Annotated in this window: 51 protein-coding genes, 11 tRNA genes, 1 riboswitch and 1 other annotated feature (2 of these 64 cut by a window edge); of the genes, 16 read left to right on the top strand and 46 right to left on the bottom strand. The window is 42.5% G+C overall.

The window, feature by feature from the left end; translation table 11 throughout:
* The 4 genes from IGI42_RS11520 to IGI42_RS11505 all read right to left on the bottom strand — a co-directional run.
* Nucleotides 1–178, bottom strand: the 5' portion of a protein-coding gene (locus IGI42_RS11520) for a hypothetical protein (protein WP_438717043.1). 422 nt of this gene lie to the left of the window's left edge; only the first 178 of its 600 coding nucleotides appear in the window; its start codon is at nucleotides 176–178; its stop codon lies off the left edge, out of view.
* A gap of 301 nt (nucleotides 179–479) precedes the next feature.
* On the bottom strand, nucleotides 480–1,424 hold the full coding sequence (locus IGI42_RS11515) for a 3'-5' exoribonuclease YhaM family protein (protein ID WP_438715984.1): 945 nt from the start codon (nucleotides 1,422–1,424) through the stop codon (nucleotides 480–482).
* Nucleotides 1,421–4,057: an AAA family ATPase gene (locus IGI42_RS11510; RefSeq protein WP_438715982.1), complete on the bottom strand. Its 2,637-nt coding sequence runs from the start codon at nucleotides 4,055–4,057 to the stop codon at nucleotides 1,421–1,423. The genes IGI42_RS11515 and IGI42_RS11510 overlap by 4 nt, the downstream gene beginning before the upstream one ends.
* 13 nt (nucleotides 4,058–4,070) lie before the next feature.
* Entirely contained in the window at nucleotides 4,071–5,255 is a 1,185-nt protein-coding gene (locus tag IGI42_RS11505; protein WP_438715981.1) for a metallophosphoesterase family protein, read from the bottom strand.
* 206 nt (nucleotides 5,256–5,461) lie between these two features.
* Between IGI42_RS11505 and IGI42_RS11500 the strand changes: the two genes are divergently transcribed.
* Genes IGI42_RS11500 through IGI42_RS11490 form a run of 3 tightly spaced genes read left to right on the top strand, consistent with a single transcriptional unit; the run spans nucleotide 5,462 to nucleotide 6,863 of the window.
* On the top strand, nucleotides 5,462–5,965 hold the full coding sequence (locus tag IGI42_RS11500) for a MarR family winged helix-turn-helix transcriptional regulator (protein WP_438715979.1): 504 nt from the start codon (nucleotides 5,462–5,464) through the stop codon (nucleotides 5,963–5,965).
* Entirely contained in the window at nucleotides 5,966–6,496 is a 531-nt protein-coding gene (locus IGI42_RS11495) for a flavodoxin domain-containing protein (protein WP_438715978.1), read from the top strand. It begins immediately after the preceding gene.
* Nucleotides 6,489–6,863, top strand: coding sequence for an FMN-binding protein (locus IGI42_RS11490; RefSeq protein WP_438715977.1), 375 nt, complete (start codon nucleotides 6,489–6,491; stop codon nucleotides 6,861–6,863). Before IGI42_RS11495 ends, IGI42_RS11490 begins: the two co-directional genes overlap by 8 nt.
* A 58-nt stretch (nucleotides 6,864–6,921) precedes the next feature.
* Here IGI42_RS11490 and IGI42_RS11485 read toward each other — a convergent pair whose 3' ends face one another.
* From IGI42_RS11485 to IGI42_RS11440, 10 genes are all read right to left on the bottom strand, one after another.
* Complete coding sequence (locus tag IGI42_RS11485; RefSeq protein WP_438715976.1) at nucleotides 6,922–7,743, bottom strand: hypothetical protein; 822 nt, start codon at nucleotides 7,741–7,743, stop codon at nucleotides 6,922–6,924.
* A gap of 240 nt (nucleotides 7,744–7,983) precedes the next feature.
* Nucleotides 7,984–8,781 carry a MerR family transcriptional regulator gene (locus tag IGI42_RS11480; RefSeq protein WP_438715975.1) on the bottom strand — a complete coding sequence of 266 codons (798 nt, stop codon included), beginning with the start codon at nucleotides 8,779–8,781 and terminating at the stop codon, nucleotides 7,984–7,986.
* Between the two features lie 68 nt (nucleotides 8,782–8,849).
* Complete coding sequence (locus tag IGI42_RS11475; protein ID WP_438715974.1) at nucleotides 8,850–9,314, bottom strand: hypothetical protein; 465 nt, start codon at nucleotides 9,312–9,314, stop codon at nucleotides 8,850–8,852.
* 143 nt (nucleotides 9,315–9,457) lie between these two features.
* The gene (locus tag IGI42_RS11470) at nucleotides 9,458–10,360 is read right to left on the bottom strand and encodes an AraC family transcriptional regulator (RefSeq protein WP_438715973.1); all 903 of its coding nucleotides are present in this window, start codon (nucleotides 10,358–10,360) and stop codon (nucleotides 9,458–9,460) included.
* Nucleotides 10,361–11,530: 1,170 nt separating this feature from the next.
* Nucleotides 11,531–12,886 (bottom strand): TPM domain-containing protein, encoded by a 1,356-nt coding sequence (locus IGI42_RS11465; RefSeq protein ID WP_438715972.1) that lies wholly within the window; start codon nucleotides 12,884–12,886, stop codon nucleotides 11,531–11,533.
* A 192-nt stretch (nucleotides 12,887–13,078) separates the two neighbouring features.
* On the bottom strand, nucleotides 13,079–13,555 hold the full coding sequence (locus tag IGI42_RS11460) for a GNAT family N-acetyltransferase (protein ID WP_438715971.1): 477 nt from the start codon (nucleotides 13,553–13,555) through the stop codon (nucleotides 13,079–13,081).
* Between the two features lie 135 nt (nucleotides 13,556–13,690).
* Nucleotides 13,691–14,503 (bottom strand): MerR family transcriptional regulator, encoded by an 813-nt coding sequence (locus tag IGI42_RS11455; RefSeq protein WP_438715970.1) that lies wholly within the window; start codon nucleotides 14,501–14,503, stop codon nucleotides 13,691–13,693.
* 159 nt (nucleotides 14,504–14,662) lie between these two features.
* A complete protein-coding gene (locus IGI42_RS11450) occupies nucleotides 14,663–15,391 on the bottom strand; it encodes a TraX family protein (protein WP_438715969.1) in 729 nt (242 codons plus the stop codon).
* A gap of 74 nt (nucleotides 15,392–15,465) precedes the next feature.
* Nucleotides 15,466–15,909 (bottom strand): hypothetical protein, encoded by a 444-nt coding sequence (locus IGI42_RS11445; protein ID WP_438715968.1) that lies wholly within the window; start codon nucleotides 15,907–15,909, stop codon nucleotides 15,466–15,468.
* Nucleotides 15,909–16,118, bottom strand: coding sequence for a helix-turn-helix transcriptional regulator (locus IGI42_RS11440; RefSeq protein WP_438715967.1), 210 nt, complete (start codon nucleotides 16,116–16,118; stop codon nucleotides 15,909–15,911). The genes IGI42_RS11445 and IGI42_RS11440 overlap by 1 nt, the downstream gene beginning before the upstream one ends.
* Nucleotides 16,119–16,314: 196 nt before the next feature.
* On the opposite strand from IGI42_RS11440, the gene aguA reads away from it, so the two are divergent.
* The gene (gene aguA, locus IGI42_RS11435; RefSeq protein WP_438715965.1) at nucleotides 16,315–17,418 is read left to right on the top strand and encodes an agmatine deiminase; all 1,104 of its coding nucleotides are present in this window, start codon (nucleotides 16,315–16,317) and stop codon (nucleotides 17,416–17,418) included.
* A gap of 139 nt (nucleotides 17,419–17,557) precedes the next feature.
* Here aguA and IGI42_RS11430 read toward each other — a convergent pair whose 3' ends face one another.
* Complete coding sequence (locus IGI42_RS11430) at nucleotides 17,558–18,331, bottom strand: helix-turn-helix transcriptional regulator (RefSeq protein ID WP_438715964.1); 774 nt, start codon at nucleotides 18,329–18,331, stop codon at nucleotides 17,558–17,560.
* Between the two features lie 144 nt (nucleotides 18,332–18,475).
* On the opposite strand from IGI42_RS11430, the gene IGI42_RS11425 reads away from it, so the two are divergent.
* Entirely contained in the window at nucleotides 18,476–19,837 is a 1,362-nt protein-coding gene (locus IGI42_RS11425; protein WP_438715963.1) for an APC family permease, read from the top strand.
* 191 nt (nucleotides 19,838–20,028) lie between these two features.
* Here the strand turns inward: IGI42_RS11425 and IGI42_RS11420 are convergent, their stop codons facing one another.
* A complete protein-coding gene (locus tag IGI42_RS11420) occupies nucleotides 20,029–20,898 on the bottom strand; it encodes a hypothetical protein (protein ID WP_438715962.1) in 870 nt (289 codons plus the stop codon).
* A 441-nt stretch (nucleotides 20,899–21,339) separates the two neighbouring features.
* Between IGI42_RS11420 and pflB the strand changes: the two genes are divergently transcribed.
* From pflB to IGI42_RS11405, 3 genes are all read left to right on the top strand, one after another.
* Nucleotides 21,340–23,616 carry a formate C-acetyltransferase gene (gene pflB / locus IGI42_RS11415; protein WP_438715961.1) on the top strand — a complete coding sequence of 759 codons (2,277 nt, stop codon included), beginning with the start codon at nucleotides 21,340–21,342 and terminating at the stop codon, nucleotides 23,614–23,616.
* A gap of 583 nt (nucleotides 23,617–24,199) precedes the next feature.
* A complete protein-coding gene (locus tag IGI42_RS11410) occupies nucleotides 24,200–25,075 on the top strand; it encodes a DMT family transporter (protein WP_438715960.1) in 876 nt (291 codons plus the stop codon).
* 89 nt (nucleotides 25,076–25,164) lie between these two features.
* Nucleotides 25,165–26,031, top strand: coding sequence for an aldo/keto reductase (locus tag IGI42_RS11405; protein ID WP_438715959.1), 867 nt, complete (start codon nucleotides 25,165–25,167; stop codon nucleotides 26,029–26,031).
* Between the two features lie 43 nt (nucleotides 26,032–26,074).
* Here IGI42_RS11405 and dagF read toward each other — a convergent pair whose 3' ends face one another.
* The 9 genes from dagF to IGI42_RS11360 all read right to left on the bottom strand — a co-directional run bounded on the left by dagF (nucleotide 26,075) and on the right by IGI42_RS11360 (nucleotide 36,102).
* Nucleotides 26,075–26,815 carry a 2-dehydro-3-deoxy-phosphogluconate aldolase gene (gene dagF / locus IGI42_RS11400; protein ID WP_438715957.1) on the bottom strand — a complete coding sequence of 247 codons (741 nt, stop codon included), beginning with the start codon at nucleotides 26,813–26,815 and terminating at the stop codon, nucleotides 26,075–26,077.
* A gap of 4 nt (nucleotides 26,816–26,819) precedes the next feature.
* Entirely contained in the window at nucleotides 26,820–27,914 is a 1,095-nt protein-coding gene (locus tag IGI42_RS11395; RefSeq protein WP_438715956.1) for a DgaE family pyridoxal phosphate-dependent ammonia lyase, read from the bottom strand.
* A gap of 17 nt (nucleotides 27,915–27,931) precedes the next feature.
* A complete protein-coding gene (locus tag IGI42_RS11390) occupies nucleotides 27,932–28,783 on the bottom strand; it encodes a PTS system mannose/fructose/sorbose family transporter subunit IID (RefSeq protein ID WP_438715954.1) in 852 nt (283 codons plus the stop codon).
* Nucleotides 28,783–29,535, bottom strand: coding sequence for a PTS mannose/fructose/sorbose/N-acetylgalactosamine transporter subunit IIC (locus IGI42_RS11385; protein WP_438715953.1), 753 nt, complete (start codon nucleotides 29,533–29,535; stop codon nucleotides 28,783–28,785). Before IGI42_RS11385 ends, IGI42_RS11390 begins: the two co-directional genes overlap by 1 nt.
* Before the next feature lie 15 nt (nucleotides 29,536–29,550).
* The gene (locus IGI42_RS11380; RefSeq protein WP_438715951.1) at nucleotides 29,551–30,048 is read right to left on the bottom strand and encodes a PTS sugar transporter subunit IIB; all 498 of its coding nucleotides are present in this window, start codon (nucleotides 30,046–30,048) and stop codon (nucleotides 29,551–29,553) included.
* A 13-nt stretch (nucleotides 30,049–30,061) separates the two neighbouring features.
* The gene (locus IGI42_RS11375) at nucleotides 30,062–30,472 is read right to left on the bottom strand and encodes a PTS sugar transporter subunit IIA (RefSeq protein WP_438715950.1); all 411 of its coding nucleotides are present in this window, start codon (nucleotides 30,470–30,472) and stop codon (nucleotides 30,062–30,064) included.
* An 89-nt stretch (nucleotides 30,473–30,561) separates the two neighbouring features.
* On the bottom strand, nucleotides 30,562–33,381 hold the full coding sequence (locus IGI42_RS11370) for a sigma 54-interacting transcriptional regulator (RefSeq protein ID WP_438715949.1): 2,820 nt from the start codon (nucleotides 33,379–33,381) through the stop codon (nucleotides 30,562–30,564).
* A 124-nt stretch (nucleotides 33,382–33,505) separates the two neighbouring features.
* Nucleotides 33,506–33,847: a YlbF family regulator gene (locus IGI42_RS11365; protein ID WP_438715948.1), complete on the bottom strand. Its 342-nt coding sequence runs from the start codon at nucleotides 33,845–33,847 to the stop codon at nucleotides 33,506–33,508.
* A 68-nt stretch (nucleotides 33,848–33,915) separates the two neighbouring features.
* Nucleotides 33,916–36,102, bottom strand: coding sequence for a PBP1A family penicillin-binding protein (locus IGI42_RS11360; RefSeq protein WP_438715947.1), 2,187 nt, complete (start codon nucleotides 36,100–36,102; stop codon nucleotides 33,916–33,918).
* A gap of 272 nt (nucleotides 36,103–36,374) precedes the next feature.
* Between IGI42_RS11360 and IGI42_RS11355 the strand changes: the two genes are divergently transcribed.
* The 3 genes from IGI42_RS11355 (at nucleotide 36,375) to IGI42_RS11345 (ending at nucleotide 38,261) form a co-directional block, all read left to right on the top strand.
* Nucleotides 36,375–37,226 carry an RluA family pseudouridine synthase gene (locus IGI42_RS11355; protein ID WP_438715945.1) on the top strand — a complete coding sequence of 284 codons (852 nt, stop codon included), beginning with the start codon at nucleotides 36,375–36,377 and terminating at the stop codon, nucleotides 37,224–37,226.
* A gap of 95 nt (nucleotides 37,227–37,321) precedes the next feature.
* Nucleotides 37,322–37,933, top strand: coding sequence for a helix-turn-helix transcriptional regulator (locus tag IGI42_RS11350; RefSeq protein WP_438715944.1), 612 nt, complete (start codon nucleotides 37,322–37,324; stop codon nucleotides 37,931–37,933).
* A gap of 19 nt (nucleotides 37,934–37,952) precedes the next feature.
* Complete coding sequence (locus IGI42_RS11345) at nucleotides 37,953–38,261, top strand: hypothetical protein (RefSeq protein WP_438715943.1); 309 nt, start codon at nucleotides 37,953–37,955, stop codon at nucleotides 38,259–38,261.
* Between the two features lie 383 nt (nucleotides 38,262–38,644).
* Here IGI42_RS11345 and IGI42_RS11340 read toward each other — a convergent pair whose 3' ends face one another.
* Both IGI42_RS11340 and IGI42_RS11335 read right to left on the bottom strand, forming a co-directional pair.
* Nucleotides 38,645–39,295 (bottom strand): LysM peptidoglycan-binding domain-containing protein, encoded by a 651-nt coding sequence (locus tag IGI42_RS11340; protein WP_438715942.1) that lies wholly within the window; start codon nucleotides 39,293–39,295, stop codon nucleotides 38,645–38,647.
* A 416-nt stretch (nucleotides 39,296–39,711) separates the two neighbouring features.
* Nucleotides 39,712–41,358: an oligosaccharide flippase family protein gene (locus IGI42_RS11335; RefSeq protein ID WP_438715940.1), complete on the bottom strand. Its 1,647-nt coding sequence runs from the start codon at nucleotides 41,356–41,358 to the stop codon at nucleotides 39,712–39,714.
* Between the two features lie 330 nt (nucleotides 41,359–41,688).
* Between IGI42_RS11335 and IGI42_RS11330 the strand changes: the two genes are divergently transcribed.
* Complete coding sequence (locus tag IGI42_RS11330; protein WP_438715939.1) at nucleotides 41,689–43,191, top strand: UDP-N-acetylmuramoyl-L-alanyl-D-glutamate--L-lysine ligase; 1,503 nt, start codon at nucleotides 41,689–41,691, stop codon at nucleotides 43,189–43,191.
* A gap of 51 nt (nucleotides 43,192–43,242) precedes the next feature.
* On the opposite strand, the gene IGI42_RS11325 is transcribed toward IGI42_RS11330, so the two are convergent.
* The 4 genes from IGI42_RS11325 to IGI42_RS11310 are packed head-to-tail and all read right to left on the bottom strand — an operon-like array spanning nucleotide 43,243 to nucleotide 46,461.
* Nucleotides 43,243–43,902 (bottom strand): DUF6796 family protein, encoded by a 660-nt coding sequence (locus tag IGI42_RS11325; protein ID WP_438715938.1) that lies wholly within the window; start codon nucleotides 43,900–43,902, stop codon nucleotides 43,243–43,245.
* Nucleotides 43,903–43,956: 54 nt separating this feature from the next.
* Nucleotides 43,957–44,898, bottom strand: a complete 942-nt coding sequence (locus IGI42_RS11320) for a metal ABC transporter substrate-binding lipoprotein (RefSeq protein WP_438715937.1) — start codon at nucleotides 44,896–44,898, stop codon at nucleotides 43,957–43,959.
* Nucleotides 44,895–45,737: a metal ABC transporter permease subunit gene (locus IGI42_RS11315; protein WP_438715936.1), complete on the bottom strand. Its 843-nt coding sequence runs from the start codon at nucleotides 45,735–45,737 to the stop codon at nucleotides 44,895–44,897. Before IGI42_RS11315 ends, IGI42_RS11320 begins: the two co-directional genes overlap by 4 nt.
* Nucleotides 45,727–46,461, bottom strand: coding sequence for a metal ABC transporter ATP-binding protein (locus IGI42_RS11310; protein WP_438715935.1), 735 nt, complete (start codon nucleotides 46,459–46,461; stop codon nucleotides 45,727–45,729). Before IGI42_RS11310 ends, IGI42_RS11315 begins: the two co-directional genes overlap by 11 nt.
* A 221-nt stretch (nucleotides 46,462–46,682) precedes the next feature.
* Here IGI42_RS11310 and IGI42_RS11305 point away from each other — a divergent pair, with 221 nt between their 5' ends.
* Entirely contained in the window at nucleotides 46,683–47,783 is a 1,101-nt protein-coding gene (locus IGI42_RS11305; RefSeq protein ID WP_438715934.1) for a glycerol dehydrogenase, read from the top strand.
* Between the two features lie 85 nt (nucleotides 47,784–47,868).
* Here the strand turns inward: IGI42_RS11305 and leuS are convergent, their stop codons facing one another.
* The gene (gene leuS / locus IGI42_RS11300) at nucleotides 47,869–50,382 is read right to left on the bottom strand and encodes a leucine--tRNA ligase (RefSeq protein WP_438715933.1); all 2,514 of its coding nucleotides are present in this window, start codon (nucleotides 50,380–50,382) and stop codon (nucleotides 47,869–47,871) included.
* Between the two features lie 53 nt (nucleotides 50,383–50,435).
* Nucleotides 50,436–50,627: a binding site (T-box leader), on the bottom strand.
* A gap of 133 nt (nucleotides 50,628–50,760) precedes the next feature.
* On the opposite strand from leuS, the gene IGI42_RS11295 reads away from it, so the two are divergent.
* From IGI42_RS11295 to IGI42_RS11285, 3 genes are read left to right on the top strand one after another with little or no spacing between them, the layout of a single operon-like run.
* On the top strand, nucleotides 50,761–51,417 hold the full coding sequence (locus IGI42_RS11295; protein WP_438715932.1) for a phosphatase PAP2 family protein: 657 nt from the start codon (nucleotides 50,761–50,763) through the stop codon (nucleotides 51,415–51,417).
* A gap of 2 nt (nucleotides 51,418–51,419) precedes the next feature.
* Complete coding sequence (locus IGI42_RS11290) at nucleotides 51,420–52,397, top strand: TIGR01212 family radical SAM protein (RefSeq protein WP_438715931.1); 978 nt, start codon at nucleotides 51,420–51,422, stop codon at nucleotides 52,395–52,397.
* A complete protein-coding gene (locus IGI42_RS11285; protein WP_438715930.1) occupies nucleotides 52,372–52,944 on the top strand; it encodes a class I SAM-dependent methyltransferase in 573 nt (190 codons plus the stop codon). Before IGI42_RS11290 ends, IGI42_RS11285 begins: the two co-directional genes overlap by 26 nt.
* 4 nt (nucleotides 52,945–52,948) lie before the next feature.
* Here IGI42_RS11285 and IGI42_RS11280 read toward each other — a convergent pair whose 3' ends face one another.
* From IGI42_RS11280 to IGI42_RS11215, 14 genes are all read right to left on the bottom strand, one after another.
* Nucleotides 52,949–53,734 carry an alpha/beta hydrolase gene (locus IGI42_RS11280; RefSeq protein WP_438715929.1) on the bottom strand — a complete coding sequence of 262 codons (786 nt, stop codon included), beginning with the start codon at nucleotides 53,732–53,734 and terminating at the stop codon, nucleotides 52,949–52,951.
* Between the two features lie 56 nt (nucleotides 53,735–53,790).
* Entirely contained in the window at nucleotides 53,791–55,263 is a 1,473-nt protein-coding gene (locus tag IGI42_RS11275) for an MDR family MFS transporter (protein WP_438715928.1), read from the bottom strand.
* Between the two features lie 103 nt (nucleotides 55,264–55,366).
* Nucleotides 55,367–56,557: a methionine adenosyltransferase gene (gene metK / locus IGI42_RS11270; protein ID WP_438715927.1), complete on the bottom strand. Its 1,191-nt coding sequence runs from the start codon at nucleotides 56,555–56,557 to the stop codon at nucleotides 55,367–55,369.
* Nucleotides 56,555–56,637: riboswitch (SMK box riboswitch) on the bottom strand. It overlaps the preceding gene by 3 nt.
* 127 nt (nucleotides 56,638–56,764) lie before the next feature.
* Nucleotides 56,765–56,836: transfer RNA gene (locus IGI42_RS11265), tRNA-Glu, on the bottom strand.
* 11 nt (nucleotides 56,837–56,847) lie between these two features.
* Nucleotides 56,848–56,935, bottom strand: a tRNA-Ser gene (locus tag IGI42_RS11260).
* A gap of 25 nt (nucleotides 56,936–56,960) precedes the next feature.
* Nucleotides 56,961–57,034: transfer RNA gene (locus IGI42_RS11255), tRNA-Ile, on the bottom strand.
* Nucleotides 57,035–57,048: 14 nt separating this feature from the next.
* A tRNA-Gly gene (locus IGI42_RS11250) sits at nucleotides 57,049–57,119 on the bottom strand.
* 7 nt (nucleotides 57,120–57,126) lie between these two features.
* Nucleotides 57,127–57,199: transfer RNA gene (locus IGI42_RS11245), tRNA-Phe, on the bottom strand.
* Between the two features lie 4 nt (nucleotides 57,200–57,203).
* Nucleotides 57,204–57,276: transfer RNA gene (locus IGI42_RS11240), tRNA-Asp, on the bottom strand.
* A 21-nt stretch (nucleotides 57,277–57,297) separates the two neighbouring features.
* Nucleotides 57,298–57,371 (bottom strand) — tRNA-Met (locus tag IGI42_RS11235).
* A gap of 12 nt (nucleotides 57,372–57,383) precedes the next feature.
* Nucleotides 57,384–57,473 (bottom strand) — tRNA-Ser (locus IGI42_RS11230).
* An 11-nt stretch (nucleotides 57,474–57,484) separates the two neighbouring features.
* Nucleotides 57,485–57,556: transfer RNA gene (locus IGI42_RS11225), tRNA-Glu, on the bottom strand.
* A gap of 23 nt (nucleotides 57,557–57,579) precedes the next feature.
* Nucleotides 57,580–57,653 (bottom strand) — tRNA-Ile (locus IGI42_RS11220).
* A gap of 14 nt (nucleotides 57,654–57,667) precedes the next feature.
* Nucleotides 57,668–57,671: transfer RNA gene (locus IGI42_RS11215), tRNA-Gly, on the bottom strand (it continues 67 nt past the right edge of the window).

Genomic DNA, 57,671 nt, shown 5'->3' with positions numbered 1-57,671 from the left:
TGTATAGCTCGTCAAATTTTCCCCGCTGACCAAATAAAAAGACCAAGACAGCAATCAGTGCCAAAATCATCAAGCCATTTAGCAGCATGTGCTCCTGCATAAAAGCGGTGTAGGCGCCGATAATGACTAAGGCCACCATAACCATGATGATTCGTTTATTGTAATACTTCTGGTACATGATCTCGATGGTGCGCTTGTAGTAATCAAAATCATGGGTTACAAAATCTTCCAATTAGGACTCCTCCTCATTAAGAATGGCTTCGCAAACTCGCTCAGCTTTGGAGCATTAAGACTGAAATTGGGATAAACTGCTCCTCAAGTTTCTCCCAATTTTCGCTTAATGCCAACAAAGTTAGTTTGGGAAGCCGGACAACAAAATTGTTGTAAGTCACTTGCTAGTTGTGAAAGCTTTAAACTTACTCTTCATGAACAAAAAGATAGGCGATGCATCCCCGAAGAGAATGCTCGCCTACTTTTGCTTACACATCTTTTGGTACGTAGAAACTGCGATTGTCCATGCCGAAAATACGCTCAGTATAGGTACCTGGCTCGGTATTTTTCACAGCACTAGACAGCATTTGCATCGACGCATCGATGTTGTCGATTTGGTGCAGAACTTCGGCTTCCATAATACGTGGGCGTACTGGTGAACCGTACTCCAGCAATCCGTGGTGAGACAAGACCATATGGCGCAAAACAACCACGTCTTCGTCGGCATCGCTGATTTTCAGCGCAGCGCAAGCTTTGTTGATTTCTTCATCCACTAAAACTAAGTGGCCGACTAAATTTCCCACGACTGTGTACTCAGTAGAAGTCGGACCTGACAACTCAATTACTTTTCCTAGGTCATGCAGGATAATCCCAGCATACAGCAATGACGCATTCAGCTGCGGATATTCCTTTACTAAGGATTTTCCGATACGCAGCATGGTCAAGGTATGGAAGGCCAACCCACCGGCAAAAGCATGGTGATTGCGTTTAGCGGCTGGGAACTCGAAAAATTCCTTTTGGTACTTGTTCAATAGGAATCGGACAATCCGGTTCCAGTGAGCATTGGTGATTTCAAACAAGGTTTGATTGATTTCTTCTTCCATCTCATCGCGGCGCAACGGTGCCCGTTCCATATAGAGACTTGGATCGCCTGGTTCCTCTGGGCGGGTCGTCCGCAGGTGCAGAATTTTCACCTGGGGATTGCCTTGATAGATTTCCCGTTTGCCGTTTAAGGAAACCACTTGGCCGGCTTTAAACTTTTTGATTTCTTCGTCAGAGGCATCCCAAAATTTGCCGTCTACAGTCCCGGAAGTATCTTGGAAGGTAAAGGCGATAAACTTCTTGCCATTTTTTGCTAGTCGGACATCGGCATTTTTGATTAACACATACATTTCAAATTGCTCGTCCACGGTCAGTTCTTTGATTTTCTTCATCGTGAATCTCCCTTCAATTCCCAAACTGGTTGGTGAAGCTCTTGATAATAGCTTACCATTTCTTGGTCAGATGACAAACAGATGATTTGATAATCTTGGCTAAATTCGGCAAAAAGCTTAGCCAATTGTCGTTTTCGCTGGTGGTCGTAATGCAACCAGCCGTCATCAATAATAATTGGACACCAAGGATGACTCTTCTGCAAAGCTAAATAGGCAAAGCGAATCGCCATGATTACCTGGTCTTTAGTTCCAGTGGATAAGCTGTAAACTGGTCGCTGATTCACCGTAACCGTACCCTCTGCAAAATCCAAGCGGGCTTGATCGTAATCCGTCAATAATTGGAAATATCGGCTGGCTTGCTTCATTAGTTCCGGCAATTGCTGTTCAGACAGTTCCGTGGCAATATCTTGCAATAATTGACTTTCTAATTTGGCGGCGGCGTATTCCTTCAATAATTGAGTCACCACGGCTTTTTGTTGGCTGACCTGCTGATACCAGGCATCTAGTGTTCCATCGGCTTGCATCTGATCAATTTGCAGCCGCAAACGTTGCTCTTGTTCCTGCAATTGCCGCAGGGCTTCTTGGTTGGTTTGCTGCTTCTCTTTTAAGATATGCAATTGATCTTGAATTGTATCAAAATCAATTAGATTTGGAAAAAGTGGTGCCACGGTTTTTTCAAGATCCTTTAAGCGCTGCTGCTTTTGTGCGGTCTCCTGTTGTCTTTGCAGGAAGATCGGGACTTCCGATGGATAATGCAGCCCTAATTGCTGCAGCAAATGCTGATTGACGCTTAGTAAAATCTGCTGCTGTTTCTTAGCCTCGTTCATCCGCTGCTGCAGCATGGTGTTTTCCTGATAGGTTTGGGCGAAACGGATTTGTTCCATTTCTTTGGCGTATTGCTCCAAGGCAGTGAACTTATCGCTAATTTTTTTTTCCTGCAACGGCAGCCATTCTTGTAGGAAGGTAAATTCCTGCTCCTGCTTTAACAGCTGTTGATGGATGTCCTGTTGCTTAGTTCGCCAGCTGCTTTGCTGCTCCTGTTGAGTGAGAAATTGCAACGCCGCCTGATTCACCTGCTGGATCTCCATTTCGGTTTCCCGCAGCGGTAATTTCCGGCGTTGTAATTCCTGTTGAACTTGTTGGCGCGCTTGTAATCGGCGTTTGTCTAAGCGAGCAAAATTCGTTTGCAATTCGGCTAACTGACCTTCGTAAAGATCCAGCTGGCCTAATTTTTCCTGCCAGGTTTCTTTGCTGGCGGTGGTGTTTTTCTTCATTAAACCTAGCACGCCGCTGATGGCTGCCAGAACAACTAGGCCGTAGCGCCACGGAACCGGTAAAAAGAAAGCTAGAACTAAGGCCAATGCTGCCGCCACAAACCACCATGGCTTGCGTTTCGGCTGATTGAACAATTCTGGGTGCTGCTTTTCGTATTGGTTCAGGGCTTTTTCCGCCTGATCCCGCTGTTCTTGTACTAGTTGCAAACGGATTTTTTGTTCCTCTGCTTGTTTTTGCAGCTGCTGCAACGGAGCCAAAAATTTAGTGACAGCAGCGTTGTCAGGAAATGGTTGTGGCGCATGGGTTGCGCTCCAGCCAAAATGGTCGGCTTGCTGCTGGGCTAATTGAACTGTCAAACGCTGTTCTTCATCTAATAAACGCAGAACCGCCACCTTTTGCTCCAATAATTGCTGGATTTTTTCTTCGTTTTCCAAATAGAAATAGTATTTAGCCGAATGCTGATCCATTCCGCTGTGACGCTGCAATGCCTGCTGCAGCTTCTCCAGCTCCTTGTTCAGCTGCTGATACTCTTGATAAAACTCCTGCAGCTGGGCCAATTCCTCGGGACTGCCCTGCTGGCTTAAATCAGCTTCCTTCAGATCTTGGTATTCGGCATAGTTGTTCCAGTTCAAGCGTTGCTGCTCTAATTGCAGCTGTTGCTGCTGGGCTTCGTGGTTGGCGGCTTCCTGTTTGCTGACTTGTTTTTGCAGTTCGTCGGCTTGCCGTACCAAGGACTGGAAGTCAGCTTCCTGAGCTTCCTTTTGCTGAATTTTCTGCTGCAGGGTTTGTAAGCTTTGCAAGGCTTGATTCAGCGTTTGTTTCCGACCTCGCGGTTTATAAATCGTTTCGTATTTTTTTTGGAGGGTATTTTTCTTTTCAAACAGCTGGTTGCTGCCGGATAATCCCAGCGAAACTAGCGCATCATGGAGGGCATCCTCCTGTAGATATTCCAGCTGCTGCAGCTGCTCCTGCTGGAAGGTGAAGACCTGCTGAAACAATTCTTGATTCAAAGGATACAGGATTGTTTCCAACAGACTTTCGTCTCCGGTCTGGCCGTCGACAAGCTGCACCGCGGCTTTGCCTTTGTTTTTGCTTTTGTAGCGTTCGATGGTTACTTGTCCATATTTTTCCGTCATTAAGGTTAAGCGGCCGCCATAGCCGCTGCCGTCTTCTGGCGTATAGTCATGGCCTTTTTTACGTTTATTGGGGAAGCCAAAAAGAATCGCCTGAATAAATTGATACAGGGTTGATTTCCCGGCTTCGTTCAAGCCGTAAACCAGCTGATTCTTCGGCTCAAATAAAAAAGTTTGCTGTCGCCATTTGCCAAAGCCGGTGATTTCTGCTTTTTTAATCCACATGTGCATCCCTTTTCTATTCGTCGTTTTTTAGCGCTCGGAAGCGATAAGTGTCTTTCACGGTCTGACTCAGTTGGCTAACTACTTCAGTCTTAAACTGCTGGTTCAACAGGGGATGGATCGCCGGATTCTGATCCAGCTCCTGCAGCAGCTCTTGAAAAACAGTCGGTTCTTGATAGGTGGCAATCAACTGATCCACCAGACTTTCTTCCACTGCCAAATACGGCCGTTCCTCCGGTGCATCGGCCAGTGTCAGCTGCCATACAAAAATATGCTCCGGCAATTCTTCCTGGATGGCCAGGCGCAGTTCATCGGACGCCGCCTGATAAGCCAACTCGGCTCCCAGCGCTTCCCCATCGGTTAATTCGATTTGCAGCAAAGTGGGCTGGGTAATCTGCACCTGATCCTTGACTGCTTGGAAAAGCTGCGGATTGTTGCGGACCCGCGCCAACGACACCTGCTGCTTCTGCCAGTGAACCGCGGCGATTGCCACCGAGCGAACCGTGGTGCTGCCACCAGTATTTTCAACTATTTTCACGCCGGCCAGCTGGGTTTCCTTTTGGGTATGTCCCTGCGGCGTTCCCGGATAAATGATCCACGGCTGCTCTGATAAAATTTGCGGCACATGAATGTGTCCCAGCGCCCAATAGTCGTAGCCCTTCTCCATCAATTTCGACACAGTAAAGGGCGCGTAAGGTGCCTGGCCCCCATGGTACATGCCGATTTGAAAAACGTCGCTATTTTTCGTGGGAAATTGATCAATCATTTCCTCTTCGATTAATGGATGCTGGAAGCTGAAGCTGGTGATGGCCGCCTGCTCGCCTTTTTTGGTGGTGAAGCGTTTGGTTTCCACCGCTTCCTGGGTAAACAACACCACGTTGTCGGGAAAGGTAAACCAGTAACGCTCCGCCTGGTAATAATCGTGATTGCCGAAATTCATAAAAACCGGAATTTCCGCTTGGTTCAAGCGCTCCATTTCAGCAAAGAAATAGCGCTGGGTTTTCAGTGTCGGACGATTTTGGTGAAAGGTATCGCCGGCTAATAAAACAAAGTCCACCGCCTCTTGAATGGCGGTATCGACTAAATTGGTTAACATGTTTTGATTTGCTTGTAATAGGTAAGGTTGAAAGCTTTCTGCCACTTCAATCAGACCTTCAAAAGAACGGTCCAAGTGCAGATCTGCTGCGTGTAAAAATTTCATGATTATGCCTCCAATCCCATCTATTTTACCACAACAAGGCGAAAGTTTGTTCGTATAACTGATGGAAATTGCTATTCTTTTTGTTTTATTAAAAAACAAATACCTGCTTTCTTTTCCATGAAAAATTAAGGCCTGAGTTGTATGTATTTACTAGGAAAATCTGTTATACTAGATTTAGTAACTAGTTACTTAAAAAGGAGACGCTTATGGATATTAAACAGTTAATTGAAGCCTTTAGTAAAACCCGCGATTCCCAGCAGCGAGCGATCTTTTCCAGCTTGTTTATTTTAGGCAATCGGCTGCAGACCTCTTTTGATAAGATGGACCCGGTGGTGACTTTGAAGCAGTTCATGGTCTTAACGATGGTGAAGAACGGGCCCGAAGAAGGCCTGACATTGACCCAAGTAGGAGAACTGTTAGGTAGCTCCCGCCAAACCGCCAAAAAGCTGGCCTTGTCTTTGACCAAAAAAGAGTTAGTCAGCCTCCAGCAAAGCCCCCAAGACAAACGGAAAACACTGCTGACCATCACCAACGAGGGCCGCGAGTATTTTGCCAAGGTGGCAATGCTCCACAACGAAGCTCTGAATCAGCTGTTTGAAGGGTATTCCGATGAAGAAATTGCTGCGTTTTTCAAGATTTTCATGAAGCTCTACAGCGGCGCAGAACGGTTAGAAGGATTTGAGCAGAAACAAGAAGCGGAGGAAAACTAAATGGAAAAGGCCGCTGTGATTTACGGCTCCCACTACGGCACAACGAAGCAGTACGCAGAATGGATCGCTGAAAGTCTAGAAGTTCCGGTATTCGAGGCCTCCAAGGTCAGTAAGAAGCAGCTGCAGGAGTTTGAAATGATTATTTTCGGCGGCGGGCTTTATGCCAGCGGGATTAAAGGCTTCAAGCTGTTGAAGGAGCATTCCGGGAAAAACTTGGTACTGTTCACCGTTGGCTTGGCTGATCCTCAGACCACTGATTACCGTCCGATATTGACCCAAAATCTCAGCCAGCAGCAACTGCAAAATGCTAAAATTTTCCACCTGCGGGGCGGCATTGATTATGGGCAGTTGTCAAAAATCCATCGAGGAATGATGGCCTTCAAGAAAAAAGACGCAGAGAAAAAGCGAGAACCCAGTGAGGAAGACCGGCAGTTTTTGGCTACTTATAATCAACAGATTGATTTCACCCATCGCCAAGCGATCGAACCTCTCGTGGACCATGTCAAAAAGGAGCTGAAAATTCATGTCTAAACTATTGATCGGTCTATTTACTATTCTGGCTTTAGGCTTTCTGATTTCCTTTGCTGCGAATATGTACACAAAATCCGTGGTCAAGGACACCGAAATCGCGGATATTGATGTGTCGGAAATGGCGGATGGTACGTACACCGGTGAGGCTGCGATCAAACCTGTGATTGCTAAGGTCGATGTAACGGTGAAGGATGGTAAAATTGCCGCTGTTCAAATTCTGGAACATCAAACCGGCTTAGGCAAAAAGGCGGAAACCCTTGCGGCCGAAATTGTAGAAAAGCAATCCCTAACCGTCGATGCGGTAAGCGGCGCTACTATGAGCAGCCGGGCAATTGCCAAAGCTTGTGAGAATGCATTAAACGAATAACTCTTTAGCTGAAAAAAACTGCGGGCCACCTTATTCGAGGTAGTGGCACGTAGTTTTCTTATTTCTGGCAGCCTTCACAATAATAAATCGTACCACCCAGGTAGCTGGCCTTTTGAATCTCACCTCCACAACGTGGACAGGGCTGTTTGTAAGTCTTACTGGAAAGGATCGTTTGATAGCCGCCGGGTTTGCCGTAAAAATCTTTTTCAGTGTTGCGACCGCCTTGTGCAAGTATCCGCTGGAGCACTGACTTCAAGGTTTGATACAATTGAAGGATTTCCACCTCTGATAAGGTATTGAGCTTTCTTTTCGGCAACAGCTCCGCCGCAAATAGAATGTCATGCAAGGTACCATTGCCCAATCCCGGAATCCGTTGCTGGGTTGCCAGAAAACCTTTCAAGCTGATGGTTGGTTTGGTGGCCTCCACTAGCTGCTGAAAATACTCCTGCGTGAAATATTCGCTTAGGGGACTCGGCTTTTCTTTGGCCATTTGAAAATACTCATTGCCCGCAAACTTTTCGTGATAAAGCATTATGGCACCATACATACTAACGGAGCAGGCCAGCACCATTCCATTGGTAAAGGTCAACGAAAACTGATATTTCTTCGGCAGCTTGCTGCAGTCAACTAACCAATAAAAATTGAGCCCTTCACTAAAAGCCAGGCAGCAGTGACCGAACTCCAGCGTCATAAAACTACCAAAGGCCCGAACTTCTTTGATGATTTGGTTCAAAAGAAATTCTTCGTAAGCCTCCTCTTCCGCCGAAAAGAAAGCAAAGCGATGGGTTGAATTCCCAAAGCTTACCTCACTAATGGTCTTGCCCACTAGCTCTTTTTCCATTTGAATGCGAATCACCTGCGCCTCACAAACCTCAATCATTCTATCTCCCCCTCCCGGTAAGCAATCAATCGTCTTCTAGAAATAATTGTAAACGAATTCCCAGAGATTTTATAGAGGGCTCGCAAAACTGTTGAAACCTACAGAAGACAAAGCAAAACCAGACTGAAGTTGTCCCTCAATCTGGCTTTCTGAAGAAATAACGATATAATTAGCGATATCCTGGAATTTTTAGTATTTAGTCATTGATGCTCCAGCACACACTCGCTGGAGCATCTTCTTTTATTCCTTAATAGGCACAATGATCTTGGTCTGATAACTATCAGGATTCCCTTTAAAAAATTTCCCCGGCCCTTTCAAATACACTTCCCGCCAAGGCGTCTCCAAGGTTAACTCGTTGGCCTTCGCGTAATCGATTAACGCTTTGTAAGCTTCGTTCAATCGCTCATAACTTCCCACATGGGTCGTGCACAGCGCTCGACCAGTAGGAAAATTCGTGATCTTCAACGCATCCGAATCAAAGATCTTTTTAATTGGGACACCTAACGCCATTTTTCCGGTTTCGTTGACTTCCTCATCAAAATACAGACAAAACGGTGCACCGCTCCCGCGACCTTTGACCTCCTGGAACAACTGGCCGGTGTACTTGCCGATTTCCTTGAAAGTTCCTTCGAAATACAATAATGCGACTTTTTCAGCAGGCAACGTTTCAACACTCATCCTATAATCCATTTGTCTTCGCTCCCTCGTTTCAGTATGTTTCAGGAGGTCATCCATTTGCTGGATCAAAGCCTTTTGTCGGGCAATTTTTTCCGCTAACTGTGTTCGTTTTTCTGCTAAAAAGGCTGCTAAGTCCTCTTCTTCTAGCTCATGAGCCATCACTTCTTTAATTTCAGCAATCGAAAAATCAAACTGCTTCAGCAGCAAAATCAGCTCTGCCTTCGCCAAATCTTCGTTGGAATAATAGCGATAACCGTTCCCTCCCCGTTCTGAAGGCGTCAAAATTCCTTCTTGATCATAATAGCGCAGCGCCTTGGCGGTCAGCTTTGAGATTTTGGAAAATTCACCAATTGTATACATGGAATCTCCTCCCTATATAAAACTATAGACCTTCCCCTATAGAGGAAGGTCAAGCGGTTACGATAAATTTAGTCTTTTTTGATTTCGTCAATTGAATCGGTAATGATCCAATCGTCCATATTCTTGCCCCGTTTGTAGACGAAAGGTTCGATGGCTTCCAGATGGTCAATTTCATAAACCGCCAAATATTTCTTGCCGGCCCAACGTTCGTATTGCTTTTTCGATAGGTTTAATTCTTTTTCGTACTGCTGAACAAAAGCCGCTGATTCTTCTTTGGTCATTTTCTCGCTTTCGACGACCTGAGTAATCATCCCACGATGCGTCACTTCCAGGCCACCACCAGTTTGAACAAAATAAGTGATGTCTCCTACCTTTGCCCGTCCCCCTAGTGGCGACTTTCTGCCGGCTGCTCCGCGGATGATCATTGATTTTTCTTTATTCAACAGCTTCTCTAGCTCTTTGCCTTCTTTATTCAAATAAACCAAGTGCTCCGCTTGGCCTTCTCGTTTTTGATACCATTGGCTCACTGTCATGTTTAGTTCCCCTTGCCTCTTTAATATAGTATTCATTTTTTCTAGAAAACTAGAATATCCCACTTTTACCATAGTGGCTTCTGATCTTAGTCCCTCAGTTGCATTCGAGGGTTAATTACAGCTAAAAATAAAACTGGCAACTTTTAACTATGCTTATTAATGATGGGCAACCAAATTTCCAAGCATGCCTTGTCCTCTAAACTTACATAAGTTTCTAGTTCTGGACCTTCGCTTCTTTGATAATGCGTTTGCGGCAACCAAGTGCTAAAAATCTGCTGCTGCAATCGGTGATACGTATTTGAAACATTTGTGGTGACCTGATAATCATAGGGTTCACTGGTAAACACCGCATAGGTTTGCTTGGGAATCGAAAAAATCGGATAGCTGCTGGTCTGCTCATTAGCCAATACAAATCCTGTAAAATAATTCAGTTGGTTACTAGCTGGAACTTGCGGATTGGCAACTGCAAAATATGGTGCACGATTTACGCCAAAAAAATGCTTATTAGTGACTATTGTTTTCGCAAAATTCCGTAACTTTCCATCCCCAAAAAATTGTTCCCACTGCTTTCCTGTATTAGTAAATAGTTCTTCATCTAGCATATAGCTATTCATTTTGCCTACGATCTGAAAAGCCGGCAGCTGTTCTATGCGGTAATTCAGGGTCTCTCCACCGACAATTTGAATATTCAAACGAACCGGCGGAAAAAAATTGATGTTTGCCTGTTCATCCTTGGTCTGTGTCGGTGTTAATCCGTGAAAGTTTACAAAGGCACGATGAAAAGCTGACCGATTGCCATAGCCACACATTTCGGCAATTTCATCAATGGTATGCTTTTGCTTTCTCAACTGATTCACGGCTTCTGTTAACCTTCGATTCCGAATATAGTTAGTAAACGAATAGCCTGTCAAATACGTGAAAAAGCGATGGTATGTGTATTCGGCAAGCAATGCCTGCTTCGCTAATTGTTTTAATTCAATTTCTTCAAATAAATGTTCTTCAATATAGGCTAATGTGGCCGTAAAACGTTGAATATCAGTTGCCATGCCTACCTCCTATTTTGATGTCTTGCATTTATCTTAGCACATCAAAACAGCGCTTTACTTAAAAAACTCTATTTTTTCTTCACCGAAACTTAGAGATCGATCGCCTCAACTTGCCAACAACTTCTAAAACTAGACTAGTAACAAACTAGTAACAAATAAAAGCTCCTTTCAAATTCTTCATTTCTCCTTTTTTATTTACTATAACAAGATATTTGTGAAATTCATGTACCCTTTTCCAAGCAGAAAATGCAATACATTATCAGATTCACTGACCAAAAACCTTGCACTTCTAGCGCAGAAATTAAAAAAAAGACACCTACGAAAAGCGCAGGTGCCAGACATCACAAATCTACTTTTTGGAAATGCTTAGCCGACAATCTATAAGCAAATAAATTAGCGATGACATACAGAATGATTCCCGTAATTAGGATAGGAATCTGACAGAATAACACTGCCGAACTCATCCCATCCAGCCATTTGAAGGCAGGAAAATGAACGAGTACTTCTATTACAGTCATGATGATAGTCATAGGAATCATAGCTAAAATAAATGCTTTTCCAGCTTTATAAGCAGTTTTAAAAAAAAGTTGCTAAAAAGATCAAACTGAATATGGCGTATAGTAAAAAGCCCATTCTATAAAACGCTACGTTCGCTTCAAGTCCAACCGGATTACCATCTGATAACAATCGCGTTCTCAAGAAGGTAAAGGCAATGAGATCACTATTTGAGTCATTTCATTCTTCTCACTAGTCTGTCTCAAAATTACTTACCGACTGATCCACACTGTCCAATGCAGCAATTCATGAACTAGTCTATTACTTTGCCCATTTGCTATCGCTGAGTAAGCGCCTTTAATTCTTCCCAACAATTTAATTTTTAGATAGTTGGCATTCAAGTAGTTCAGTCCAACTAAAATATTTTTTTCTGATCATTCATACTTTCTCCCATCTCTTATGTAAGTATCATAAGCAACAATCATCGAAACGAACACCAATCAACAGGAACCGGATATGTTCGCTTTAGTTATGTTGCCTCTTATAAAAAATGATGAACATACTTTGTCTTGCACTTTATCTTAAAAACTCGTAGCTATTTCATCTAAATCATGTATAAAAAGGAGACAAAACAAACGAGACTCTGCATTAAAAGGCTCGTTTGTTTTTTTGCTATTACCAGCTTCCAGATGCGCCACCACCGCCGGAAGATCCACCACCAAAGGAACCCCATGAGCCGCCACCACCAGACCCACCGGAGCTGTCAGAATGATTATCTGGATTATATTGCGAGGCTAAGTAAGCTGTAGTAATCACGTCACCATTGTAACCATACAAGGTGTCGCCGACTAAAATCCGTCCCATTGAATGCTTTTCCGCCTTCGGGTACTTCGCCAGGATTTTTCCGCGTTTCGCTGCATTTTTTACTTGCTTTGCGGACCAAATTGTTCCTAATTCAATCAAAACCAAACCATAAAAATCTGATCTTTTTAACTTTGATAAAAGAGCTCTCTTTTCATTTGAATTTCGCCCCCGGTGAAAAGCTTCTTGTTGTTGAAGATAGTCTTGGTAGTACTTTTTCATAACTTTTCTACCCCTAGCGCTACTCAGCAACATACCTATTAGGCTAATCAAGACAACACCAGACAGAACAACCGGTAGCCAGTAGAACAGCTGACTATTTTGCTGCGTCTTTTCTATATTAGCAATTTGCGAGTCTACTAATGCTGTTTTTGAATTCATCATTTCAAAAACCTGATCGAGTACTTGGTTAACACCTTGGTCATAATCTTCATCACCAAAAGCATCCACTACATCGCTATCGTTTACAATGTCATCGGCTGTTGCATCGGGTATTAACCCTTCCAAACCGTATCCTACCTCTAAACGAAATTCACGATCTTCCAAAGCAATTAGATACAAGACACCATTATTCTCGTCTTTATCTCCAATTCCCAGTTGATTGAAAATCTTTTCGCCATAAGATTCAATACTTTCGCCTGAAGGCAGTTCTGGAATCGTCACCACTTGCAATTGTGATCCTTTAGTACTTGCTGCTAGTTGTTTATTTAGGTTGTAGATCTTTTTCTTAGTTGTTTTGTTAAGCATATTGGCATTATCAGAGACAAAAAGATTATTTCGATTCAATCGAATCGAAGCATCTGTGCCCGCTATTTTGACCGTATACATGTCCGCTTTTTCTGGGTAGTCATTCAAATTTGCTAAATTGTTTTCTAACACTTCAGCAAAATCTCCAGTGGCTACCTCTTTTTCACCAGAAAGAATAGCTGCTCGTTCTTCCTCCCAGTTAGCAATTTGTGCTTCATAGCTTTGTTTTTCCTCCACATGTTGCTGATAGTTAGCTGGTAACAGTCGCCATGTAAAAATAGCCAAACATAAGATTCCTAAAATGATTAAGATGGCTTGCTGAATTCGAGTCCTCTTTTTTATACGCTGCATAGCTTTATCAGCCTTGAACGTGATCTTTTCAAATTCGCGCTGGTGTTTCTTTTCTTCTGTTTCGTTTTTCATAGCAGTTCCCTACTTTTTCTTCTTTTTAACTATTATACGCAAATTTCTTTTCCTAAAGAAGGGACTTCCGACTGAAATGTGAAGAACGCTAGGTGCCAGTAATATTTCTGCAACCGATCGATTGATTGAAAAAAATCTACATTCTCTATAAAAAAAGTTCCAAAACAGCTGTCTGCTCTAGAACTTATCTGGTTAATTTAGTTTGCATACCATAATATATTCACGATCATGTTCATCGACAGTTTCAAAACCAAGCTGCTTATATAGCTTCAGTGCATAGTTATCTTTTTGAACAGACAAAGATGCCTGACTATAGCCGGCTTTTTCTAAATAAATCACCATCGCTTTCATCAACGAGGTACCAATCCCTTGTCCTCGATACTTTGGTAAAAGAGAAATCGCAAATTCTGGCGTTTTCTGATCCACTGAACCGAAGCCATCCATGATTCTTACCCACACCGCACCGACAATTTGTTTATCCACCTCCGCACATAGACAATAATCATCTGGCAGCTGGCCGAAATCCTTAATGTACACATTCAATTCGGAATTTTTTATTTCATCTCTGGGAAGCAAATTTTCTGAATCCTGCTGAAAAATCGCTTGATACAAAAATTCTTCTAGTAACGGGTACTCTGCTGGTGTCATTTCTCTGATGGTTGCTTTCATAATGTCCTCCGATTATTTTTAATTTGAATAATCAGCTGTTTGTCCACACATAGTCCCATCCCCTTTTTCTTTAAGCATACCATCAAACCATCAACCAAGACTAGCGCCCTCTACCATAGAAGACGCTCATTCAGATTATTTACTTACCACAAAGGCAGCTTCCGTTACCCAGTTTTCCGGATTCGGGTCCTGCGCTGGCGAAACATGGCTGATATTGATCATCGGACCGATGACTTTATAGCTATTGGCTTCGATCCATTCCCCGATCGCCTGAGTAACCAACGGCATTTGATCAAAGCTGCCGCTGAAGGTGACTGACGCCATGGTAAATCCTGGTGCCTTCATAAAGTTCGCGGCTTTCGCTTCCGGATATTCCCCAACTACTGCGGCTTGAACCTCGACATCGGGATTTTTTTCTACATATTCTTTGTCGTGAAAGATCGTCATATACAACGGCGGCTGAGCAATTTTGGCATTCACTTCCTGCATCCCTTGCTGAAGCTTCTGCCAAAGATCTCCTTCCAGTATGTAGTCGGCAATCACGCCCCGTACGCTTAATACATTTCTTTCGGCTACTTCTTTTACTACTACATTATATTTAGTCATTTCAATTCCTGCTTTCGTATTTTGTTTCAGCAAGGAGACCATGCGCTGCTTCTTCAAGAGATCATCCAGATCATCCTGCAGCTTCTCCTCTTGTAAGGCATAGTGTCGTTCTAAAAAGGCTAAATCATCCGTCTCAATAATTTCTTTAATCGTCTTTAACGGCAAACCAGTTTGCTGCAGCAGCTTGATCTGGTTCAAGCGGGACAGCTGACTGGCTGAATAGTAACGATAACTCGATTGGGTATCGATTTTTTCCGGTATCAATAAACCCAATGACGCATAGTGATCCAGTGTGCGAACTGTAGTGTTAGATATTTTTGAGAATTCTCCGATTTTAAACATGTTTTTTAGCTCCTTTTTTCGTTCTTGCTAGCTTACTTATAGTATAGAGTCACACGTAACGTGGGAGTCAACACAAATAAAAAACTTTTTTGCTGAACGTAAAAAAGCAGACAGAGATCAATCGGAAATGATCCCTGTCTGCGATAAATTGAATACAACTTAAATAAAAAAACGAATTCCTACCAGCACCAACAAATGAATCGGATAAAACCAATAAAAGCCCCACTTCATCCAAGCTGGCGAATACCCTCGCTGGCCGTTGTAGGCAAGCAGCAAAGGAATCACTAGTAATAGCCCTAATCCTGAAAGCACCTCATACAAGGGAATTTGTCCAGGAAGGCTGACATACATAAGCCCCATCATGCCAACTAAAAAAGCTGTCGTGTAAAGAACCGGAATGATTTTCCCGATCCTTTTTCCCCGCCATTTGTAAAACCCGAAGATCAGCCAAATACCAATCAAATTCCAGTCGGACATTACCGTGGCCAGCGAAAACAGAATTGCCAGACCTACCTGCAAGCTGGTACTTTCCACCTTCTCACAGGCCATCATCAGCAGCAGCCCCATCAGCAAAGTGAAGAAAATGTTGTTCACTAACTCTCTGGCACCAAAGGAATGATTGGAATAAAACAGCAAATGGAACGGATAGATGGAGACTAGCCAAAAAATCGCTAGTCGACCGGCATACTTCCTTCGATCTCTGGTGTAATGAAACCCTTCCACTAATAAGTAGCCCATAATCGGGAAGGTCAGCTTTCCGATGAACTCTGTGAAAAAGTACAGCGCCTCTGAATACTGAGCGATCTCAAAGCCGCTGCCAATATGATTCAGGGTCATAGCAATAATTGCGATTACTTTTAGCTTAAGGCTATCGATTGATTTAGTCATAACGCAACTCCTCCTACTAAAAGTATGGCACAGATAACTGCTCATGACCTCCAACCTTAGTCGTAGAGGTTTAGCTAATATCGGAAAGCATTGGCCACCGCTGACGCTAATCCTTGAAGGTCCTTCCAGAAATTCAACTCCTTATACCGGAGACGATTGAGGAACAAAATAATACCAAACGCTCCTAGATCAACCCCGAAAGATTCTAAATGCGTTCTGGGCTTATCAAACGCATAAATAATCAGCCCAGGTTTAACTAGTACGTTAATATCCTGCCCGGTCTTCTCAAAGTAAATTTCCCGAACAAGCATTTGTACTAGATGAAGAATAAGAATGAACACAAAGCTTACAGCTAATGCATTTACAAACGTTTTATGCTCTAACTCGTCATTCTCTTTGGCAAGTGTTTTGATAATATATGCAACAATAGCAAAAAATCCATAGGTCGCAAAAAACAAAATAATTAACAAAGGAATCATAAGTAGCTTACTTCCTCCATGAACACTAAAAAAACCCATCACGTTTCCTTCCCTTCCAAATAAAAGATTTCCTCAAACGGCAGTTCAAAATACCCGGCAATTTTCAACGACAGCTCCAAGCTAGGGTTGTACTTCCCCTTTTCGATGGCCGTCATGGTTTGTCGTGAGACCCCCACAGCTTTTGCCATCGTGTTTTGCGGGATGCCGCGGGCCTCACGAATTTCTTTGATATGATTAATGACTTTCATAATGCTTCCCCTCAGTAAAGATATCTTTACCTCATTATACTGCATATCCTCTAAAAGTAAAGATACTTTTACCTTGTTAGTCTACTTGATCCCTACTTCATTTCGATGATCTCGGCAAATACTTCCCTTAACTAATTTATTCAATTAGTTGATTAGCCGTACACTTGGGTCAACAAAGAACGAAGGAGTGGCAAAAATGGCAAAATCAATTAAAGACAGCACACCGAAAAAAGACGGCTTCCGCATGCCGGGAGAATTTGAAGAGCATGAATGTTCCTGGATTATCTGGCCGGAGCGGACCGACACATGGCGTGATGGCGGGAAACCTGCTCAGAAAGTGTTTGTGGACGTGGTAGAAAAAATGATTCCTTACGAAGAAGTGCGGGTCATCTGTTCAGCTGGTCAATACGAAAATGCCCGGGCGCGCTTACCAGAAGAAGTTCGTTTAATTGAAATGTCCACCGATGATTCTTGGGCACAGGACAAAGGTCCCTTCTACGTGATTAATGACAAAGGCGATATTCGCGGGGTGGACTGGGGCTTTAATGCTTACGGCGGTTTGGATGAAGGCTTGTACTTCCCATGGAAATTGGATTCCCAATTCGCCCAAAAACTATTAGAATTAGAAAATATCGATCGCTACGATGCTACGGCGAAGATGATTCTTGAAGGCGGCGCGACGCAGGTGGATGGCGAAGGTACATTAATCATTACTGAAAACAGCGTCTTCAACGACAATCGTAACCCAGGCATGACTCGTGATGAAATCGAAGAACTGTTGAAAGAATACATGAACTTAGAAAAAGTCATTTGGCTGAAAGACGGCATGGCTTTTGACGAAACCGACGGCCACATCGATGATGTTTGCTTCTTCATCAAACCAGGTGTCATTGCCTTGTCTTGGACCGATGACGAAGAAAATCCGCAATACAAACCGTTGAAAGAAGCCTACGATATCTTAAGCCAAGAAACCGATGCAAAAGGCCGCAAGCTGGAAATTCATAAAGTGCCAATTCCAGAAATTCTTTACATTTCGGAAGAAGAAAATGCCGGAATTGATATTAGCGATACCGCCGCAACGCGGGAAAGCGGCTTGCCTTTAGCGGTGACTTATATCAACAGCTACATGATCAATGGCGCATTGGTGGTTCCACAATTTGACGATCCAATGGATGAAGTTGCTTGCAAGATGTTTAAAGAATTGATGCCCGATCGGGAAATTGTACGCATCTGGAGTCGTGAATGGTCCCTATGCGGCGGAAACATTCACTGCATGACTTTGCAAAAACCGAAACCTTAATTAGAAAGTTTTTTCCAATACGCCCAGTTGATTGCCGATAAAGATAGTTTGAAAAGCCAGAGACTCTTAGAAAGACTTCGTAAGCAGCTTCCAATAAAAAATGGCCGCTGAGGATATCCAATAATTCTCAGCGACCTTCTTATGCGAATCGTTCGTTGGCTAGCAAAGCCACCAGCTGATTGCGATTTTTGCAGTTGGTCTTGCGATAAATATTGGCGGCATGCTTGCGGACTGTATGGACACTGATGTACAGCTGCTGGCTGATTTCCTCAATATTTGCCGCCGTACACAACCAGCGGACAATCTCTTTTTCTCGTTCAGTCAGATGATATTTATCCAGCGGCTGCTCACCGGTTTGATCCACTAAAATCGGTAGACCATGAGGATAAAGCTGGGTCAGCTTTAAGGTGAAATGCGGTTCTAAAACAGTCAGTATCTCCAAATTCTGTGGGGTGAAATCACCCCGTTCACGGGAGTTGAATAGATTAAGGGAACCATAGGGTACATTTTCGCAAACAAAATTGATTCCGGAGCTATAGTACAAATTCATAGGCTTCAGCCACTGATTGTATAACGGTGTCTGTTCTCGAACCTCATCGGTGACAATTTTCGAATCGCAATAGACCACTGAATTTTGGTGAAGGGAGAACATCCAAGACACATAGTCACCATAGATAAAGGAATCAAAATATTCTGCTAACTTTTCTTGGCTGATGGTTAAAGACATCGGGTTGAAATAGCGAGTCTGATTTTTTTCCACACGAGCCAAATCGAAAAAGGAGCAATCGGATGGGACTAGCTCCGGAAGCTTTTCCAAGGTAGTACGGCGCAGCTTGTCAATGGATTCTGCCTGATAAATTGTATAAATGAAGGTATTAATTGTTTGCCATAATTCACTAGGAAGTGTCATCATTTATGACCTCCTGTCGTTTTTCTTGATTATACCACTCTGTCTGATGATTGTTGGAGAGTAATTCAGGAAATCGCGAAAAAATACGCAGGCGAGAGCCACTTCTGACGTGGTAGCGTGCCTGATTTAGAAAGGAATGAATAAACCATGGAAGAGAAAAAAGTGAGCCTGGTAAAAAGTATTTTGTTCACGATTTGCAGTGTCTTAGTATTGGATTCCTTTGTTGCCTCATCAGCCATCGGGGTTTCCTCCATCACAATCTGGCTGATTACTACGGTGCTTTTCTTTCTGCCTTACGGACTGGTGACTGCTGAGCTTGGCAGTAATTATCCCGGTGACGGCGGAATTTATTTATGGATTCGCCGGGCCTTTGGTGATAAAATCGGCGTGCTGAATGGCTGGTTCTACTGGGTCAACGTTGCCTTCTGGATGCCGGCGGTTTTTGTGGCCTTCTCCAGCTGGTTTTCTTACGCTTTTATGCCTAATGCCAGTCCGGTGTTTCTAGCTGGCTTGGCTTTAGTCATGTGCTGGTTGATTGTGTACATCGGGATTCGCGGGGTGGATTTGTCGGTGACGGTGACCAATATCGCCGCGATTTTCAAAGTAGGGGTTCTATTGATTTTTGGTTTTATGGGGATTGTCTATGCCATCCAGCATGGGACCGCCAATGATTTCTCGGCGTCATCCTTCATCCCCACACCAGGAAATACCGTTCGCTACATCTCTGTCATCATTTATAACCTGCTGGGCTTTGAACTGATTGGTTCGATTGGGAGTCAAATCGACAATCCCGGCAAAACGATTCCCAAAATGACCGTGGTAGCCGGCGTAATTATCTCCGCACTATACATTTTCGGGACCTACGGGGTGTTAGTTGCCATTCCCGCCAATCAAATCGATACGGTAGATGGGTTCTATTATGCTTTGTTGGAGCTATGTAAAGTCTTTGGCAGCATGCAAATGCCGATCTTTTACGTAATTATTTTAGTATCCATGAGCACCTTGATTTCCAATATGGTGTCCTGGACTCTCGGAGCCAACGAAGTCTTTATCGCAGCGAAATTGGATCAGCGGAATCGTTTCTTGAAACACCGTAGTGCAAAATACGGTACCCCAGACGGTTTGTATTACTTCATGGGAATCGTGGCTACTTTGCTGATTATTATCAATTACGCCACCACCGGAGATGCTAATGCGATTTTTTGGACGATCTTTTCCTTTAGTGTCATTATCTTGATGATTCCTTATCTCTTCATGTTCCCAGCAGCTATTATTCTGCGGAAGAAAGATCCCAACATGAAGCGGATTTATCAAGTGCCTGGCGGCATGACTGGTCTAATTATTTGTTCCGTTCTAGGAGAAGCCTGCTTGATTCTAAGTATTATCCTGATGTTTGTGACAGCCGAATCCAGCTTTGTCATTGGCACCTATGTTGTAGGAACAATCATCACTCTGGTTTTGGGCATCTGGCTTTATCGGTCGAAGGAACAGCTTCCAGACGAAACTTAACATGCCTAAAGAAAGACGATCACCAACGATCGCCTTTCTTTTTTTGTCAGTCCTACTTTTCGCAGTTTATAAAGATAGAAGACAATCCACCAATTATTCCAACTACAAAATGATACGAAATGTCTAGTAGGATGATATGCGTACGAAGATCAAACTCATTTTTCCGGGTTTTGGAAAAATGAGTTCTTTTATTATGAGTTAGCTGCTTCAGCAAACAGATAGTGAATCCATTCGGAAGGCTTGCGCCGAGTTTCGAAAGCTTTATAGCCTTTGTGACCATAAATATAGTCGATTTTCCACTGCTGCGGGGCGGCTTCTTTTTCCTTCAATAAAGCTTTCAGCGGTTCGGCTCCTTCCTCATCCCACAGCTGACGTTTATGAACGATATAAACCAAATCCGTCAAAGAAAGCATATACGCCTGCGGAAACATGATATCGGTGATATGAGCACTAATCGGCTGCTGATTCGATAAACGCTGAAACATTTGATGCCGCAGCATATACTCAGTTCCTTGCTGGATCAGAGCTTCAACTTCTGCATCTTGATGCTCCGTATATTCTGCATAAGTGATCAAGGCTCGAACCGTTTTACCGATTCCGATGTAGCAAGGGACACTTCCCATGCAGCCCCCGTGCTTGCAAATTCCCTTATGAAGCCAACTGGTCAGTTGATTCCGTTCAAGGACTTGGTAGCTTTTTATCCAGTGCAATGCTGCCTGTACTTCGAAAGAATTGACTTTACCTAACCGCGTGTAGGCCTCCAGCAGTAGCGCATTGTAGCAAGGAACAATATAATCCATTTGTCCGGTATAGGAAAAGCCCTCGGCTGTTGCAATTTTCTCGGTTACATAAGCCAGCAACTTTTGGGTGTAGGGTAGTCGTTCCGCAAAAGGAATTTCCGCTAAACCAAGCAAACGGAAAAGCGCAAACAACCGATTTTCTTCCCAATCCTTCGTCAACTTCTTTACAATCGAAGATGCCGCCAACAGCTGATGGATTTCCTCGTCACCTACCTGCTGCTGCTGATCATAGGCCCTTCGCAATTCTAACGCTGCATCCATTTCATCCCCTCCACTTCTGATACCCCAATTATATCAGGTACTCTAAACGATTTCTCTTTGACAAAAGGTTCACAAACTTTATCACCGTTTCATTATTCCCGCAACATTAAATTACACTCGTTATCATTAGAAAGCTATAATAAACTGTTATACAGTATGTGTATCTGTTATATAAAATTAAAAGAAAAAGCACTTTTTTTCGATAAAACGCAAAAAACAGTGGATAAACAGTATCAATATCTGTTATACTCACGGTATCAAGAAGCGCTTTCTTCCATACTTAATGCGGTCACTCCATTTGCAATTAACCAATCTAATTGATAATCCACTACAGGATAAATGGATGGTCAAAGACAATTGCAGCTGAGTATGCCGTATGACTCTCAGACTAATTTTTTGAAAAAATAATTAGTTCCACACTCAACAATAAGGAGAATTTCAATGCAAAACAAATTACAATTTGAACAATGGGATGGCTTTACTCCCGGTAAATGGCAAAAAGAAGTTAACACATTAGACTTCATCAAACGCAACTACACTGAGTACACTGGTGACGACAGCTTCCTAGAAGAAGCAGCACCAAGTACCAACAAACTATGGGATAAACTACAAGAACTATTTGAAGTTCAACACAAAAAAAATGGCGTTTACGACATGGACAGTGATATCCCTGCGACGATTACTTCTCATGCACCTGGCTACTTAATTAAAGAAGAAGAAAAAATCGTTGGTTTACAAACAGATGTACCATTGAAGCAAGCCTTCATGCCTTTCGGTGGCATTAACATGGCCAACAAGGCTTTGGAGTCCAACGGCTATGAAGTTGACGACCAAATGTCATTTATCTTCAGCAAATGGCGCAAAACTCATAACCAAGGTGTTTTCGATGCTTATACTGACGAAATGCGATTAGCTCGTAAAAATAAAATCATCACTGGTCTTCCAGATGCTTACGGCCGTGGCCGTATCATCGGTGATTACCGTCGTGTAGCATTGTACGGAATCGACTTCTTGATGGAACAAAAAATGAAAGACCACAAATTGGTCGGCAACAAAACAATGACCAACGATGTCATTCAATTACGCGAAGAAGTTGCGGAACAATACCGTGCGCTAAAAGATTTGAAAGAAATGGCTGCTTCATACGGCTTCGATATTTCTGTACCAGCATCTAACGCAAAAGAAGCCATCCAATGGTTGTACTTCGGTTATCTTGCTGCCATCAAATCTCAAAACGGAGCAGCTATGTCTATCGGACGTATCTCTGCTTTCTTGGATATCTACATCCAACGCGATCTTGACCGCGGCTTGATTACTGAATTTGAAGCACAAGAATTAATCGATCACTTGATTATGAAACTACGTATGGTGAAATTTGCGCGTACACCAGAATACAACCAATTGTTCTCTGGTTACCCAATTTGGGCTACTTTATCAATCGCTGGTATGAACATGGATGGTTCTTCACTAGTTACGAAGAACGACTTCCGTATCTTACACACATTGACAAACATGGGACCTTCACCAGAACCAAACTTGACTGTTTTGTACTCTTCAAAATTACCAGAAGGCTTCCGTACTTACGCAGCGAAAGTTGCTAAACAAAGCTCTTCTATTCAATTAGAAAATGACGATCTTTTACGTGAATACTGGGGATCAGACGATGCAGCGATCGCTTGCTGTGTATCTGCGACAGTTATCGGTAAAGACATGCAGTTCTTTGGAGCTCGTGCCAACTTAGCGAAAGCAGTTCTTTACGCAATCAACGGCGGTGTGGACGAAATGACTCACATGCAAGTTGGACCAAGAATGCGCCCAATGGACGGCGAAACTTTGGATTACGATCAATTCATCCAAAACTACAAAGATATCATGGACTGGTTGGCTGAATTGTACGTAAATACTTTGAACGTGATTCATTACATGCATGACAAATATGCTTATGAAGCACCTCAATTGGCTTTAATGGATACTGACTTGAAACGTACTTTTGCGACTGGTATTGCAGGTATCTCTCATGCGGCTGACTCATTAATGGCGATTAAACATGGTAACGTAAAAGTTATCCGTGACGAAAACGGACTTGCTGTGGACTACATTCCACAAAACGAGTTCCCAACTTACGGAAACGACATCGACGAAGCAGATGAAACAGCAAACTGGATCTTGGAATACTTCATGGCTCAAATCAAACGTCAACACACTTACCGCAACTCAACACCGACATTGTCTCTATTGACAATTACGTCAAACGTTGTTTACGGTAAAAATACTGGTAACACACCAGATGGACGTCGTGCTGGTAAACCATTGGCTCCAGGCGCAAACCCAAGTTACCAAGATGGTAAATTCTTAGGTGAGAAAAACGGCTTATTGGCTTCATTGAACTCAACCGCTAAATTGAACTATTCTTGTGCACAAGATGGTATTTCTGATACGCAAACGATCAATCCAGGTGCCCTAGGACGTTCTGATGACGAAAAAATGCAAATTGACAACCTGCGTCATGTTTTAGATGGCTACTTCGACCGTGGCGGTTACCACTTGAACGTTAACGTCTTCGGCCGTGAACTGTTGGAAGAAATGGACAAAGACATCGACAACCCTAAATACGCAAACTTCACCATCCGTGTATCAGGTTACGCTGTTAAATTCCGTGACTTAACACCTGAACAACGCCGCGACGTAATCTCAAGAACTGACCACCATTCATTATAAGAAATAAACTAACCGCTGGAAGAGCAATCTTCCAGCGGTTTTTTGCCAGTTCCACTTTTCGCAGTAGGTATAGTTAGAAAGAAATCAGACAAATGATCAGCTAACTACGATTCGTGTTGTCTAGTGGAATGGTAAGCGTATGAAAATAAAACTCATTTTTCCCGATCTTGGAAAAATGATTCCCTTATTAATGAGATAGCTGCCAGTCGTGCTTTTCGCAGTAGGTATAGATAGATGAAGAAACTATTGGTTTCTACTTTAACCTGATACAAGATGTTTAGCACGATGGTATGCGTACGAAGATAAGACTGATTTTTTGTGGGCTTAGAAAAATCAATTCACCTATAATGAACTAGCTGCCAGTTCCACTTTTCGCAGTTTAATATGGCTCGAAAGATTTCTAAAAATCAAACACGTTCTTTTAGTACGTGCTGTCTAATGGAATGGCATATAAGACTGACTTTTCATGATATAGAAAATCAATTCATCTATAATGAGTTATCCACCAGTATTTTTAAAACTTCCCTCCTCTCGCCAATCATTTCATGCTAAAGTATAAGGTGATGAGAGGAAGGTTAAAGTCATGAACAAAAAAAGCTACCATTTCTACGCCATGGCCACGATTTTATGCTGGTCTATTTCTTATGTGCTGTCCCGCTACATTATGGACGAATTTTCTGCCTATTCGATTTCTTTTTTGCGTTACATTGTCGCTTCTATCGCACTGATTGCGTTGGCCCCGATTATCAAGCTGAAGAAAATTGAGAAGCAAGACCTCGGTTGGATTCTGCTAACCGGAACAATTGGTTTCTTCTTATATATGATCGCTTTCAACAAAGGCCTAGAAACCGTCAATGCCACCACCGGCAGTGTGATTATCGCCATGGTGCCGATGATTTCTTCGATTCTTTCTAACTTTATTTACCATGAAAAACTAACGAAACCCCAATGGTTCGCCAGCTCCCTTTCTTTTATTGGGGTATTGTTGATCACATTGCTGCCTGGCGGCTTTACCATCAATTATGGCTTGCTTTGGTTTTTCGGCGCAGCTTTTTGCATGAGCTTTTATAACTTACTCTCAAGAAAGTTAGTCAAAAAATACCAGGCCATCCAAGTAACCACTTTTAGCATTTTTGCCGGAACGATTTTATTGTCGATCTTTTCTTTCAGCGCCTTCCGGCAAGTTCAGCAAGCGTCCGGGTTGGCGATTTTTTGCATCATTTTGATGGGTGTCTTTTCCAGCGCGGTAGCTTATGTCTGTTGGGCCAAGGCTTTTGAACGAGCTGAAAATGTTGCTTCGGTGAGTAATTATATGTATTTAACGCCTTTCTTTACTTCTATTTTGGGCATTATCATCATCGATGAAGTCCCCGGTTGGTCAACCATCATTGGCGGTATTTTAGTTTTAACGGGACTGGTCCTATTCAACAGTAAACGGTTCAAAGCGGTAGAGAATTAAACTTTTTTCCAACATCGACAGCTTAACCCTTGCCTTAAAGTTAGGGTTAAGGTTTATGATGGGTTATAGATGAGAAAGAAGGAATGTACATGTTAAACGAAACATTTACTTTATCAAATGGAATCACAATTCCGAAGATCGGCTTCGGTACCTGGATGATCGACAATAGTAAAGTTGCAAAAGATGTTAGAGACGCCATTAGTGTCGGCTACCGTCACATCGATACTGCACAGGCATATGCCAACGAAGCAGGTGTCGGTGAAGGCATCCGCACTTCTGGTGTGGACCGCAAGGATCTTTTTGTCACTACCAAACTAGCTGCGGAAATCAAAAATTATGAAGATGCGGTGGCTGCTATTGATGAATCTTTAGCCAAAATGGATATCGACTACATCGATATGATGATTATTCACAGTCCGAAACCTTGGGCGGAATTCAAAAATGACGAGGATCACTTCTTTGAAGGAAACTTAGAAGCGTGGCGGGCATTAGAAGAAGCTTACGAAGCTGGCAAACTAAAAGCAATTGGCGTATCCAACTTTGAACAAGTCGATTTGGAAAATCTGTTAACAAATGCCAAAGTAAAACCAATGGTTAATCAAATTTTGGCTCATATTGGTTATACACCAATAGACGTGGTTGAGTTCTCTCAAAAGAACGACATTTTAGTGGAAGCTTATTCCCCAATCGCTCACGGTGCCATGATGAGCAACAAAGACATCACCACTTTAGCTGACAAATACGGCGTGTCGATTCCACAATTAGCAATTCGTTACTGCTTGCAGCTGGATTTGTTGCCACTGCCAAAAACTGAAAATATCGACCATATGAAGAACAATGCCGACGTTGACTTCACGATTTCCCATGAAGACATGGAAACCTTGAAAAATATCGGCCGCGTGGATTACGGTGAACATACCAAGTTCCCGGTTTTCGGCAAAGCAGCTGATAAATAACTGCCAAAAAGCGACTGAATGTTGATCATTCAGCCGCTCTTTTTTATTTCAACGTATTCTTCATCATTTCCAGCAAGGTTTTCACATCTTCCACCCGCGTATCGCCGGTTTCTTTGTCAATAATCGAGCTGTACACATGAGGGATAATTTTCTTCACGCCAGCATCCACGGCAATCTGCACAATTTCCTCAAAGTTGCTTAAAGCAATTCCACCAGTCGGCTCTAAATAGAAATCATACTTGGCACAAGCTTCAGCCACCGCCTGATATTCGTCCCGATGAGCCAACCCCTTCATAGGAAAATACTTAATTGAGCTACCACCCATGTCCTGCAGCAAACGGATCGCTGTTTCAATTGGCACAATCGCTTCCGAAGCCTTCGAACTCAACGGTCCGGTAGCAATGTTCACGTACCCCACTTTGCCAGTTGGTGAAACCAACCCGTTAATGACCGTTTCCGTCTGACCCAGCAAAGCCCGAGATGTGCCCACACCAGTAAAGACTTGATTCACATGCTGCGGCTGTAAAACCGCTGAAATCCGTGAAACCATTTGGCTTTGATTTGGATCGCCAGCCCCCAAACCAACTGATAAAGCATTATTGGTGGCTGCCTGATACTTCTTCATATCTTCAATTGCCGAAGCATCATCGGGATAATTTTTCGATAATACCCCTAAAACAACGTGACCTTCAGCTGCCTCGTAGCACTCTTTGGCATTTTCCACTGAATTAGCTAGTACATTTAAACAAATTCGTTCCTCTAAATAATTAGGTGTTAATGACATTTGGTCACTCCTCCATGATTTCCTTTAAACGTTTAAGGATTTTTTCCATTTCCGCTTGGTTCACCGACCGAACATCAAATTCAATAATGCCGATGTTCGCCAAGTATTCCCGGGTATAAATAGCCGGATCTTCCGCTTTCAGTTCCTTGATCACCTGTTTAGCCTCTTTAGCCCCCTGCACCTTTATGCTGGCCCGGTAAATATCGCGACCGGCACCATCCTGCACTACTTCTGCGGACAGTCCGTTAATCTGATTGATTCCTGACACAAACGGCTTCAAGCGCTGCTGCATGGCTTCCCCAGATTCACTGCCATGGTTCAAATAATCCTCCACTGCTTGGGTAAAGCCTAAAATATTGTCCTTGCCGATCTTCATGCTGCGACCTAAGCCTTTGCTTTGCAGCCTCAACCACTTAATGTATTCCTTTTTACCAATGACTAAGCCAGCACTAGGACCTTCCATCGCTTTTGCGCCAGAATAAATTACCAAATCAGCACCGTCTTCAACGTATTTAAACAGATCTTCTTCCGCTGCCGCATCTACAATCAACGACAAGTCATGTCGCTGCGCCACTTCTGCTGCTTCTGCCACCGTCAGCATGCTTTTTTGAACGGTATGATGACTCTTAATGTACAAAATAGCCGCTGTCTTTTCAGTAATCATCTGCTCAATGTGCGCTTCCGAACACATATTAGCGTAGCCAGCTTCCACCACTTTGCCGCCGCCTTGGCTTACCATGACTTCGACTGGTGTCCCATAATCCACATTGTGACCCTTCGGCAAAACAATTTCTCGTTTAGTGAACCGCTCCGCATAAGGATGATACACATGAAACATGTCACCCTTACCGATTAACGCCGCCACCGCTTGGGCAATCCCTGCTGAAGCAGAAGACACGACCTGCGCATCCTCCACCTTCAACAGCTTGGCTAAATAAGCCCCCGTTTGGATACTTAACTGCTCCATTTCGAAAAAGTGCTGGCTGCCAAAACGCTGAGCGTCCATTACTCGTTCCGAAACCTTTGAAACTCCTAAAATCGTCATCCGTCCAGAAGCGTTAATCACTTCCTTCAAGCCAAATTTCTCGTAACTAATCATTTTTACACCTTCGCTTCTTACAACAATCCAAAGAATGCAGCTACCACACTAATGACCACAATCGTGCCAATAATAATGCCGTATCTCGGGCCTTTCTTCACCATGAAAAAATAGATAGCAAATACCGCAGTTAATGGCAGTAAGCCTCGCATAATTTGGTCAAAGATATCCTGCAATACAATCGTTGCCCCACCAGGAACCACAAATTTCATCGGACTGGTGATATTGACATAGCTGGCACTCAAAGCTCCCATCATCATCATCCCTAAGACATTCGCAGCATAAATTACTTGCTTAATCTTGCCATCCTTCAACAAACTCAAAATCGAATTACGACCTAAGGTATACGACTTATTGATTAACGCCCAGCTGATATACATCGTAATAGCAGTGTAGATAACGATTGGTCCGATTCCGCCAGCCGCATTTCCATTAGAGGCCATGGGAATAAAGATCGAGATAATCAACGGCATTACTGCTGCCCAGATAATTGAATCACCAATCCCGGCTAACGGACCCATCAAACCTGTTTTAATAGAAGTAATCGATGCATCGGTAATTGCTGCACCATTGGATTTTTCTTCTTCCATCGCAATAACAATCCCTTGAATCGAAGAACCAATTGTTCCTTCGGTGTTGAAGAAATTCAAGTGACGCTTCAGCGCTTCACGTTGTTCATTTTCATCATCGGCATACAACTTTTTAATCGCCGGAATCATGGAAGCACAGAAGACTAAACTTTGCAGCCGCTCATAGGAATTGGACAGCTCACAACCTAACTGATAAATCCAAAATGCGCGAGACAATTCTTTTTTCGTAATTTTCTTTTGTTCCAATTGCTCTTCGTTTTGTTTTGTCATTTGTTCCATTATGCTCCTGCCTCCTCTTCTAGCGCTTTGTTCCGAACTAAAAATGCCACACAGACGCCAATGATCGCTACCGCCATAACCTCAGCCCCAAAATAGACCACGGCCACGAATCCAATTAAGAAATACGGAATTAAAGTTTTCTTACCAATAACCATAATCGTCAAAGCAAAACCAAGTGCTGGCAGAATACCACCCATTACTTCAAAACCATGCATTAGCCATTCTGGAATCACATCTAAAATCTGATTGATAATTGATTGTCCAAAAAAGTTTGCCGCAAACACGAGAGGAAAACGAATAACAAAGCCGGCCATAGCAGGATATAAGAAGGCGGCACGATAAATTCCAGAATAGTTTAAGTCCTCTGCGTACTTGTCAGCCATATGTACCCAAGTCGCATTAATTGTTCGACGAATTTGATCCATGAATACGCCTAAAACACCAAACGGTACTGCCAAAGCAATCGCAGCTTCTGCGTTCATTCCTACCCCTAAAGCAATCGGAATTGCAATCGCTGAAGCCAACGCCGGATCACTAGGCACATTGCCTCCTGGTGTCGAGGTTACCCCTAAGTACACCAGCTGAATCCCCGCTCCGATAATCATTGCTTCGCCTAATTTACCGGTGGCTATCCCAGCAATTAGTGCAGCGGAAAGCGGCTGAGACAGCATTCCAGAAAACGTATAACCAAAGCGCAGTCTAGCAAACCAATAATACAAACCCATCACAATTGAAATCCCTAAAACGCCCATATTCCTTACACCCCTTTATAATGATTTATATTTTTCAATCAGTTTTTGCATTGGTACTGGTGTTTCTTCTGGAATCGCCTGGAAGTAAACATTCATGTTCTTGCTGATTAATTCCTCTAATATAGCAACATCATCTTCTGACAAATTGATATTTTTCGTGACATTCTTGCGGCTCGGCCCCCCGCCTAATCCCCCAACTTGAACGCCTTCTGTGACAATGTCTGCTTCAACAGCTGCTTTAAGTGTAGTTAAATCAGGAACTAAGAAAAGAACTTTGCTGGACTTAACAACCGCATCTTCTGTCCAATAGGTTTTGACTGATTCCATTCCTTTAATAATCACTTCAACCCCCGGAGGTGCCGCCATCAAATAAATACTTTGCAGAAATTCATCCTGCTCTAGCTCGTCACTCACCACTAAAATTTCATTGGCTCCTGATTGCTGTAGCCATTTTGTTACAACTTGACCATGAATTAAACGACTATCAACTCTTGTTAATACGATTTTTGACATTTTGGCACATCCTTTATTTTTTTATTTGTGGCAACTCAAGTACTTGGCAGCTTTCAATTACAGCTGTTTGAATTTCCTGAGCTAACTCGCGGGTAAAGCCCCCAGCCTCTTGTTTCATGACCGCCTCTAAGAGCATGGACGCACATAAGCCGGAAATAGCAACGATTTCATAATCCTTAGAAATCCTTAAAGCAACATTGCTGGGGGTCCCCCCTTTAATATCCGTTAAAATCAATAATTTCTTCGACCATTGCAGCTGGTTAACCTGTTCCTTCACTTTGGCAATGTATTCCGGCAGCGAATCCTCCGCCTGCAGCGGCACCTCGTATACATTTTTGATTTCTCCCACGATCATGCGGACACTTTTTAATAATGCTTGGCCCCAGCCATCGTGAGTTAAGATCAAAATTGGTTCCTTCTCCATAAGCTCCCTCCTCGTAATCACTTTCACCTTTAATAAAGCAAGTAGCGTGCCAAAAAAATAGCCCCAGCAAAAGGGCTATTTAATCAGCTTTATACATTCACCTCAAACAGTAATTCGTAAATATACTTCACTTCCAGCGGCGGAATGATCACATTATATGACACTTCGATCGGTCGGAAAGCCATCTTGATGACAGATGCCATCTCCGGCAGCTCCTGATATGACAGTTCGTAAGAGGTATGATCATATTCGGGATGTTTAATCTGCCTTTCGATCATACAAGCACAATGAATAATGAAGCGTAGTAGTCTTTTCTCGTCACTTTTCTTTTTAGTTTGCATACAAATATCGGAATAAATCTTCGACAATTCGATGGAAATACTTTTGGGATTCAAAATATTCAGCATGCTGGTAATTGCCTCAATCGATAAGCCCTGAACATATTTAGCCGATACTTTTTTAAAGACTTCCATATTTTTCTCAACAGCCAAATCAAAGCCCAACATTTGAAAGACCAATTTGATCCCCTGATCAGACAACAGCTTGTCCAACGAGACAAATGGAATATCCGGAATTTCCGTTTGAACGGTTCCTATAATGCCCACCAGTTTTTCATCATCATGCACAAAGGAGTGCAGACGATTGATATCTTCCAGTTCTTTTTTCTCTAGTGTAAGCATTCGTACATTGGTCAACAATTCCTGTGGGAAAGTATTTAATAAAAGCCGCTCAATTTTCAGCGCAGTTCCCAGTCCAGTTAAACAAGAGATAATCAAAACTTTAGAATCTTCAAAATTCCCTTTGCGGCAAAGCAACGCTTTATGATCCTTTTCCTTTAAGACCGGCAACAGATAGTTAAAGTTAGTCGATTCATAAATTACCTCACGAGCTACCTCCAACAAGGTTAACAAATTAATATTGCTGATCAATAACACTTCGATCTGAAATTCCTTGCTGATAACATTACCGAAATAGACCAGTGATCCTATATCTACCATTAAGATTAATTTACTGTATTGGTTATCACTAACGATACTACGAACCTTATCCAATGTTTCTTCCACCGATTGATTGATAGGCATATTCACCGAATTCATAATACTGGTTGAAAACAACACATTCGTGTATTCCACCATACTGGAAGCTGTAGCACTTCCATGGGCGACTACGATAATACCGCATTTTTCATCTAATTCGTAACGGCGATCACTTGATTTCAACTTGCGAATGAACAGGTCATAGAAAATGATTTCCGTATCTGGCAATTTTAGAGCAAAACTGTGTTCAATATACTGGACGATTTGCTCAGCTAATTGATAGTTTTCAATCTTCCCAGAAAAAATGTTTTTCGTCAGATCAAAGAAATCTTCATTGATTTGTGCTGAATAAAAAACACTGGAATAAATGTGAGCAATCAGCACGTCCTTTAATTGCTCTGGTAAAAAACTATTCATTTTCTCTTCAATAAATGCCACCACATCTGTCACCTGAGAATAAAAATGCTCATCAATTTTCTCCTCTTGGGTGAGGACCTGACTAAATATGTCCATATCGTACAATTGATCCACTTTATTTTGCATCATGGCAAAGGCATCTTTAGGTGAAATATTTACCTTCTTTAAGTCCGCATATTCCTTTAACAAAAAGTTATAGAAGCGATCGTTTTGCTGATCCGAACTTTGCAGCAACTGCTCCACATGAGTATAAAACTGATCATATTTAATCTTTATACCTTTACTAGGAACGTATTCGTTTAAAATGACAATGTCCTTGGTATCTAAGCTGTTTTCATCGAAATAATTTAACGGCACATCAATAATCAGTTCATCAGCTTCGTAATCAATCGCATCTAAATAAGCTTGCGCACATGTGAATTGAATCTCTGACTTTAGTTCTCCAACATTGGCTTTATAAACAGAAAAGGTCAGATATCTTAAGGTGTTGTAGGAAATAGACAGATCCTTCTGAATTCTTTGGCTTTCCTCCAAGAAAAAAGCTAAAACCAATTGAATCTTTTCTTTGATAGAACGCTCGTTTAGACTAGGCACATGCAAATTCACTGGTATTCTGCGTAAAAACGTCTTTAAAAAGGTTTTCTCCAAATCCTCCGTGGTAGCAAAGATAAACTTAATCGCCACATGCCGCTGCTTTTCTGCCTCCCCCATACGAGTAAAGTAACCTTTGTCCAGCAACGTAAATAGTTTTTCTTGGCCTTCATTGGTTAAACGATGGACTTCATCTAGAAAGAAAAATCCCTTGTCAGCCATTTCCACTAACCCTTGATGATCACTATCTGCACCCGTAAAGCTGCCCTTCTTATAACCAAATAAGTGAGAGGTCAACAATTCCGGATTATTAAAATATTCGGCACAATTAAAATAAATGAAGGGCACCTTTTGACTCGTTTTTGCTTCAAAAAACTGATGCAAATGTTCTGCTAACAACGTTTTACCGACCCCTGATTCTCCGGTCAACATAATGTTTAGTCCATTAGGAGGATACAATACCGCTGCTTTCAATTTCTTGATGATATCTGCCAAGCTGCCATCGTAACCAATCACTTTAGAAAAAGGATTAGCATATCGTTCACGGGTTAGTCGTTCACGATTTTCCGTAACCTGCGTCAGCTCTGCTTTAAGCTCCTCCAAAGATGCGTACATATCCTTTTGAGGTACAAATTGACATTGTTCTTCCAAGCTTTGCCGTGAAAAAAACAAAACTGGGCGTGATTTGACTTTAATAACTTTTCTTTGATTGGTTAATTTGGTCAAGTCCTCACTAACAGCCGTCCGAGCATAGCCCGTAGCGGTACAGATATCTTTAACTGTGCACCCTGTTAATTGTTCCAATGTTGACGGATGCTTCTGGTGAAACTCCATCAGATTCTTATAAACGTTATCCACTCTCATATAAATTCTCCCCAGATCTTATTAGCTTGTTTTTACCATCTATGAAAAGCGTTTGCAAGACAATTCGATCTCAAGAGACAAAAAAATCCCAGCAGATAATAAAATCTGCTGGGGATTAACTGTCTTATCCTTCGTATAATTCACGAATTGGTGTCATAATGATCCGATTTAAATCGTTGATAATCATGCTGAATTGTTGTTCCTTTTGCATCAATTCGTTAATTGTTTCTTCTTTTTGAACTTTCATTGCTAGAGCTTGCGCTTTTTCTGCATCTTCATCAGAAAAATCTTCGCCGCGCATTTGTTTTTCTTGAAGCTCTTGTTGGAACGTTTGGAATTCTTTGAAGGCTGTATAAGCTTCTTCGTTTTTCTTCAATTCAGCAAAAGCTTCTTCTAGTGCTTTGAACTCAGGTAATACCCGGATTTCACGTTCTAAACCATTAGCAGTATCATAAATGTTTGTCATCATTTTCCCTCATTTTCTATATAAAAGTTACTTTCATAGTATAACATGGATGGAAACGGGTTCAAAGTCTAATTTCCTTGTTCTTGCCACCATTGAATTCCTTTGTCTTTTAATTGACCTAATCCTTCTTTGGCTTTTTCACCAAACTGCTGCAAACCTTGCTTCGCTTTTTCACTAAATCCACTTAATCCTTCAGTTGCTTTTTCGCCGATATTCTTTAACTCTTCCTGCCACTGATTATCTTCAGTAGTCTCGCCAACTTGGTCCGCTGCAACGACTTGTCCACCCGTTGCATAGGCATCAGCAACGTTGAAAGCGGCTTGTTTAGCATAAGGTAAGATGGCTTCCGCTTCTGCTTTAAAGACTTGACCGACTTCATCGCCACTGGTACCGCTCAAGTAATGCGTCTCACTGGTTTGCTCAAAGCCTAACCAGGTAGAGATAACAACGCTTGGCGTATAACCGACAATCCATTGGTCATTCACCTTAGTAGCATCAAAGTTGGTTTCCGTCGTTCCGGTTTTACCCGCCATCGTGTATCCTGCTGGTGCTGCTGGAACAGCTGTCCCGTTAGAGAAGGTGCCTAGCAACATGCTAGTCATACTATCAGCGACTTCTTTAGAAATCACTTGTTCGTATTTTGGATCGCTATTATCTTTAATTACTGCTCCAGTGGAATCAATAATTTTTGTAATTAGATGTGGTTCATAAACCCGACCTTGGTTTGCAAAAGCACCATAAGCGGCAGCCATCTGCATCGGTGAAGTTCCTTTTTCTAAACCACCTAGTGCTAAACCATAATATTTGTCCGATGCTTCCAATGGAATACCAAACTCTTTGGCTTTGTTATAGCCTTTGTCTAAACCAATTTCATGTAAGGTCCAAACAGCTGGTAAGTTTAAGCTTTGAGCAACAGCTTGATACATTGGTACTTCACCTTGGTAAGTGCCGTCATAGTTTTTAGCATCGTAGTATTCTTGGGGAACATCTTGCAAAATGCTATCTGGCTTGTATCCTGCTTCTAAGGCGGGTGCATAGACACTTAATGGCTTCATAGTCGAACCAGGTGATCGTTGCATTTGGGTAGCGAAGTTATACCCACGGAAAACATGCTCCCCACGACGTCCCACCAAGGCTTCTACTCCACCAGTTGTAGGATCTAATGCTACGGAAGCAGATTGTGGCATCGTACCATCCTCAGCATTGGCTGGGAAATTATAATTGTTGGCATAGACTGCTTCCATCTGCTGCTGATAATTTTGATCCAAGGCAGTGTAAATCTTGTAACCTCTGTCCAATAGATCCTTTTCACTTAATCCATAGCGCTCAACTGCTTCATCAATGACCGCATCAAAGTAAAATGGATATTTGTAGCCAGCATCACTGGAGCTATAAGTATCATTTAACAAGGAGCCTAAATCAACTTGGGCTTCCTGCTGTTCCTGAGCTGCATCTAGTTTCCCATTATCCACCATTACATTTAATACTGTATTCCGACGATTAGTGGCATTCTCTAAATTATCGATCGGATTGTAAATACTTGGACCTTTTAACATACCGGCAATTGTGGCAGCTTCGCCGATCGTTACCTGACTCGCATCTACCCCAAAATATTTTCGAGCGGCATCCTGAACTCCCCATACCCCATTACCAAAATAAGCATTATTCAAATACATAGTTAAAATTTCATCTTTGCTGTAATTCTTTTCAATTTCAATCGACATGAACAACTCTTTAGCTTTACGCTCTAAGGTTTGATCCAAACTTAGATACGCATTTTTAGCCAACTGCTGAGTAATCGTACTTCCTCCACCGGTAATTCGACCACGAGTTAATGAACCTATCGCTGCTCGAGCAATCCCTCTGATATCAAAACCGTGGTGTTCATAAAAGCGGCGATCCTCAGTAGAGACAACTGCATCTTTAATGTACGGTGATATTTGATCACCTTCTGTATAAGTCCCTTTTTGTCCATACAATGTTCCGGCTTGTTCATTTTTTTGGTCGTAAATTTCGGTCGATTGCTTTAAGCTAGATTGTAACGTCTCAACCTTAACTGATTTAGCCAAGATAAAAAGATATATACTAGCAACTAAAACAACTACCAATGTTAACAGAAGTAAAATTTTATTCACGTGGTATTTTTTCCAAACACGTTTACGAGCATGGTGAAACCGAATCAAATAGGGTTTTATCCATGTCCAAAATGTTTTCAATGCGCTTTTAATTTTGCGCCAAATTTCCTGAAAGTCCATTTGTCGATCTCCAATCCTTCAAAATCAGACTTAGTGTAACATAATTCCACGCCTTGTGCGTGCGTCTTCAGACTGATACACGTTGGCATCATTCTAGCATTAGTTCTCAAGGAAATGCTGATTTTTTTCTTAAATATCTGTTAATTTGCAGAAAAAAACATGTTTTTATTCCAGCTAAGAATGCCTGTAGCAAGCCCAATTGCTAAAAGTTGCAAGTTCCTTTTTCTTTTCTATAAAAAGATTGTTACAATAAATTCCGAGGAGTGGAACTTATGAAATTTATGATCACCTTACCGACTGATTCACCTACTAAAACAATTAAAGAACTATTGGAAGAAGATTGGCTGGTTCCCCGCAAAGTGCGGCATTTTATTCGCACCCGTAAAGGAATTTTAGTCAATGGGGAATCGCGCCACTTCCAGGAGCAGGTTTACGGCGGTGACCAAATTACCTTGTTAATTGAAGACAGTGATTATCCGGTGCGAACCATTCATATAGGAAATAAAAATTTAGTGGATATTCTTTACGAGGACGAGCATTTGATTGTGGTAAACAAACCCGTGGGGATGAAAACTCACCCCAACCAACCAGATGAAGCCGATACTTTGCTCAATCATTTAGCTGCCTATTTAGCACCAGTTGCTGAGCCTCATGTGGTGCATCGCTTAGATAAGGAAACCAGCGGGGCAATAGTTTTTGCCAAAAATCCCTTTGTTTTACCGATTTTAGGCCGCATGCTGGAGCAAAAGGATATCTACCGCCGTTACCAAGCAGTCGTTCATGGGAAAATGACTAAGGATTTGACGATTAATAAAAAGATCGGTCGAGATCGTCATGACCGCCGCAAACGTCGTATTGATCCCAAAAATGGTAAGCCTGCGGTGACCCATGTCTCCATCGCTCAGCCACAAGGACAGAACACCGCAGTCTTTTGCCAATTAGATACTGGACGCACCCATCAAATCCGGGTGCATTTAGCCAGTCTTGGTCATCCTTTAGTTGGTGATCCATTATATAGTAAGAATCCAAAAGGCCGTTTAATGCTCCATGCCTACGAGCTGCATCTGGTTCATCCCTTTACTAAGGAGAAAATTGCAGTGACTGCAACACCAGGATTATGGTAAATCCAAGTGCGCAACGCGGCATTGCATCAGCTTTTTCACCACAGCAACGAATTGGTCCTCTAGAAACACTAGCTATTTAGAAAGGATGAGGTAAAGTGAAGATAGAGTTAGGAAAGAATATCAAGGACGAACGACTCAAGAAAAACCTCACCCAACAAGAGCTGGCGGATCAGCTGAATATTTCCCGCCAAACCATTTCAAAATGGGAGCTGGATAAAAGCTATCCCGATTTAGAGCTGCTGGTGAAAATGAGCCAGCTATTTCAAGTAAGTGTCGATTACTTGCTGGGAATAGAAGGGGCCACGGAAAAAGAAAAACGTACGCTCCTTGACTATATCTTCCAGACGAATCCAGAAGGTATTTATGAACCTTCACAAAAGGAGCTGAGTCGGATGAAGAAAGTATGTATTGTTGCTTATGTTAGTCATGGAATTCGTTATCAAAGTGTCGCCGCTTTTCCATTTGGTATTTTTAGTCAAGTCCGCTTCATTAATCGTTTGAAGAAGGAGCTGTCGCCCTATTATGATGTGCATTTTGATCCTCTTACGATGGAGGAAGAACCAGATTTGCTCGTCATCCCGGAAACACAAAGGCTCTATGTGGAACATTCAGAAGAAAACACACTACTGCTTCCTGGTATCCTTTTCTTGAAAAAAGATGCCAAAGCCATCAAGGAGCACATCGACAGCTACTTTGCTACAAGGTAAAAAGGAACGGAGTCGTATTATGAAGAAAATATGTTTTGTTGTCTATGTCAGTGATGGGTTACACTATCGATCAATTACAGGAGCAGGTCACTTCAGTCAAATCAGATTGATTAATGCCTTGAAGAAGCAGCTTTCACCTTATTATGACGTCCATTTTGATCCTGCTACTATGGAAGAAAAGCCAGACCTGTTAGTCATTCCTGAACCCTTCAAGATCTACTTCGCTAATTCAGAAGAAAATGTCTTGCTGCTTCCAAGTATCTTCTTCGTAACAAAAGATGCTAAAGCCATCAAAGAAAAGATTGACGATCATTTCGCTGGGAAGTAAAAAGGAGTGCCTGCAAAAAGCAGCCACTCATAGTTTGGGATTCATTTTTCTGAAGTCTGGGAAAATGAGTCCCCTTTTCATACGCATACAATCGTGCTAAACAGCACGAGTCTAATACTAAGTGATTAACCAATGAGTTTTCTTTCGCAAAAACTAAACTGCGAAAAGTAAGACTGGCAGCTAACTCCTTTTAAGGGATTAATTTTTCCAAAACCGGGAAAAATTAGTCTCATCGTCATACGCTTACCATTCCACTAAACAGCACGAATCATATTTAGTTGATCACTTATAAAATTTCTTTCTTGCTATTTACACTGCGAAAAGTGGAACTGGCAAAAAAAAGAGACTCCTTCGTAAAGGAATCTCGTGTAATTTACTTTATTTTAGTACCAGCCGTTTGCTAACCAGAAAGCTTGAGCGCCTTCCCATGAGCCGTAACGAGAGGTTACATATTGGTCGGCAACACGTTCTTGGTTTTCTGCTGAATAATCACCATTTAAGTAAGATGAGCTTAATTGGTAACGTCCAATGTACTGACCATTTGTTGCAGAGTAAGAACCGCCGGATTCTTTTTGAGCAATCCATTCTTTCGCTGAAGAAGATGCTGCAGGTACTGTTTCAGTTACAGGAGCTGCCGCTTGTTCTACAGGTGCTGGTGTTTCTTGTACTGGAGCCGCTACTTCTTCAACAGGTGCTTCTGCTACAGGAGCTGCCGCTTGTTCTACAGGTGCTGGTGCTTCTTGTACTGGAGCCGCTGCTTCTTCGGCAGGTGCTTCTGCTGCTACTGTTTTGCCTTCTGCATCGATGGTCAATTCTTGACCAGCAAAGATCATGTTGATGTTGTTAATTTTGTTTGCTTTTGCAATTGCTTCAACTAAGCTGTTGTCGCCAGCAAATTTATGAGAAATTTTTGATAAAGTATCGCCAGATTCAACAGTATATTTTTCAGCTGCGTGTGCATCCTGTCCACCAAAAGCCATACCTGTTCCTGCTGCTACTAAAGATCCGAATAAAACTGTTTTTCCTAATTTCATTATGTTAAGTTCCTCCAAATAGGTTTCTATGTCTTCTTGACTACGAGAATAACTTTAACATCCTTTCGTATTTCATGGGTGAAAATCTTATGACATTTGGTTACAATATCGTGTAAAAATGTAACAAAAAGTCATTTTTGAACTTATTTGAAATAGTTCTATTTCTAAACACCATCCTTAAAACATTGTATTATCAAGGTTTATACGCTTAAATATTTAAATTTCCCAATGTTACATTGAAACATTGCAATCTTTCTGTAAAACTCCGAAATAATTCTTTCTGATTACCAAAAGACCTTTTTCATATTTATTGAAATTACATATGCTTTTTGACTATATAAAATTTATCTATTCCATAGCACCCTGAGCTCGTTAATATAAATGAAGCCCGAGCTTGAGCTCGGGCTTCTTTATTATTATTTAATTCGTAATAATTTACGCCAACGTTTCGCCCTGGCACCCAACAATTTATCTGCCAGACGAATTTTCAACGTGATATATCCATAGAGTCCACTGTTAAAAAAACCAGTAACTAAACAGATAAATAATGCTTGAAGCCGGATGTCTGGGCTCCACCAACGATAGCACAGTTGACGTACTCCTAATGTGAGTAGCCAAGCACTTAATGTTAAAGTAGAAATTAATAAAAAGCGGCGGAACGCCAATTGATAGTTGCTTTTTGTTGTCTTTTTTATTTTTCGATACGACAAAGTACTAGTTAAAATTAATCCTAAAATAGATGCAAGATGAGGACCATAAGCTTCTAACAATTCAATCAAGGGTAGTTGAATAACCCCTTTTAACACTAACCCAGCAATACAATAGTACAATGCTGCTTTAGACTGTTGCAAGCTCTGCAATATAAAAGCCAATACTAACGCAAAACTAGCAGCAAAACTGGCAATCAACGAGATAAATAATAGTCGACTTCCTAAAAGATCTGATCCATAAACCAAAGTATAGATAGCGTGGGTATTTAACAATAGCCATAGAATTACTGGTAGCATGATAAAAATAAACCGTTGTAAATGTATACTAATGAAACGCACTACTTCTCGTGTCTGTTTTTTTGCCACTCGTTCCAGTAATGAAGGTACGTACCGGAAAATCAATGTCCCCGCTGCTGCAACCACAATTACAGTGATACGATCTGGATTTGCTCTAAACAACGCATAGAGATTCAGCAATTGGACTTGACTATAATTCGTGTTAGCATCCATCACTGGAATAAACGTTAGTAGATCTATTGATTTGTACACTAGAAGCCCACTACCTAGAAGGACATAAGGTAAAGCTTCGAAAAAACCTTTCCACAAAATAACTTGAATGGATGATTCTACCTTATTTAGACTACGCATAGCTTGGCTTTCCAAACGCTCTTGTTCCTTTTTCCAGCATAACAACAGTAGAAACAAGGCACCTGCTGCTCCTACAAAAGTGGCAAATACACCTTGGCTAACGGCTGTTCGAAAATTCCCCTGAAACAACTGCATCGTAATTAGGCAGCTTGCTAACAGAAAAATTCCTTGCAACACTTGAAATACCAATTGTGATACCCCTATGGAAAAAAGATCCTGCATCCCTTGAAGATAGCCTTGCAGGACACGCACAGTCGGAAAAATGATTAACGTTAGACTCATAGACCGTAGAACTGAGGTTAAATCTGTTCCTCCGCCAAGTAGATTAGCTAAAAGCGGTGCCAGCAAGAACATGGCTACCGCTGCTATTCCCCCTAGCCCAACGCTTAACTGTAGACAGCGAGTAACTAGTTGCTGTCTTGTCTTATATTCACTCATCGCATTGTACTTTTCCACCAGCTGGGCTATCACGCTTGGGAGACCCGCAGTTGCCACTAATCCAAAAATGCCAAAAAAAGTATAACTCATATCAAAATAACTATTTGCGATGTTTCCCTGATCGCCCATCCAGACGTACCATGGAATGATGATTACTGCTCCTAACAAGCAGGAGTAGAAAGTTCCGCTCCTTAACCAAGAGGCTTGTTGGATCACCTTTTCCTGAGGATGATAAACCGGTCGATAGGCTGCTTTCCGCTCGTCCATAATAACCTGCTTTCTTCATTTACCAACTTTTTTTCATTGGCCTTAAAATAAAGCGTGCTTACTCCAAGCAACGCTTTTTATGAAAATTATTTATGATAATGAAACATTTGAATTTTTTAAATTTCCCAATTTAATTTGATACTAACACTCTGTAAAAGTGACTGTCCACAACTTTCGGCTTAAACTAATTATAATAAGAAGAAAATATTGGGTCAACCAGCAAAAGTGAACAATCCACCCGTTTTCTCACAAAAAGCTTTCGAGAATTTTCTGCTTTTAAGAGTTGCTGTGCTATAATAGCCTAGACTAAATGGTAACGGAGGTCACTGTATGACACTGACACTAACGCAAATACAACACATCTTGGAAAAAGAAAACTTATTACGAGAGTTTGTCACACCAGCTAAATGGTGTTTAACTGCTCCTTTCGAAAAAACGTTCCAACAGCTATCTTACGATTCTCGCAACGCAGACGATCATACGTTGTTTTTCTGCAAAGGCAACAACTTTAAAGAAGAATACCTAAAGCAAGCATTGAGTCAAGGGTTATCCGTTTATATTGCTGAACAGCCTTTTGAAGTGGCTGCGGACTTAGCAATTATTGTTCATGATATTCGTAAGGCTTTAGCTGTTTTAAGTATGGCTTTTTATGATTATCCTCAAGAAAAACTAACAGTTATCGGAATTACTGGCACGAAAGGCAAAACAACTACCGCTTATTTTGCTAAAAAAATCTTGGATCAAGCAAACGGTGAGAAAACTGCTCTGTTTTCTACCCTAAGCACAACTCTAGATGGTGTGACCTTTTTCAAGTCCCAATTAACCACACCTGAATCTCTGGAGCTATATCAAATGATGCAACAAGCAGTAACTAACGGCATGACTCACTTAGTGATGGAGGTTTCATCCCAAGCTTACAAAGTAGCTCGAGTATATGGTTTAACCTTTGACGTAGGAATATTCTTAAATATTTCGCCGGATCATATTGGGCCAATCGAACACCCTACCTTCGAAGATTATTTTTACTGTAAGCGCCAATTGATTAGTCACTCCAAACAGATCGTTTTGCAAAATGAAACGGATCATGTAGACTTGCTGCTGGAAATGGCGCAAAAACAAAATACGCCGGTGATCACCTATGGCGACATGGGTGCTGATTATCATGTGGAACCGCTGAAGCATCCTTTGTCCTTTGCTTTGACCAGCGAAGACGACGAACTAGGTTTAAACGACGAATACAATTTGCGCTTGGCCGGTGATTTTAACAAAGAAAATGCGGCGGCCGCTTTAATTGCTAGCCGTTTAGCCGGAGCCAATCAAGCCCATGCCAAAAAAGGACTGGCTGAAGCCTTAGTCCCAGGTCGCATGAATCTTCTGCTGAAAGAAAATGGCGCCCATATTTATGTGGATTATGCTCATAACTATTTAAGTATGAAATCCATTTTGGCCTTTGCCAAAGAAAATCATCCAGAAGGAACTATTACCGTTATTACCGGTTCTACCGGCGGCAAAGCTGAATCACGCCGTGAGGGCATCGGCCAGGCCATCGGCGAATACGCAGACACTGCGATTTTGACGATGGATGATCCAAACTTTGAAGACCCGCAAAAAATTGCCGAAGAAATTCAAGCGGCAATTCAAAACGAGCAAGTAACGGTTCGCTACATCGAAGACCGGAAACAGGCCATTCTGGAAACCATGGAAACTATCGGTCCAAACGACGCCTTGGTTCTCGCCGGCAAAGGTACCGACAAGTACATGACCTTGAATGGTGAAGACCAGCCTTACGAAGGTGACTATGTAATAGTAGAGAATTATTTAGCGCAACTATAAAAATACCCGAACTTTGGAGATCGCTTCTCTCAAAGTTCGGGTATTTTTATTTTACAGAGCACTCAAAAGTGTCATTAGTCCGATCATAGCAATCCCCACACTAGGCATAATGATCCCCGGCAAATCCGCAAAACGTTCCTTGTCCAACAAGCGAAATAACCACCCTGTCACCATCAGCATCAACGGATTCCACCAATAAAAAATCGACGCCACCGATAAATTTCCGCTCCAAATAGCCACCATGAGAATCAACGAAGTGGCAATCACCAAAAAGCAGAACATGACGACAAAGGGAATTTTTACCGCTTGGAAAATTCTGGCCACCAACAGCTCCAAAATTTTCGGATCAGCCTTGTTTTCATGCAAAGCTTGGCTCATTAAGGGAAAGCAGCAAACCAAAACATGAATGAACAAACCGCCGGCCGAACCGATCACCGCAGAAATCAAAAACAGGTCGGCTAAAGTTTGGTTGCTTTCCGCTAGCTGATGACTCATGCCTAAAAAACCTAACCCATACAAAGGAACACCGCAGGCTGCTACTATAATAGAAGCTTTAAAGCGCCAGCCGCTCATTTTCAACCAATTACTGTCAATAATACCGCCGGGTCCCGTTTTTTGATTTCCCGGCCCCTTCCAATCAAACAGCACATCCCCCACTGCACATAGGCAGCCCCCGACGATTCCACAAATTCCTAACACTGCATCATTCATTTTGTCCCTCCTTAAAAAAAAGCACCTCATCTCCAACAGACGAGGCGCTTCATGCTATTCTTGCGACAACCCTTCCGCAATATTATCCAAATTCCATTTCATCATGGCGTAATAGCTGTCGCCATCTTCGCCCTTTTCAGCTACCGAATCAGTGAAGATTTTCCCGTAAATTGGGATACCGGTGTCTTTGGAGACAGTTTGCATCGGTTTCTCGTTGACACTGCTTTCCACAAACAAGGCTGGAACATTGCTCTCCCTAAGATTTTGAACCAATTGTTTGATTTGATCGGGAGTCCCTTCTTCTTCGGTGTTGATCTCCCAAATGTATTCACTGGGAATATCGTAGGCCTTAGAAAAGTACTTGAAGCAGCCTTCACTGGTAACAATCATTTTCTTGTCCTCAGGAATCCCTGCAAATTTCTCTTTGGCTTCCGCATCCAAGGCACTTAGCTTCTCAACATACTCATTAAGATTTTTTTCGTAAAATTCCTTGTTGTCGGGATCTTTCGCTGCCAGCTGTTTTTCAATGTTTTTGGCATAAATAATCCCATTTTCCAAATTCAACCAAGCATGAGGATCTTCCTTGCCGGCTTCATTTTGCCCCTCCAGATAAATCTCCTCAACACCATCACTGGCAGCAAAGTAATCTTTATCCTTTCCCTTATTGGCATTCTCCACCAACTTCGTGAACCAGGAATTCCCGCCGGTTTCCAGATTCAGCCCATTATAAAAAATCAGATCAGCCCGGGAAGTTTTTTGGATATCCTCCGGCAGCGGTTCGTATTCGTGGGGATTTTTACCAACCGGTACAATACTGTGCAAGTTAATGCGATCCTGCCCGATGGTTTCTGTCATATCCGCTAAGATGGAGTTTGTCACCACCACATTCAATTTCCCGTTATCCTCTTCTTCAGAGGAGGATGAATTAGAGGAACAAGCGGCAAACAAAGTCAAACTCAATACCGCTAGCAAACTGCCTTTTAAAATTTTTTTCATTCGCTGACAACCTTTCTTCTAAAAAAGTTTTGTTTGGGTGAAATAAAGAAGCTGATGATAAAGAAACTGGTCGCGGTCAATACAATACATGACCCCACCGCAATATTAAACGTGTAGCCGATGAACAGGCCGAGCAAGGAGGACAACGCCCCTAGGCAAGCCGAGATCAGCATCATGGTTTTCAAACTATTGGAATACAAGTAAGCTGTTGCCGCTGGCGTAATAAGCATCGCCACAATTAAAATCGTACCGACACTTTGCATCGCAGTTACAGCTACCAGCGTCAATAAGATCATCAGCAGGTAGTGATAAAAGCTCACTTTCATGCCTAACGCTTGGGCCATCAATGGATCAAACGAGGTAATCAGCAGTTCTTTGAAGAACAATGCAATCACGGCCAGCACCAAGATCGATACCCCGATGGTTATCCACTTATCAATGTCCTGCACCGCCAAAATATTCCCAAACAAAATGTGGAATAAATCAGTAGAGCTGTTAGCAATCCCGATCAGGATGACCCCCAGTGCTAAAAAGGAACTAAAAGTAATCCCAATCGCCGTGTCGCCTTTAACCACACTATTATTCTTGACGAAGGTGATAATCACCGAAGCCAAAATCCCAAAGGTGATGGCTCCGATAAAAAAGTTGATGCCTAAAATATAGGAAATCGCCACCCCCGGCAGAACCGCGTGGGAAATCGCATCACCCATCAAGGACATTCCTCGTAAAATGATGAAGCAGCCTACCACACCGGAAACTACTCCAATGACTAAAGCGGTAATTAAGGCATTTTGCAGAAAATGAAATTCCTGCAGTCCTTGAATAAAATTAGCTAGCATGGCGAACTTCCTCCCCGATGAAGATGGTGTCGCCATAGGCCCGAATCAAATTCTTTTTACGGAAGGTTTCCTCCGTTTTGCCGACAGCGATCAGTTTTTTATTCAAGATCATGACTTGGTCAAAATAACTTTCCACTTTGCTTAAGTCATGATGGACAATCAATATCGTCTTGCCTTGATTTTTTAATTGCTGCAGGGTTTGCATGATGATTCCTTCACTAACCGAATCGATACCTACGAAAGGTTCATCCAAAAAAATGTAATCGGCTTGCTGGACTAAACAGCGGGCCACTAACACCCGTTGGAATTGCCCACCTGACAGTTCGCTGATTTGCCGATCCGCATATTCTTCCATGCCGACTTCCATCAAAGCCGCTTTGACATCTTCCCATTGCTTAGACTTCAGCCGTTTAAACAAACCCACTGCGGGATAAGTGCCTAAAGAGACACATTCCTTTACCGTAATGGGAAAAGTAAAATCAATTCCGCTTTTTTGTTCTACATAAGCAATCGAACTCAAGCGCTTGGTCGCAGCTTGACCATCGATTACCGTATTACCGTTGTGAGGCACAATATTCAGGATGGCTTTTAACAGCGTGGACTTTCCAGCACCATTAGGTCCGATAATACCGGTGATCGTCGGTCCCTCCAAAGAGAAATTGACGTCTTCCAAGGCCTTGGCTTGATTGCTGTAGCTGACATTAATATTTTCACAGGTAATCATTTCTACTCACCTCTATTAGATTGATAATTCTTCTCGTTTTTACAGTTTTAGGTTAACCTAATTTTATAGATAAGTCAACTCTAATAAATATTTTCTGCCCAACTTACTTTTACTGGAAATTTTCAACTCGTTTTTCAACATCCAAATTGAAAGCATTTTTTTTGCCGTCTCAAAGATTCTATGACAAACTATTTATATTCATTTAAATGGAGGGAAGAACGATGGAAAAAATTTTTGCAAGTCCGTCCCGCTATGTCCAAGGTAAAGGGATGCTGAAGAACGGTATGAAATACATCAAAGCCTTGGGATCAAATGTACTAATTATTACAGACGAAGATGTTTGGGAAATTGTCGGAGAAGAGTTATTTGAAACGATGAAGAATGAGGACATGAAGCCAGTCAAAGAAATTTTTGGCGGCGAAGCCTCAGAAGACGAAATTGAACGAATTGGTAAAAAAGCCGAAGATGAAGATGTTGAAGTCATTGTCGCACTAGGCGGCGGGAAAGCGATCGATACTGGAAAAGCCGTGGCAGATGATTTTAAACTACCGATTGCAGTATTGCCAACCGTGGCCTCCACCGATGCGCCGACCTCATCCTTGTCAGTAATCTATTCTGACGAAGGAAAATTCGAAGGCTACCGCTTCTACAGTAAAAATCCAGATCTAGTCATGATCGATACCGAAGTAGTTGCCAACGCCCCCACTGAATTATTAGCCGCCGGCATTGCCGATGCACTGGCTACCTTAATCGAAGCCCGCTCAGTGGCCCAAAGTCACGGGGAAACGATGGCAGGTGGTGCCCAAACAGCGGCAGCCATGGCGATTGCCGAAAAATGTGAGGAAGTCATTTTCGAAAATGCATTTAAAGCGATGGAAGCCAACCGAGCAAATGTCGTAACCGAAGCCTTTGAGCAAATTGTGGAAGCCAATACCCTATTAAGCGGCTTGGGCTTTGAAAGTGCCGGTCTGGCAGCAGCCCATGCTATCCATAACGGATTCTCTATTTTAGACGGAGACATTCATGAGCTTTCCCATGGTGAAAAAGTCGCTTACGGTACTTTAACTCAAATGATTTTGGAAAATGCGCCGCAGAAAGAATTGGATAAATACATTGATTTGTATCAAACCCTGGATCTGCCAACCACTTTAGAAGATATGCATTTAGGTGATGCTTCCGACGAAGACCTGTTGAAGATCGGCGAGCAAGCGACGATTGAAGAGGAAACGATTCATGAAATGGCTATGAAAGTTTCGGCTAAAGATGTTGCCGATGCTCTTAAGGCCGTTGATGCTTATGTAAATATGTATCATCCAAAATAGCTAAGCAAGGCTTTGCGAAGCCCGACCCCAGCAAAAAAAAGATGAAGCAACCTTTTTTAACAGGATGCTTCATCTTTTTGTTTTTTTAGTTAGCTACAATATTAACTAATTTATTCGGTACTACAATCACTTTACGGATCGTTTTCCCTTCGATGTTGCGGACAATGTTTTCATCTGCCATCGCAATTTTTTCCAGCTCTTCTTTCGCTAGATCAACCGCTACGGTTACCTTGGCACGAACCTTACCATTCACCTGCAGAATCACTTCGATTTCATTTTCCACCAAAGCTTCTTCATCATGAGTTGGCCAAGGGACATAACTGATTGTTTCATCGTGTCCTAGAATCTGCCATAACTCTTCCCCAATATGCGGTGCAAATGGTGCCAGCAGCTGAACGAAGCCTTCCATATATTCATAAGTTAGAGCATCCACTTTATAAGCTTCATTAACAAAAACCATCAATTGTGAAATTGCGGTATTGAAATGCAGGTTCTCAATATCCTCCGTCACTTTTTTAACGGTTTGATGATAAACCTTCGTTAGGCTGCCATCATTGATTTTGGTAATATGATCCCGCATTTTCCCTTGATCGTCCACAAGTAAACGCCATACACGATCCAAGAATTTGCGGCTGCCTTCTAAGCCGTTTTCGCTCCAAGGAATCGCAGCATCCAATGGTCCCATAAACATTTCGTATACCCGCAAGGTATCGGCGCCGAATTTTTGAATTACGTCATCTGGATTCACGACATTTTTCAGTGATTTACTCATTTTCGCTGGTGATTCTTCCAGTTCTTCGCCAGTTTCCACGTTGAACCAGCCACCATCGCGCTTTTCAACTAAGTTGGTAGGTACTAATGCGCCACGTTCATCACGGAAGCTTTGTCCAAGAATCATGCCTTGGTTGTATAATTTTTGGAATGGTTCCTTGGTTGGCACCACACCGATATCGTACAAGAATTTATGCCAGAAACGAGCATACAACAAGTGCAAGACCGCATGCTCTGCCCCGCCAATGTAGAGATCTACCGGCATCCAGTTTTCCAATTTTTCAAAATCAGCCAACGTTTCTTTGTTGTGTGGGTCGATAAAACGCAAGAAATACCATGAGCTGCCTGCCCATTGTGGCATGGTGTTGGTTTCCCGACGACCTTTCATCCCGGTTACAGGATCAACGACATTTACCCACTCTTCGATGTTCGCCAAAGGAGACTCACCAGTACCACTTGGTTGGATGTTGTCGGTTTTCGGCAAGATCAATGGCAATTCATAATCTGGTACTAAGCCAGTGGTGCCATCTTCCCAGTGAATCACCGGAATTGGTTCGCCCCAATAACGTTGACGAGAGAACAACCAGTCTCTTAGACGATAGCTGGTTTCCTTTTTGCCGCAGCCGTTTTCTTCCAGCCACACCACCATTTTGTCGATCGCTTCTTGTTTGTCCAAGCCATTCAAGAAGTCAGAATTGATATGTTCGCCGTCGCCAGTGTAGGCTTCTTCTTCGATATTGCCGCCAGCTAAAACCGGCACAATTTCCAGGCCAAATGTTTTCGCAAATTCGTAATCTCGTTCATCGTGGGCTGGTACCGCCATAATGGCGCCCGTTCCATAAGAAGACAACACATAGTCAGCAATCCAAATGGGAATTTCTTTGCCATTGACTGGGTTAATCGCAAAAGCACCCGTAAAGACCCCGGTTTTTTCTTTGGCAAGATCGGTCCGGTTCAATTCCGATTTTTTCGCTGCTTCTTCTTTATAAGCATCTACTGCAGCTTTTTGTGCAGCCGTGGTAATTTGGTCCACCAAAGCTAATTCCGGTGCCAATACCGCATAGGTTGCCCCAAACAACGTATCGGGACGTGTAGTGAAGACGGTGAATTCTTCCTCAGAACCCGCCACTTTAAAGGTCACATTGGCCCCAATCGAACGACCGATCCAGTTGCGCTGCATTTCTTTAATGTTTTCTGGCCAATCAACTAAATCCAGATCATCCAGCAAACGGTCCGCATAAGCGGTGATTTTCAACATCCATTGACGCATTGGCTTGCGGACCACATCATAGCCGCCCCGTTCACTTTTGCCGTCAATGACTTCTTCATTAGAAATGACCGTGCCTAATTCCGGTACCCAGTTCACTGGTACTTCTGCTTCATAAGCCAAGTCTTTTTCATACAATTGCTCAAAAATCCATTGAGTCCATTTGTAGTATTCTGGATCAGTGGTGTTGATTTCCCGATTCCAGTCATAGCTGAAGCCTAGGGAATTAATTTGACGCTTGAAGGTTTCGATATTTTTCTTGGTAAATTCCGCCGGATCATTCCCGGTATCCAGAGCATATTGCTCCGCTGGCAAACCAAAGGCATCCCAACCCATTGGGTGCAGCACGTTGAAGCCTTGCGCCCGTTTCGTGCGGGAAATAATATCAGTTGCCGTATAACCTTCCGGATGTCCTACGTGAAGCCCTTGCCCAGACGGATACGGGAACATATCTAAGGCATAAAAATTAGGACTCTCTGGATCATCATGGGTATTAAACACATTATGCTTGGCCCAATATTTTTGCCATTTCTTTTCAATCTCTTTATGACTGTAACTCACTGTCGTTCCTCCTAATATAAATTAATCAAAAAAATCCTATAGAAGACGTGCTTCTATAGGACGTTAAAAACGTGGTACCACCTATCTTTATCCGGCACAGGCCAGACCTCAAAGAGATAACGGTTCTCACCGGATCGCTGCGATCATACTCAAAGGTAAGTTCAAAGTTCGACATATACACTCCCAGCAACCGTGTACTCTCTAAAAATGCCCAAGCTCCTACTACTCCTTGTCAACGTATCAGTATTCAAGTAGTTTCATCTTAGCAGATTCCCTAGATAAATTCAATTTAATTCCTTTTTAAGAATCGGAAAAATCAATTGAGCCATTTGTCCCCCGTGGTATAATTAATGGCGTTTAGTATAGAAAGGAAATCTTATGAAAAATAAACCCTATTACCATTTAGCCGGCAGCTTCACTTTGCTGCTGTTTGCCGCACTTTGTTACATTGTGCGCTTTTATCCAACGACCTTGCAAGGCTTTGATACAGCCATCATCAACACAGTCCATCGCTTAGCACCATCAATGGACAATTTTTTCCTATGGATTACCAAATTTGCCGATCCCTTGACGATCGTCATTTTAGCTGTAGTTTTCTTAGGCCTGTTTTGGTTCAACAAAGAAAAACCCACCGCTGTCTGGCTGGCGGCCAACTTAGTGATTATCAGCGGCGTCGTCAATCAATTACTGAAATTATTCTTTCAACGGGAACGGCCAACGATATTGACACATATGGTGACCGAACACAGCTACAGTTTCCCCAGCGGTCACTCGGTTACAAGTATGATCCTATACGGAACCTTGATTTTTGCCGCTGGTGTGATTATCAGCAATAAAACGATCCAATATGTGATCCAAGTTTTATTGGGCTTGCTGATTTTCGGTATCGGCCTAAGCCGAATTTACGTGGGGGTCCATTTTCCGACAGACGTTCTCGGCGGTTTTTTGTTAGGTATCAGCTGGCTGTTGTTCACCTATCCTTACTACCGCCACCAAAAATTTGTTTATGACATGAAAATGATTGGGAGGAAATAGTGATGTTTGCGTATACTGATGACCCTACCAAACGCTATCATTCATGGAATTATGCCTTACGTCAAGAATTCGGTGGAAAAATTTTCAAAGTTCCCGTAGACGGCGGCTTTGATTGTCCGAATCGTGATGGTACGGCAGCTCATGGTGGCTGTACTTTTTGCAGTGTCTCTGGTTCTGGCGATATGATGGTGGCCCCAAATGATCCGTTGCCTCAGCAATTTCAAAAAGAAATCGACATGATGCATCTCAAATGGCCCAATGTTGACCAATACATTGTCTATTTTCAAAACTTCACTAATACCCATGCACCCGTGGAAGTGATTCGCGAACGTTTTGAGCAAGTGGTCAATTTACCGGGAGTCGTCGGACTATCTGTAGGAACAAGACCTGATTGTCTGCCCCCCGATGTCGTCGATTATCTTGCCGAACTTAACCAGCGGATGTACTTGTGGGTTGAGCTAGGTTTGCAAACCACCTACGAAGAAACCAGCAATGCTATTAATCGGGCTCATGATTACGATACTTATACCGATGCTGTTGCTCGCCTGCGGAAACACAGCATCAACGTCTGTACGCATTTAATCAACGGCCTGCCTGGCGAGTCGCTGGAGATGATGCGGGAAAACGTGCGTCGAACCATTTTAGATTCCGACATTCAAGGGATTAAGTTACACCTGCTTCATCTGATGCGCAATACCAAAATGCTAAGAGATTATGCCGAAGGTCGGCTACAGCTAATGACTCTTGAGGATTATGTCAACGTGATTTGCGATCAGCTGGAAATGATCCCGCCGGAAATTATTATCCATCGTCTAACCGGTGATGCTCCTTGGGATGCCTTAGTCGGACCCATGTGGAGTCTCAAAAAATGGGAAGTCCTGAACGCCATCGATCAGGAAATGCTGCGTCGGGATTCCTACCAAGGGAAATTTGACGTTAGACAGGAGAAGAACCATGCTGCAAACAGCCTTACATTATAGCCACACACTTTTAAAAGAAATCATCCAGCCAGGCGATCAAGTGATCGACGCCACCATGGGCAACGGCAACGACACCCTTTTCCTATCAGAATTAGTAGGTCCAAAAGGCAAAGTCTATGCCTTTGATATCCAAGAGCAGGCTTTGACCAACACCAAAGAAAAACTGGGAGACACTGCTCCTCAAGCCGACCTCTTTTTAGCCGGCCACGAAACGATTGAAACCAACGTCCCAGAAGAGCAGCCCATCAAAGCGGCCATCTTCAACTTAGGCTATTTACCTAACAGCGACAAATCAATCATCACGCTGCCGGAAACCACTAAGCAGGCCATGGACGCCATCTTAAAACGCCTGACTGTCGGCGGCCGGATGATCTTAGTCATCTACTACGGGCACGACGGCGGAGCTGCGGAAAAAAATCAAGTCCTGAATTACTGCGGGGATCTGCCGCAAAAAGACTACAGTGTCTTAACCTATCAATTCATCAACCAGAAAAATAATCCCCCCATTTTAGTGTGTGTGGAAAAGAAAAAAGGCAGCCAGGAATAATTTCCTAGTTGCCTTTAAACATCCACTCTAATACTCGTTGAATCCACTGATCCCAGAACACCCAGTTGTGCTCTCCCGGCCCTTCTTCAAAGGTCACATCCCAATCCTTTTCCGCCAGCTTAGCCGCCATGTATTGACTGGCTGGATACAAGAAATCCTCCGTACCGCAAGCCAAAAAGAATCGTGGAACCTCCGCTTTATCAGCATTCAGCTCTTCTACCATCGTAAGGGGATCGTTAGCGGAGCCTTTGATTTGATCCAACGGTCCAAAGATTCCTTCCCAATAAGCCGCCTTGCGTGTTGCCAATAAAGCATCCACATTATTCATAATTAATGCACCAGACAAAGAGGCTACTGCAGCGAACATTTCCGGCTTACGAAGACCTAATTTCAAAGCCCCGTAACCACCCATTGATAAACCAGCAGCAAAAGTCTTTTCGCGTTTTTGCGTAATTTGTGGAAACAGCTCATGAATAAGCTGCGGTAATTCTTCGGATAAGAAAGTCCAGTAGTTCATATCATAAGTTGTATCGGTATAAAATCCTAAGTCAGTTGAAGGCATTACTACCGCCATTTGATACGTCGAGACATACCGCTCAATTGAGCTGCGCCGCTCCCAAACACTATGATTGCCACCCATTCCATGCAGCAAGTATAAAATAGGGACATCCTCCGTTAATCCCTGCGTTTGTGTCCCAATTTTCTTATGTGTTGTTTGCGGTAACAGCACATTCATAGAAATTTCCATTTCTAACACATTTGAGTAGGCATTTACCTGTAAAAGAGCCATTCAGTTTCCTCCTTATTTAGCAACAATTCTCATTGAAATATAGCTAAATTCCTTTTTTACAGTGTATCACTTTCTCGCTTTTTGCCAACTAACAATGTAAAAACAAACGCCATAATAACTAAAACCAAACCCACAAAATAAACAAGGTGTAATCCATTAAACAAAATCTCCCGCAATTTTTCTCGTAAAACGGGAACAATCTGACTAGCTGTATGTGGATTGATCAACTTATTCATAATATCTGGATCATCAATTACTCCCACGCTTGGCAGCTTACGGGCAATTTGAACATTCATTACAATCCCAAAAATCGAAACCATCACCGTTTGACCAATCGTACGAGACAATGTATTAAAGGACGTAGCAACCCCCATCTCATTTTGCGGAACACTATTTTGAGCCTCCACAGTTGTAGTTGTTATAGACAAGCCATAGCCTAACCCTAAAATCCCAGAGATGATAAAGAACAACCAGAAAGGACTGTGAATTGGCAAAATCAACAATGCCCCTGCGCCAAACATAATTACCAGCAGGCCAATTGCTAAGACTTTTTTAGCGGTCATTCTGATTAGTAAACGACCTGACAAGAAAGATCCAAATATCCAAATAATTGACAAGGGTGCCATTACTAACCCGCCAATTGCAGCTGATTTTCCTAACACGCCTTGCATCCACATCGGAATGTACACATCCAGCCCCATCAAGAAACCACTTATGAGAAATGCTACACCATTCACTAGCATAAAAGCAGTATTTCTAAACAAGCTAAGATCAATCACAGGATCTTCGGCTCGCTTCTCAGCAAAAACAAATAATGCTGTAAAAAGTATTGTGAGCAACAACAAAATAACTACTTGTATAGTTACGCCATTATCACCTAGAATCTGAAACCCTAGCAGTAAGCTTACTAAAGTCAGCATCAAAGAAATACTACCAACAAAATCCATTTTCTTTGCATTTTTCTCTCGTTTTTCTTCTACTAAAAAGTATTGTATTAAAAAAATTAAGCCAATACCAATTGGAACATTTATAAAGAAAATCCAGTGCCAACCAATTGTATCAACGATAAACCCTCCAGCTAATGGACCTAACACACTGGAAATACCCCAAGCTGCATTATTCAAACCTAAGATTTTGGTCCGCTGTTCAAAATCATACATGTCAGCAATAATAGTCAAAGCTACCGGCATGATCGCACCAGCGCCTATACCTTGAATTGCCCGCGAGATTATTAAAGTCAGCATACTGTTAGAAAAACCGCATAAAGCCGACCCTAACACAAACATCAATATTCCCGCAATAAATACTGGTTTACGACCAACTTTGTCAGCCAGTTTTCCATAAATCGGTGTCATCATGGCATTGGTTAATAAATAAATTGAAAATACCCAGTTCATAATCTCCATACCATGAAGCAACCCTACAATCGTAGGCATTGCGGTCGTCACAATTGTTCCTTCGATTGCTGTCATAAACGTTGCAATAAAAATCCCAATCGTGACTATTTTCTTGTTGGTTTCCCTCTTCATTTTTACCTCCTATTGACAGAAAAAGAGACCGTCCCATTGATCAAAATGATCAATAGAAACCGCCTCTTCTCTCCATAGATTTATTTTCTACGTCTGTACGATTTTACTGTATGTTTAAACTCTGTTTCAAAGCATCGACTTTATCCGTTTGTTCCCAAGGCAACTCTATATCTGTACGGCCAAAGTGACCATAAGCTGCTGTCTGACTATAAATTGGGCGCTGCAAATCTAACATTTCAATAATACCTGCCGGACGAAGATCAAAATTCGCACGAATAGCTTCGTTTAATTTCTCTTCAGAAACTGTTCCTGTTTCGAAGGTATTAACAGAAATAGATACTGGTTGTGCTACACCAATTGCATAAGCTAATTGGACTTCCACTTTTTCAGCTAAGCCTGCTGCTACAATATTTTTAGCAATGTATCGAGCCGCATAAGAAGCCGAACGGTCCACCTTCGTTGCATCTTTTCCAGAAAATGCACCTCCGCCATGACGAGAATATCCACCATACGTATCTACAATAATTTTTCGACCGGTCAGTCCGGCATCCCCTTGAGGACCACCAATAACAAACCTACCTGTCGGATTAATGAAATAACGCGTTTTTTCATCCAATAATTGTGCTGGAATAACCTGATTGATTACTTTTTCCATAACATCTTTTCGAATGGTCTCATTGTCTATCTCATCAGCATGTTGAGTACTAATAACTACCGTATCAACTCGCAAAGGCTTGCCTTCTTCATCGTATTCAACAGTTACTTGTGACTTAGCGTCTGGACCTAAATAAGCCACCTCTTGTGATTTACGCAAATCTGCCAATCGCTTAACTAGATGGTGACTCAACGAGATAGGTAAAGGCATTAGCTCAGGAGTTTCATTAACCGCAAAACCAAACATTAACCCTTGGTCTCCTGCACCGATTTCATCCAAGCCCTTTTCTTTCCCACGAATCTCTAGAGCTTCATCAACCCCTTGGGCAATATCAGGTGATTGCTCATCAATTGCCACCAAAACGGCCACAGTATCTCCGTCAAAACCATATTTGGAATGCGTATAGCCTATCCGTTTTATAGTTTCACGAACCACCTTTTGGATATCGACATAAGCCGTAGTTGAGATTTCTCCAAATACTAAAACCAATCCAGTTGTGACAGACGTCTCGCAGGCAACACGAGCTTTTGGATCCTTTGTTAAAATGGCATCGAGAATCGCATCACTGATTTGATCAGCAACTTTATCTGGATGTCCTTCTGAAACAGATTCAGAAGTAAATAAACGACGTTCTTTCATTTTTTATTCCCCCTAATTATTATTCGGTTACAAGGCACCTCTAGAAATTTACTAGAGCCTATCGGGAACTTGCAACGAACTGATTATACCAGAAAAACGATGGATTACACCATTTTTTTGATAATTCTCTTGAAAGATACACAGATTTTAAGCCAAATACAACATTTTTACCTTGAAAACAAAAAAAAGATGCTTTTCAGCATCTGATGACCCGTACGGGAATCGAACCCGTGTTACCGCCGTGAAAGGGCGGTGTCTTAACCGCTTGACCAACGGGCCACTATAAAGAACGGAGAAGGAGGGATTTGAACCCTCGCGCCGGTTTCCCGACCTACACCCTTAGCAGGGGCGCCTCTTCAGCCACTTGAGTACTTCCCCAAAAACCAAAAATGATGATTTTTAATGGGCCTAAATGGACTCGAACCATCGACCTCACGCTTATCAGGCGTGCGCTCTAACCAGCTGAGCTATAGGCCCTTCATAAAAACTAAAGCGGGTGACGAGAATCGAACTCGCGACAACAGCTTGGAAGGCTGTGGTTTTACCACTAAACTACACCCGCAAAGCTATGGCGCGGGACAGAATCGAACTGCCGACACATGGAGCTTCAATCCATTGCTCTACCAACTGAGCTACCGAGCCAAAACGGTCCCGACGGGATTTGAACCCGCGATCTCCTGCGTGACAGGCAGGCATGTTAACCCCTACACCACGGAACCAAGTTTTTTAGTTTTTACAAATTGCGGGGGCAGGATTTGAACCTACGACCTTCGGGTTATGAGCCCGACGAGCTACCAGACTGCTCCACCCCGCGGTAATATTAAAAAGGAGGATAAGGGATTCGAACCCTTGCACGGTTTTACCCGCCTGACGGTTTTCAAGACCGTTCCCTTCAGCCGGACTTGGGTAATCCTCCAATTTGTTAAATGACCCGTACGGGAATCGAACCCGTGTTACCGCCGTGAAAGGGCGGTGTCTTAACCGCTTGACCAACGGGCCATAATACATATAAAAAAGGGATATGGGCCTAAATGGACTCGAACCATCGACCTCACGCTTATCAGGCGTGCGCTCTAACCAGCTGAGCTATAGGCCCTTCATAAAAACTAAAGCG

It is taken from the genome of Enterococcus sp. AZ109, from assembly GCF_051714625.1.
Taxonomy (GTDB): domain Bacteria; phylum Bacillota; class Bacilli; order Lactobacillales; family Enterococcaceae; genus Enterococcus_A.
Note: the sequence above shows the minus strand (reverse complement) of the source record. Positions and strands in the feature narration are given on the sequence as shown.

Excerpts from the sequence above, each read along its gene's own strand:
- IGI42_RS11515 (WP_438715984.1), bottom strand. The coding sequence starts at position 1,424 with ATGAAGAAAATCAAAGAACTGACCGTGGACGAGCAATTTGAAATGTAT.
- IGI42_RS11510 (WP_438715982.1), bottom strand. The coding sequence starts at position 4,057 with ATGTGGATTAAAAAAGCAGAAATCACCGGCTTTGGCAAATGGCGACAG.
- IGI42_RS11505 (WP_438715981.1), bottom strand. The coding sequence starts at position 5,255 with ATGAAATTTTTACACGCAGCAGATCTGCACTTGGACCGTTCTTTTGAA.
- IGI42_RS11500 (WP_438715979.1), top strand. The coding sequence starts at position 5,462 with ATGGATATTAAACAGTTAATTGAAGCCTTTAGTAAAACCCGCGATTCC.
- IGI42_RS11495 (WP_438715978.1), top strand. The coding sequence starts at position 5,966 with ATGGAAAAGGCCGCTGTGATTTACGGCTCCCACTACGGCACAACGAAG.
- IGI42_RS11490 (WP_438715977.1), top strand. The coding sequence starts at position 6,489 with ATGTCTAAACTATTGATCGGTCTATTTACTATTCTGGCTTTAGGCTTT.
- IGI42_RS11485 (WP_438715976.1), bottom strand. The coding sequence starts at position 7,743 with ATGATTGAGGTTTGTGAGGCGCAGGTGATTCGCATTCAAATGGAAAAA.
- IGI42_RS11480 (WP_438715975.1), bottom strand. The coding sequence starts at position 8,781 with ATGTATACAATTGGTGAATTTTCCAAAATCTCAAAGCTGACCGCCAAG.
- IGI42_RS11475 (WP_438715974.1), bottom strand. The coding sequence starts at position 9,314 with ATGACAGTGAGCCAATGGTATCAAAAACGAGAAGGCCAAGCGGAGCAC.
- IGI42_RS11470 (WP_438715973.1), bottom strand. The coding sequence starts at position 10,360 with ATGGCAACTGATATTCAACGTTTTACGGCCACATTAGCCTATATTGAA.
- IGI42_RS11465 (WP_438715972.1), bottom strand. The coding sequence starts at position 12,886 with ATGAAAAACGAAACAGAAGAAAAGAAACACCAGCGCGAATTTGAAAAG.
- IGI42_RS11460 (WP_438715971.1), bottom strand. The coding sequence starts at position 13,555 with ATGAAAGCAACCATCAGAGAAATGACACCAGCAGAGTACCCGTTACTA.
- IGI42_RS11455 (WP_438715970.1), bottom strand. The coding sequence starts at position 14,503 with ATGTTTAAAATCGGAGAATTCTCAAAAATATCTAACACTACAGTTCGC.
- IGI42_RS11450 (WP_438715969.1), bottom strand. The coding sequence starts at position 15,391 with ATGACTAAATCAATCGATAGCCTTAAGCTAAAAGTAATCGCAATTATT.
- IGI42_RS11445 (WP_438715968.1), bottom strand. The coding sequence starts at position 15,909 with ATGGGTTTTTTTAGTGTTCATGGAGGAAGTAAGCTACTTATGATTCCT.
- IGI42_RS11440 (WP_438715967.1), bottom strand. The coding sequence starts at position 16,118 with ATGAAAGTCATTAATCATATCAAAGAAATTCGTGAGGCCCGCGGCATC.
- aguA (WP_438715965.1), top strand. The coding sequence starts at position 16,315 with ATGGCAAAATCAATTAAAGACAGCACACCGAAAAAAGACGGCTTCCGC.
- IGI42_RS11430 (WP_438715964.1), bottom strand. The coding sequence starts at position 18,331 with ATGATGACACTTCCTAGTGAATTATGGCAAACAATTAATACCTTCATT.
- IGI42_RS11425 (WP_438715963.1), top strand. The coding sequence starts at position 18,476 with ATGGAAGAGAAAAAAGTGAGCCTGGTAAAAAGTATTTTGTTCACGATT.
- IGI42_RS11420 (WP_438715962.1), bottom strand. The coding sequence starts at position 20,898 with ATGGATGCAGCGTTAGAATTGCGAAGGGCCTATGATCAGCAGCAGCAG.
- pflB (WP_438715961.1), top strand. The coding sequence starts at position 21,340 with ATGCAAAACAAATTACAATTTGAACAATGGGATGGCTTTACTCCCGGT.
- IGI42_RS11410 (WP_438715960.1), top strand. The coding sequence starts at position 24,200 with ATGAACAAAAAAAGCTACCATTTCTACGCCATGGCCACGATTTTATGC.
- IGI42_RS11405 (WP_438715959.1), top strand. The coding sequence starts at position 25,165 with ATGTTAAACGAAACATTTACTTTATCAAATGGAATCACAATTCCGAAG.
- dagF (WP_438715957.1), bottom strand. The coding sequence starts at position 26,815 with ATGTCATTAACACCTAATTATTTAGAGGAACGAATTTGTTTAAATGTA.
- IGI42_RS11395 (WP_438715956.1), bottom strand. The coding sequence starts at position 27,914 with ATGATTAGTTACGAGAAATTTGGCTTGAAGGAAGTGATTAACGCTTCT.
- IGI42_RS11390 (WP_438715954.1), bottom strand. The coding sequence starts at position 28,783 with ATGGAACAAATGACAAAACAAAACGAAGAGCAATTGGAACAAAAGAAA.
- IGI42_RS11385 (WP_438715953.1), bottom strand. The coding sequence starts at position 29,535 with ATGGGCGTTTTAGGGATTTCAATTGTGATGGGTTTGTATTATTGGTTT.
- IGI42_RS11380 (WP_438715951.1), bottom strand. The coding sequence starts at position 30,048 with ATGTCAAAAATCGTATTAACAAGAGTTGATAGTCGTTTAATTCATGGT.
- IGI42_RS11375 (WP_438715950.1), bottom strand. The coding sequence starts at position 30,472 with ATGGAGAAGGAACCAATTTTGATCTTAACTCACGATGGCTGGGGCCAA.
- IGI42_RS11370 (WP_438715949.1), bottom strand. The coding sequence starts at position 33,381 with ATGAGAGTGGATAACGTTTATAAGAATCTGATGGAGTTTCACCAGAAG.
- IGI42_RS11365 (WP_438715948.1), bottom strand. The coding sequence starts at position 33,847 with ATGACAAACATTTATGATACTGCTAATGGTTTAGAACGTGAAATCCGG.
- IGI42_RS11360 (WP_438715947.1), bottom strand. The coding sequence starts at position 36,102 with ATGGACTTTCAGGAAATTTGGCGCAAAATTAAAAGCGCATTGAAAACA.
- IGI42_RS11355 (WP_438715945.1), top strand. The coding sequence starts at position 36,375 with ATGAAATTTATGATCACCTTACCGACTGATTCACCTACTAAAACAATT.
- IGI42_RS11345 (WP_438715943.1), top strand. The coding sequence starts at position 37,953 with ATGAAGAAAATATGTTTTGTTGTCTATGTCAGTGATGGGTTACACTAT.
- IGI42_RS11340 (WP_438715942.1), bottom strand. The coding sequence starts at position 39,295 with ATGAAATTAGGAAAAACAGTTTTATTCGGATCTTTAGTAGCAGCAGGA.
- IGI42_RS11335 (WP_438715940.1), bottom strand. The coding sequence starts at position 41,358 with ATGGACGAGCGGAAAGCAGCCTATCGACCGGTTTATCATCCTCAGGAA.
- IGI42_RS11330 (WP_438715939.1), top strand. The coding sequence starts at position 41,689 with ATGACACTGACACTAACGCAAATACAACACATCTTGGAAAAAGAAAAC.
- IGI42_RS11325 (WP_438715938.1), bottom strand. The coding sequence starts at position 43,902 with ATGAATGATGCAGTGTTAGGAATTTGTGGAATCGTCGGGGGCTGCCTA.
- IGI42_RS11320 (WP_438715937.1), bottom strand. The coding sequence starts at position 44,898 with ATGAAAAAAATTTTAAAAGGCAGTTTGCTAGCGGTATTGAGTTTGACT.
- IGI42_RS11315 (WP_438715936.1), bottom strand. The coding sequence starts at position 45,737 with ATGCTAGCTAATTTTATTCAAGGACTGCAGGAATTTCATTTTCTGCAA.
- IGI42_RS11310 (WP_438715935.1), bottom strand. The coding sequence starts at position 46,461 with ATGATTACCTGTGAAAATATTAATGTCAGCTACAGCAATCAAGCCAAG.
- IGI42_RS11305 (WP_438715934.1), top strand. The coding sequence starts at position 46,683 with ATGGAAAAAATTTTTGCAAGTCCGTCCCGCTATGTCCAAGGTAAAGGG.
- IGI42_RS11295 (WP_438715932.1), top strand. The coding sequence starts at position 50,761 with ATGAAAAATAAACCCTATTACCATTTAGCCGGCAGCTTCACTTTGCTG.
- IGI42_RS11290 (WP_438715931.1), top strand. The coding sequence starts at position 51,420 with ATGTTTGCGTATACTGATGACCCTACCAAACGCTATCATTCATGGAAT.
- IGI42_RS11285 (WP_438715930.1), top strand. The coding sequence starts at position 52,372 with ATGCTGCAAACAGCCTTACATTATAGCCACACACTTTTAAAAGAAATC.
- IGI42_RS11280 (WP_438715929.1), bottom strand. The coding sequence starts at position 53,734 with ATGGCTCTTTTACAGGTAAATGCCTACTCAAATGTGTTAGAAATGGAA.
- IGI42_RS11275 (WP_438715928.1), bottom strand. The coding sequence starts at position 55,263 with ATGAAGAGGGAAACCAACAAGAAAATAGTCACGATTGGGATTTTTATT.
- metK (WP_438715927.1), bottom strand. The coding sequence starts at position 56,557 with ATGAAAGAACGTCGTTTATTTACTTCTGAATCTGTTTCAGAAGGACAT.